This window comes from Arthrobacter sp. 2MCAF15 (assembly GCF_052115605.1).
In the GTDB taxonomy this organism is placed as follows: domain Bacteria; phylum Actinomycetota; class Actinomycetes; order Actinomycetales; family Micrococcaceae; genus Arthrobacter.
The window spans coordinates 1-56,148 of record NZ_JBFRGZ010000021.1 but is presented as its reverse complement, the minus strand read 5'-3'; the positions used below and the strand labels follow the sequence as shown (position 1 = coordinate 56,148).

51 protein-coding genes, 2 tRNA genes and 1 riboswitch (1 of these 54 only partly in view) are annotated in these 56,148 nt (G+C 67.8%); of the genes, 19 read left to right on the top strand and 34 right to left on the bottom strand.

From position 1 onward, the window contains the following. Positions 1-257, top strand: partial view of an RrF2 family transcriptional regulator gene (locus AB4089_RS19725; protein WP_441410964.1) — the 3' portion only. 193 nt of this gene lie to the left of the window's left edge; the window shows 257 of its 450 coding nt (coding positions 194-450); the start codon falls outside the window, past its left edge; its stop codon occupies positions 255-257. A gap of 230 nt (positions 258-487) precedes the next feature. On the opposite strand, the gene AB4089_RS19720 is transcribed toward AB4089_RS19725, so the two are convergent. The 3 genes from AB4089_RS19720 to AB4089_RS19710 are packed head-to-tail and all read right to left on the bottom strand — an operon-like array spanning position 488 to position 3,386. Continuing rightward, positions 488-1,603 carry an ABC transporter substrate-binding protein gene (locus tag AB4089_RS19720; RefSeq protein WP_441410963.1) on the bottom strand — a complete coding sequence of 372 codons (1,116 nt, stop codon included), beginning with the start codon at positions 1,601-1,603 and terminating at the stop codon, positions 488-490. Positions 1,604-1,662: 59 nt separating this feature from the next. Next, a complete protein-coding gene (locus tag AB4089_RS19715) occupies positions 1,663-2,541 on the bottom strand; it encodes an ABC transporter permease (protein ID WP_441410962.1) in 879 nt (292 codons plus the stop codon). Next, complete coding sequence (locus AB4089_RS19710) at positions 2,538-3,386, bottom strand: ABC transporter ATP-binding protein (protein WP_441410961.1); 849 nt, start codon at positions 3,384-3,386, stop codon at positions 2,538-2,540. The genes AB4089_RS19715 and AB4089_RS19710 overlap by 4 nt, the downstream gene beginning before the upstream one ends. Positions 3,387-3,644: 258 nt before the next feature. Between AB4089_RS19710 and AB4089_RS19705 the strand changes: the two genes are divergently transcribed. The 3 genes from AB4089_RS19705 to AB4089_RS19695 all read left to right on the top strand — a co-directional run bounded on the left by AB4089_RS19705 (position 3,645) and on the right by AB4089_RS19695 (position 7,527). Continuing rightward, positions 3,645-5,258 carry an ATP-binding protein gene (locus tag AB4089_RS19705; protein ID WP_441410960.1) on the top strand — a complete coding sequence of 538 codons (1,614 nt, stop codon included), beginning with the start codon at positions 3,645-3,647 and terminating at the stop codon, positions 5,256-5,258. After that, positions 5,255-5,941, top strand: coding sequence for a response regulator (locus AB4089_RS19700; protein WP_441410970.1), 687 nt, complete (start codon positions 5,255-5,257; stop codon positions 5,939-5,941). Before AB4089_RS19705 ends, AB4089_RS19700 begins: the two co-directional genes overlap by 4 nt. Before the next feature lie 425 nt (positions 5,942-6,366). Next, positions 6,367-7,527, top strand: coding sequence for a globin domain-containing protein (locus tag AB4089_RS19695; protein ID WP_441410959.1), 1,161 nt, complete (start codon positions 6,367-6,369; stop codon positions 7,525-7,527). A 116-nt stretch (positions 7,528-7,643) separates the two neighbouring features. On the opposite strand, the gene AB4089_RS19690 is transcribed toward AB4089_RS19695, so the two are convergent. Together AB4089_RS19690 and AB4089_RS19685 are read right to left on the bottom strand one after the other, a co-directional pair. Beyond that, positions 7,644-9,044: an FAD-binding oxidoreductase gene (locus AB4089_RS19690; protein WP_441410958.1), complete on the bottom strand. Its 1,401-nt coding sequence runs from the start codon at positions 9,042-9,044 to the stop codon at positions 7,644-7,646. A gap of 209 nt (positions 9,045-9,253) precedes the next feature. Continuing rightward, positions 9,254-11,089, bottom strand: a complete 1,836-nt coding sequence (locus tag AB4089_RS19685) for a phosphoenolpyruvate carboxykinase (GTP) (protein WP_441410957.1) — start codon at positions 11,087-11,089, stop codon at positions 9,254-9,256. Between the two features lie 276 nt (positions 11,090-11,365). Between AB4089_RS19685 and AB4089_RS19680 the strand changes: the two genes are divergently transcribed. Then, a tRNA-Arg gene (locus tag AB4089_RS19680) sits at positions 11,366-11,439 on the top strand. Positions 11,440-11,552: 113 nt separating this feature from the next. On the opposite strand, the gene AB4089_RS19675 is transcribed toward AB4089_RS19680, so the two are convergent. Further along, complete coding sequence (locus AB4089_RS19675) at positions 11,553-12,347, bottom strand: FadR/GntR family transcriptional regulator (protein WP_441410956.1); 795 nt, start codon at positions 12,345-12,347, stop codon at positions 11,553-11,555. Between the two features lie 150 nt (positions 12,348-12,497). On the opposite strand from AB4089_RS19675, the gene AB4089_RS19670 reads away from it, so the two are divergent. The 5 genes from AB4089_RS19670 (at position 12,498) to AB4089_RS19650 (ending at position 18,381) form a co-directional block, all read left to right on the top strand. Next, positions 12,498-14,045: a dihydrolipoyl dehydrogenase family protein gene (locus AB4089_RS19670; protein WP_441410955.1), complete on the top strand. Its 1,548-nt coding sequence runs from the start codon at positions 12,498-12,500 to the stop codon at positions 14,043-14,045. A 181-nt stretch (positions 14,046-14,226) separates the two neighbouring features. Next, on the top strand, positions 14,227-14,931 hold the full coding sequence (locus AB4089_RS19665; RefSeq protein ID WP_441410954.1) for an ABC transporter ATP-binding protein: 705 nt from the start codon (positions 14,227-14,229) through the stop codon (positions 14,929-14,931). After that, positions 14,928-17,021 (top strand): YhgE/Pip family protein, encoded by a 2,094-nt coding sequence (locus AB4089_RS19660; protein ID WP_441410953.1) that lies wholly within the window; start codon positions 14,928-14,930, stop codon positions 17,019-17,021. Before AB4089_RS19665 ends, AB4089_RS19660 begins: the two co-directional genes overlap by 4 nt. Then, positions 17,018-17,680, top strand: a complete 663-nt coding sequence (locus tag AB4089_RS19655; RefSeq protein ID WP_441410952.1) for a TetR/AcrR family transcriptional regulator — start codon at positions 17,018-17,020, stop codon at positions 17,678-17,680. The genes AB4089_RS19660 and AB4089_RS19655 overlap by 4 nt, the downstream gene beginning before the upstream one ends. A 17-nt stretch (positions 17,681-17,697) precedes the next feature. Further along, positions 17,698-18,381 carry a hypothetical protein gene (locus AB4089_RS19650; protein WP_441410951.1) on the top strand — a complete coding sequence of 228 codons (684 nt, stop codon included), beginning with the start codon at positions 17,698-17,700 and terminating at the stop codon, positions 18,379-18,381. 18 nt (positions 18,382-18,399) lie between these two features. On the opposite strand, the gene AB4089_RS19645 is transcribed toward AB4089_RS19650, so the two are convergent. From AB4089_RS19645 to AB4089_RS19625, 5 genes are all read right to left on the bottom strand, one after another. Continuing rightward, a complete protein-coding gene (locus AB4089_RS19645; RefSeq protein ID WP_441410950.1) occupies positions 18,400-18,966 on the bottom strand; it encodes a hypothetical protein in 567 nt (188 codons plus the stop codon). Between the two features lie 138 nt (positions 18,967-19,104). After that, on the bottom strand, positions 19,105-19,632 hold the full coding sequence (locus AB4089_RS19640) for a SixA phosphatase family protein (RefSeq protein WP_441410949.1): 528 nt from the start codon (positions 19,630-19,632) through the stop codon (positions 19,105-19,107). A gap of 57 nt (positions 19,633-19,689) precedes the next feature. Beyond that, complete coding sequence (locus AB4089_RS19635) at positions 19,690-19,893, bottom strand: dodecin family protein (protein ID WP_018774263.1); 204 nt, start codon at positions 19,891-19,893, stop codon at positions 19,690-19,692. Between the two features lie 411 nt (positions 19,894-20,304). Continuing rightward, positions 20,305-21,168: a winged helix-turn-helix domain-containing protein gene (locus AB4089_RS19630; RefSeq protein ID WP_441410948.1), complete on the bottom strand. Its 864-nt coding sequence runs from the start codon at positions 21,166-21,168 to the stop codon at positions 20,305-20,307. Positions 21,169-21,729: 561 nt separating this feature from the next. Then, on the bottom strand, positions 21,730-22,683 hold the full coding sequence (locus AB4089_RS19625; protein WP_441410947.1) for a hypothetical protein: 954 nt from the start codon (positions 22,681-22,683) through the stop codon (positions 21,730-21,732). A gap of 245 nt (positions 22,684-22,928) precedes the next feature. On the opposite strand from AB4089_RS19625, the gene AB4089_RS19620 reads away from it, so the two are divergent. The 6 genes from AB4089_RS19620 (at position 22,929) to AB4089_RS19595 (ending at position 32,311) form a co-directional block, all read left to right on the top strand. Continuing rightward, a complete protein-coding gene (locus AB4089_RS19620; RefSeq protein WP_441410946.1) occupies positions 22,929-23,669 on the top strand; it encodes a response regulator transcription factor in 741 nt (246 codons plus the stop codon). 21 nt (positions 23,670-23,690) lie between these two features. Further along, positions 23,691-25,304: a HAMP domain-containing sensor histidine kinase gene (locus AB4089_RS19615; protein ID WP_441410945.1), complete on the top strand. Its 1,614-nt coding sequence runs from the start codon at positions 23,691-23,693 to the stop codon at positions 25,302-25,304. 170 nt (positions 25,305-25,474) lie between these two features. Then, a riboswitch (cyclic di-AMP (ydaO/yuaA leader) is annotated at positions 25,475-25,632 on the top strand. Between the two features lie 2 nt (positions 25,633-25,634). Further along, positions 25,635-26,453, top strand: coding sequence for a hypothetical protein (locus tag AB4089_RS19610; RefSeq protein WP_441410944.1), 819 nt, complete (start codon positions 25,635-25,637; stop codon positions 26,451-26,453). Positions 26,454-26,633: 180 nt separating this feature from the next. Continuing rightward, the gene (locus tag AB4089_RS19605) at positions 26,634-28,181 is read left to right on the top strand and encodes a glycosyltransferase (protein ID WP_441410943.1); all 1,548 of its coding nucleotides are present in this window, start codon (positions 26,634-26,636) and stop codon (positions 28,179-28,181) included. Beyond that, a complete protein-coding gene (locus AB4089_RS19600) occupies positions 28,178-30,238 on the top strand; it encodes a glycosyltransferase family 39 protein (protein ID WP_441410942.1) in 2,061 nt (686 codons plus the stop codon). The genes AB4089_RS19605 and AB4089_RS19600 overlap by 4 nt, the downstream gene beginning before the upstream one ends. A gap of 6 nt (positions 30,239-30,244) precedes the next feature. Next, on the top strand, positions 30,245-32,311 hold the full coding sequence (locus tag AB4089_RS19595) for a glycosyltransferase family 39 protein (protein ID WP_441410941.1): 2,067 nt from the start codon (positions 30,245-30,247) through the stop codon (positions 32,309-32,311). A gap of 24 nt (positions 32,312-32,335) precedes the next feature. Here the strand turns inward: AB4089_RS19595 and AB4089_RS19590 are convergent, their stop codons facing one another. The 4 genes from AB4089_RS19590 to AB4089_RS19575 all read right to left on the bottom strand — a co-directional run bounded on the left by AB4089_RS19590 (position 32,336) and on the right by AB4089_RS19575 (position 35,101). Then, entirely contained in the window at positions 32,336-33,016 is a 681-nt protein-coding gene (locus AB4089_RS19590) for an HAD-IA family hydrolase (RefSeq protein WP_441410940.1), read from the bottom strand. Between the two features lie 99 nt (positions 33,017-33,115). Further along, on the bottom strand, positions 33,116-33,493 hold the full coding sequence (locus AB4089_RS19585) for a glyoxalase superfamily protein (protein ID WP_441410939.1): 378 nt from the start codon (positions 33,491-33,493) through the stop codon (positions 33,116-33,118). 84 nt (positions 33,494-33,577) lie between these two features. Beyond that, positions 33,578-34,213, bottom strand: a complete 636-nt coding sequence (gene upp, locus AB4089_RS19580) for a uracil phosphoribosyltransferase (protein ID WP_441410938.1) — start codon at positions 34,211-34,213, stop codon at positions 33,578-33,580. Between the two features lie 12 nt (positions 34,214-34,225). After that, positions 34,226-35,101 (bottom strand): phosphatase PAP2 family protein, encoded by an 876-nt coding sequence (locus AB4089_RS19575; RefSeq protein WP_441410937.1) that lies wholly within the window; start codon positions 35,099-35,101, stop codon positions 34,226-34,228. 74 nt (positions 35,102-35,175) lie between these two features. Between AB4089_RS19575 and AB4089_RS19570 the strand changes: the two genes are divergently transcribed. After that, a complete protein-coding gene (locus AB4089_RS19570) occupies positions 35,176-35,676 on the top strand; it encodes a nucleoside deaminase (protein WP_441410936.1) in 501 nt (166 codons plus the stop codon). A gap of 11 nt (positions 35,677-35,687) precedes the next feature. Here AB4089_RS19570 and AB4089_RS19565 read toward each other — a convergent pair whose 3' ends face one another. From AB4089_RS19565 to AB4089_RS19550, 4 genes are read right to left on the bottom strand one after another with little or no spacing between them, the layout of a single operon-like run. Beyond that, positions 35,688-36,995 carry a DNA glycosylase AlkZ-like family protein gene (locus AB4089_RS19565; protein WP_441410935.1) on the bottom strand — a complete coding sequence of 436 codons (1,308 nt, stop codon included), beginning with the start codon at positions 36,993-36,995 and terminating at the stop codon, positions 35,688-35,690. A gap of 35 nt (positions 36,996-37,030) precedes the next feature. Continuing rightward, positions 37,031-38,245, bottom strand: a complete 1,215-nt coding sequence (locus tag AB4089_RS19560) for a glycosyltransferase (protein ID WP_441410934.1) — start codon at positions 38,243-38,245, stop codon at positions 37,031-37,033. A gap of 9 nt (positions 38,246-38,254) precedes the next feature. Beyond that, complete coding sequence (locus AB4089_RS19555) at positions 38,255-38,653, bottom strand: 6-pyruvoyl trahydropterin synthase family protein (RefSeq protein WP_441410933.1); 399 nt, start codon at positions 38,651-38,653, stop codon at positions 38,255-38,257. A gap of 3 nt (positions 38,654-38,656) precedes the next feature. Next, positions 38,657-39,709, bottom strand: coding sequence for a zinc-dependent alcohol dehydrogenase (locus tag AB4089_RS19550; protein WP_441410932.1), 1,053 nt, complete (start codon positions 39,707-39,709; stop codon positions 38,657-38,659). A gap of 128 nt (positions 39,710-39,837) precedes the next feature. Between AB4089_RS19550 and AB4089_RS19545 the strand changes: the two genes are divergently transcribed. Further along, a tRNA-Ser gene (locus tag AB4089_RS19545) sits at positions 39,838-39,924 on the top strand. Positions 39,925-40,215: 291 nt separating this feature from the next. Here AB4089_RS19545 and AB4089_RS19540 read toward each other — a convergent pair. From AB4089_RS19540 to AB4089_RS19475, 14 genes are all read right to left on the bottom strand, one after another. Then, positions 40,216-40,992 (bottom strand): type 1 glutamine amidotransferase domain-containing protein, encoded by a 777-nt coding sequence (locus AB4089_RS19540; RefSeq protein ID WP_441410931.1) that lies wholly within the window; start codon positions 40,990-40,992, stop codon positions 40,216-40,218. 108 nt (positions 40,993-41,100) lie between these two features. Further along, on the bottom strand, positions 41,101-41,286 hold the full coding sequence (locus AB4089_RS19535; protein ID WP_441410930.1) for a hypothetical protein: 186 nt from the start codon (positions 41,284-41,286) through the stop codon (positions 41,101-41,103). 105 nt (positions 41,287-41,391) lie between these two features. Further along, the gene (locus AB4089_RS19530; protein ID WP_441410929.1) at positions 41,392-41,658 is read right to left on the bottom strand and encodes a hypothetical protein; all 267 of its coding nucleotides are present in this window, start codon (positions 41,656-41,658) and stop codon (positions 41,392-41,394) included. Positions 41,659-41,803: 145 nt separating this feature from the next. Then, on the bottom strand, positions 41,804-42,442 hold the full coding sequence (locus tag AB4089_RS19525) for a LutC/YkgG family protein (protein WP_441410928.1): 639 nt from the start codon (positions 42,440-42,442) through the stop codon (positions 41,804-41,806). Then, positions 42,439-43,989, bottom strand: coding sequence for a LutB/LldF family L-lactate oxidation iron-sulfur protein (locus AB4089_RS19520; protein WP_441410927.1), 1,551 nt, complete (start codon positions 43,987-43,989; stop codon positions 42,439-42,441). The genes AB4089_RS19525 and AB4089_RS19520 overlap by 4 nt, the downstream gene beginning before the upstream one ends. Then, positions 43,986-44,789 carry a (Fe-S)-binding protein gene (locus AB4089_RS19515; protein ID WP_441410926.1) on the bottom strand — a complete coding sequence of 268 codons (804 nt, stop codon included), beginning with the start codon at positions 44,787-44,789 and terminating at the stop codon, positions 43,986-43,988. The genes AB4089_RS19520 and AB4089_RS19515 overlap by 4 nt, the downstream gene beginning before the upstream one ends. Next, on the bottom strand, positions 44,786-46,363 hold the full coding sequence (locus AB4089_RS19510; RefSeq protein WP_441410925.1) for a rhamnulokinase: 1,578 nt from the start codon (positions 46,361-46,363) through the stop codon (positions 44,786-44,788). Before AB4089_RS19510 ends, AB4089_RS19515 begins: the two co-directional genes overlap by 4 nt. After that, positions 46,360-48,399: a bifunctional aldolase/short-chain dehydrogenase gene (locus tag AB4089_RS19505; protein ID WP_441410924.1), complete on the bottom strand. Its 2,040-nt coding sequence runs from the start codon at positions 48,397-48,399 to the stop codon at positions 46,360-46,362. The genes AB4089_RS19510 and AB4089_RS19505 overlap by 4 nt, the downstream gene beginning before the upstream one ends. A 4-nt stretch (positions 48,400-48,403) precedes the next feature. Then, entirely contained in the window at positions 48,404-49,582 is a 1,179-nt protein-coding gene (gene rhaI, locus AB4089_RS19500; protein WP_441410923.1) for an L-rhamnose isomerase, read from the bottom strand. Further along, positions 49,579-49,953 (bottom strand): L-rhamnose mutarotase, encoded by a 375-nt coding sequence (locus tag AB4089_RS19495; protein WP_441410922.1) that lies wholly within the window; start codon positions 49,951-49,953, stop codon positions 49,579-49,581. The genes rhaI and AB4089_RS19495 overlap by 4 nt, the downstream gene beginning before the upstream one ends. 143 nt (positions 49,954-50,096) lie before the next feature. Beyond that, positions 50,097-51,182, bottom strand: coding sequence for a rhamnose ABC transporter substrate-binding protein (gene rhaS / locus AB4089_RS19490; protein ID WP_441410921.1), 1,086 nt, complete (start codon positions 51,180-51,182; stop codon positions 50,097-50,099). A 58-nt stretch (positions 51,183-51,240) separates the two neighbouring features. After that, a complete protein-coding gene (locus AB4089_RS19485; protein WP_441410920.1) occupies positions 51,241-52,254 on the bottom strand; it encodes an ABC transporter permease in 1,014 nt (337 codons plus the stop codon). Continuing rightward, positions 52,244-53,266: an ABC transporter permease gene (locus tag AB4089_RS19480; RefSeq protein WP_441410919.1), complete on the bottom strand. Its 1,023-nt coding sequence runs from the start codon at positions 53,264-53,266 to the stop codon at positions 52,244-52,246. The genes AB4089_RS19485 and AB4089_RS19480 overlap by 11 nt, the downstream gene beginning before the upstream one ends. Beyond that, positions 53,263-54,828, bottom strand: a complete 1,566-nt coding sequence (locus tag AB4089_RS19475; protein WP_441410918.1) for a sugar ABC transporter ATP-binding protein — start codon at positions 54,826-54,828, stop codon at positions 53,263-53,265. Before AB4089_RS19475 ends, AB4089_RS19480 begins: the two co-directional genes overlap by 4 nt. Before the next feature lie 161 nt (positions 54,829-54,989). On the opposite strand from AB4089_RS19475, the gene AB4089_RS19470 reads away from it, so the two are divergent. Next, positions 54,990-56,006: a LacI family DNA-binding transcriptional regulator gene (locus tag AB4089_RS19470; protein WP_441410917.1), complete on the top strand. Its 1,017-nt coding sequence runs from the start codon at positions 54,990-54,992 to the stop codon at positions 56,004-56,006. Positions 56,007-56,019: 13 nt separating this feature from the next. Here the strand turns inward: AB4089_RS19470 and AB4089_RS19465 are convergent. Further along, on the bottom strand, positions 56,020-56,148 hold a 129-nt coding region (locus AB4089_RS19465), incomplete at its 5' end, for an integrase core domain-containing protein (RefSeq protein WP_441409243.1).

The window sequence follows — 56,148 nt, the reverse complement described above, 5'->3', positions numbered from 1 at the left end:
CCCGGCTCAGTAGCGCCGGCCGGACCGYCACGGTGGGCCAGCTGCTCAGGCAGCTCGATTCCCGCCAGGATCCCGCCGACTGCATCGCCTCCGGCCGGGCCTGCCCGCTCATCACCGAATGCCGCCTCAGGGCCGCGCTTGCCCGGGCCCGCGAGGCGTTTTATCGCGAACTCGACGGGATCGAGATCGCCTCACTGCCGACGGCGCGCCAGATGGCGCCCGTCTTTGAAATGATCGGGATGCGCCCGGGGCTCTAGCCCCGCCTTCCCAGCTCCGACGCCGGCGCCCGGGCACCTCAGGGCCCGCTCACCTGGAAGTGGCGCGATTGGCCGCAAAGGAGTTGAGGGGGTCCGGTGGAACCGTAGGGTCGGAGACCCGCCGGGGACGGGCGTTAAGCACGACGACGGGTCCCCACATTCGCGCTTATAGGTGGGGACCCGTCGTCGTTCATTACCGTTGTTCCGTACCGGAAAAACGTCAGCAGGCGTTATCCGTCTGAGCCGGCCGGCGTCGTCGTCGGCGCGTAGCCCTCGAGCTTGAGCGCGGCCTCCGCGTACTTGCTGGTGARCGTGCCGTCGAAGGTGACCTTGGACGTGTCTACGCCGTTCTGCTGCTCCATCGCGAAGATCGTCTTGGGGCCGCCGGCGGGCATGAGGCCGTCAGGCAGGAACTGGCCCTTGTCGGTGTCCAGCGCCTTGACGTACTGGTCCTTGGAGATGGTGCTGTTCTGGACGAAGGATGAGGGCAGCTTGTCCGCGATATCCGCTGCCGAGTGGGTGCTGATCCAGTGCATGGTGTCAACGAGGGCGTTCACAACTTTTTGGGCCTCATCCTCGTGCGACTTGACCCAGTCGGACTGGGCAAGGACGCTGGCCGCCGGCCAGGAGCCGCCGAGCGCGGCCTTGGTACCGTCCGAGGTTGCGAGGTCGATCGCGGAGACGGCCAGGTTCTTGCTCTCGAGCGCGCCGACGGTGGGCTGAGTTGTCATGACGCAGTCCGCGGACCCGCGCTGGATCGCGGCTATGGCAGTGGAACCAGCGCCCACGGCGATGGTGTGATAGTCGTTCTTCGTGACTCCGGCCTTGGCGGCGATGAACTGGGTGAGCTCGTCCGTTCCGGAGCCCAGGTCGGTCACGCCGACGGTCTTGCCCCTGAGGTCCGCCGCGGAGTGAACGTTGGCTTTGGGGCTGCACATGATGCGCTCACCCGGGGCGCTGGAGAGCTGCACAAGGTCGATGACATTCTTGCCCTTGGACTGGAAGTCGACGGTGTGGATGTACCACGCCCCTGCCATGTCCACCTGTCCGGACGCCATGGCTTCCTCCGCGCCGACGCCGCCGTGCTGCTCCGTGGAGAGCTCGACATTCACCCCGTACTTCTTGTAGTTGCCGAGGCTTTCCGCGAGCTGGTACGGGAGGTAGATCTGCTTGTCGATGCCGCCGACCATGAGCTTGACCGTGGGCATTGTCGAGGTGTCCGCAGACGCCGTGCCGCCGGAACCGCTTGAGGCGGTGGAACTGGCCGTGGTGCTGCCGCCGCAGGCGGCGAGGCTGAGCGCAACCATGCCCAGGGCAGCGGTGGCGTAGATCTTGTGCTTCATCATTGGGGCACTTTTCCTTATTCTCTTCATGGATATTGCGTTGTGGACGGGTAGAAAATTTGTCAGATGGCCTGGGCTTCGGAACGGTTTGGCGGCCGCCACTTGAGGAGTGAGTGTTCCAGCAGGCTGATCAGGTATTCGGCCGCGAGCGTGATCACGGCAATGATCACCATGCACGCGAATACCGTGTTGGGATCGAAGGTGCCCTGGGCCTGGCTGATGATCAGGCCGATGCCCTGCTGGGCACCGAGCACCTCCGCGACCAGGGCGCCGATAATCGCGAACCCGAAGGCCGTGTGAAGGCTTGCGATGATCCACGTCATCGCTGAGGGGATGGTCACGTGAATCGCGACTTGGACCGGGGATGCCCCGAGTACGCGGACATTCGCGACCAGGTTCTGGTCCACCTCACGCACGCCCTGGAAGGCGTTGAAGAAGACTACGAAGAACACCAGCACCGCGGCGAGCAGGACCTTGGGGAACACTCCGAGGCCGAAGGCCACGATGAAGATCGAGCCGAGGACGATGCGGGGAATCGAGTTGACGATCCTGATGTACGGGCCGACGACGGCCGAGAGGTACTTGTTCGAGCCCAGCAGGATCCCGAGCACCACGCCGACGAACGTGCCGAGCAGGAAACCGAGGACGGCTTCTTCCATGGTGACCCCGAGGTTCTCCCAGATTGTCCCGAACGCTGTTCCCTCGGTGAAGAGCATCACCAGGCTGTTCCAGATCTCGCTGGGCTGGCCGAAGAAGAACTTGTCCACCCAGCCTTCCTCGGTAAACCACTGCCACCCGCCCACCACCGCCACGGCGAGGGCGGCGCGGCCCACCCAGATGGCAGTCGTGTGGCGCCGGTGCGACGCTTTTCCGGACTGCACGGCCGCTGCCTGCTGCTGCTCCTGCGAGTTCACCTTTTCCCCTTGCACAAGAGTGGTCATGCTGCTGCACCTGCCGATCGGGCGTAGGCACGGGTGACCTCGTCCTTGAGCGATTCCCAGATCTGGCCCTGAAGCTCAAGGAAGCGTTCCTCGTGGCGGATTTCCTGGACATTGCCGCGCGGCCGGGGCAGATCGATGTCGAAGACGTCCTTGACCGTGCCGGGGCTGCTGGTCATGATGACCACGCGGTCCGAGAGCGCCACGGCCTCGTCGAGGTCGTGGGTGATGAACAGGACCGAGGGCCGGAGCTCCTCCCAGAGCTTCAGCAGCTCGTTCTGCATGATGGCCTTGGTCTGCACGTCGAGGGCACCGAACGGCTCGTCCATGAGCAGGATCCTCGGGTTATTGATGAGCGCTGCGGCCATGGCCACGCGCTTGCGCATGCCGCCCGAGAGCTGATGCGGGTAGCGGTCCTCGAAACCGGCCAGCCCCACACGGCGCAGCCAGTCCCTGGCGAGCAAGGTGGCCTCGCGCTTCGGGGTTCCCAGCAGGATCGGCCCCATCATCACGTTGCTGAGCACGCTCTTCCAGGGAAAGAGCGCATCCGCCTGGAACATGTAGCTGACGCCGTCCGTGACACCCTCGACGGTTTTTCCGCCGACGCGCACAGAGCCCTCGCTGGGACGCTCCAGCCCGGAAACCTGGGCCAAAGTAGTCGACTTGCCGCAGCCCGTGGGGCCGACGATCGAGCAGAACTGCCCGGGTTCCACGGAAAGCGCAACATCTCGGATCGCGGTAAACGTTTCACCCTTCGGCGTGAGGTAGCGCTTGGTCAGCCCGGTGATCTCAATGCCGGCATCGTCGCCAGCATCCCCAGGTGGGCGAATTCGATGGTTTACACCCATGGCGTAAAGCCTCTCTGTTGAATCGACGCCAGCCGCTTCATTTGCGGCGACGCCATTGTCCGGTGGATCCTTTAGCCATGCCTCGCAACTCTTCGTTCCGTGTGACATGAGTCATGATCAGTGCACTCACCCTAGAAAGGACTGCCGTGGTACAGCCACGCTTGCGTGCCTTGTGAGGGTTGTTAGCCTTCATTCATCTTTTGAACCTTTTGCTCGAAATGCCGTGCGAACTGCCCTGAACGCCGCCCGGGGCCAGCAGTGAGCAGCGCGCGGGCATGGTGGGGCGCCCGGCCGCTCGCATCGCAGATTCTCGTGTGGACGCTGGTGCTGATAGCGGTCACCGTGGCCCTGGGCGGCCTGGTCACCAACCGCATCACCGGCCAGGTACTCGACGAGCAGTTCCGGCTGCGTGCCCTGGGCGTCGCGGAATCGGTGGCACAGATGCCGGAGGTGGCCACGGGTGTGGCCACCGGCGATGCTGGCCACGAGATCCAGGCGGTGGCTGAACAGGTGCGYACCCGCGCCCAGACGGACTACGTGGTGGTTACCGACCGGTACGGGATTCGTTTCTCGCACCCCACGCCGTCGCTGATCGGGAAGCGCCTCGAGGAGCCTGTCGAGGTCCTCGACGGCCAGACCCACGTGGGTACCGACCACGGCAGCCTCGGCGACTCGGCGAACGCCAAGGCACCGATCCTGGACGCCTCGGGAAACGTCGTCGGACAGGTCTCGGTGGGCATCCTCGAGACGACCGTCAGCATGGAGCTCGAGCGGGACGCTGGGATCGTCGGCGGCTCCTCGGTGCTCGTTCTCCTTATCGGCGGCGCGGGTTCGTTCCTGCTGGCACGGGCCATCAAGCGCGCTACGTTCGGTCTTGAGCCTGCGGAGATCGCCTCGCTCCTCCAGGAACGGGAGGCCCTCCTGCACGGCATCCGCGAGGGCATGGTGGGCATTGACGACGCCGGCCGGGTCACCGTGATTAACGTCGAGGCCCGGCGCCTTCTGGGCCTCGAAAACACTTTGCTCGACCGCCCGCTGGAGGAGCTTATCCCGGAGGGACGGCTCCGCGACGTCCTCACGGGTGAGGCGACCGGCGCTGACCAGACGATCATCACTGACGACTCCCTTCTCGTGGCCAACCGCATGCCGGTAAGCGTTGGCGGCCGGAGCGTGGGCGCTGTCGTGACCCTTCGCGACCGCACCGAAGTGGAAGCGCTGGTGCGGGACCTGCGAGCGCTGGAGGGGCTCATGGCTGCCCTGCGCGCGCAGGAGCACGAGTACGCCAACCGCATGCACACGGTGGGCGCCCTCCTCCATCTGGGCGATATCGCGCAGGCGCGCACCTTCATCGCGGGCATCGCGGACACATCGCGCTCCCTCGGCGAGGGACTGCGCGCACGGATCGAGCCGCCCGAGCTCGCGGCGCTCATCTATGCCAAGATCACGGTGGCGGCCGAGCAGGATGTGCGCGTGGCTGTGTCCGACGAATCACTCCTTCGCGAACCAGGGCTCGGAACGCAGGATCTCCTGACCATCGTGGGGAACCTGTTGGACAACGCAATCGACGCCGTCTCCAGCCTCCCGGGACACCACGAAGTGACGCTTACCCTGGATGATTCCTCGGGCGTTTTTGTGTCGGTGACCGACACAGGACCGGGCGTGCCCGCGGACGCTGTGGACGACGTCGTACGCGATGGCTATACGACGAAAGCGGAACGGGCGGGCCAGGCCGGTGGCCCGGCCCTGCGGCGCGGCATTGGCCTGGCGCTCGTTGCGAGGATCGTGCGCCGCGCAGGTGGCACGATGGATGTGTTCGCCGGACCGGGCGGACGCTTCGAAGTGTGGATTCCGAAAGTTGGGGCAGAAGGATGATCCGGGTGCTGGTTGTCGACGACGACTTCCGCGTGGCGCGGCTGCACGCCGCACAGGTGGCGCATGTTCCGGGGTATGAGTGCGTCGGTGAGGCACACACCGTCGCCGAGGCGCGCGCCGCGATCGCGAGGGAGCGCCCCGACCTCCTGCTCTTGGACATCTACCTGCCGGACGAGGACGGAATCTCGCTCCTGCAGTCGCTGCGCGAGGCAGGCGAGGACATAGACGTCATCATCATCACCGCGGCGCGGGATGTAGGGACCGTGCGTGCGGCGATGCGCGGCGGAGCGGTGTACTACCTGGTGAAGCCGTTCGGATTCGAGCAGCTCGCCGAGCAGTTGCAGGCCTATCAGAAGTGGCGCGCGGACGCGTTGTCACGGCGGATCACAGGACAGACGGACATTGACGCGCTGTTTGCCTCACGGCGGGCTTCTGTGGCGCCCACTGCGGGTTCGAGCTCCGCACGGCGCCTCCCGCCGACTATGCAAAAGGTGCTCGATGCCGTGGCCGCGGCCGGCCGGCCCCTGGGCGCGCAGGACGTCTCAGACCTCATTGGCATATCCCGGCCGACGGCACAGCGTTACCTGAGCGAGCTCGAACGCAAGGACCGCGTGACCCTCCACCTCGAATATGGCACCACTGGCCGGCCAGTCAACACGTATATCCCCGCGCCCTCCAGCTAGCGCGTCTCATATATATCGGCGCTGGCAAAGACGTTCACGAACGAATCGGCCAGGCAGCCCAGTAAGCCGTCAAAGACCTCACAGCCGTGTTGTGGTCGGGTTCTACCCGCCAGGCCCGCCTGTGCCCTCCACTCTGCATGGCGTGCGGCCCGGCAAAACCCCATCGACGCCCTCCGGTACGAATAGCCGGGTAAGGCATCAGCCTCTGGGCTGCGAAGCGATGACTCCGCCGGCGCGACCCAGAGGCTGCATGGATGGGGCCGACCCTGCGGGCTCTTCGGATTGACCGACACGCCCGAAAAGCAGCAGATTTGCCACACTTTTCTACAACGTGTAGAACTTAGGTGTAAATACTTATATTTCAAATATTAGTATTTTCATCGCGGTCCGGTTGAAGACCCCGGGCCACTACCTCAGGAGTCAGCATGCTCTCGGACAAGTCCTTCCCGGTCATCGAGGCCACCCTGCCGCTGGTCGGTTCCCGGATCGGAGCGATCACCCCGAAGTTCTACGCCCGCCTCTTCGGCGCCCACCCCGAACTGCTGGACGGGCTCTTCAGCCGCGCCAACCAGCGCTCCGGCGCCCAGCAGCAGGCACTGGCCGGAAGCATCGCCGCTTTCGCCAGCCACCTCGTGAACAACCCGGGCACCCTGCCGGAGACCGTGCTGTCCCGGATCGCTCACCGTCACGCTTCCCTGGGCATCACCGAACCGCAGTACCAGGTGGTCTACGAGCACCTCTTCGCCGCCATCGCCGAGGACCTGACCGAGGTCATCACGCCGGAAATCGCCGAAGCGTGGACCGAGGTCTACTGGCTCATGGCGGACGCCCTGATCAAGCTCGAGAAGGGCCTCTACGCCGCCCAGGCGAACGGCAAGATGTGGACGCCCTGGAGGGTAGCCGCCAAGACCCCGGCCGGCACCGGTTCCATGACCTTCACCCTCGAACCGGCCGATGACACCCCCGTCACCGCGGCCCTTCCCGGCCAGTACGTCAGCGTCAAGGTGACCCTTGCGGACGGCCTGCGCCAGGTCCGGCAGTACTCCCTCTCCGGCGACGCCGGCACCAGCCGCAGCTTCACCACCAAGCTCGACGACGGCGGCGAGGTCTCCCCCGTGCTCCACAACACTGTGGAGGTGGGCGACGTCATCGAGATCTCCAACCCCTACGGCGAAATCACGCTCAAGGAGGGCGACGGTCCCGTGGTCCTGGCTTCGGCAGGGATCGGCTGCACGCCCACGGCGTCCATCCTGCGTTCCCTCGCCGAGTCCGGCTCGGACCGCCAGGTCCTGGTGCTGCACGCGGAAAGCACGCTGGACAGCTGGGCGCTGCGCTCCCAGATGACCGACGACGTCGAACGCCTCGACGGCGCCGATCTGCAGCTCTGGCTCGAAGAACCGCAGGCCGGTTCGAACGCGGGCTTCATGTCCCTTCGCGAGGTGGACCTGCCGGCCAACGCGTCCCTGTACCTGTGCGGTCCGCTGCCGTTCATGAAGAGCATCCGCAATGAGGCCATCAACGCCGGCATCCCGGCCACGAAAATCCACTACGAGGTCTTCGGCCCGGACATCTGGCTCGCCAGCTAAGTCCCCGACGGCGGCCCGGCACCTTTCGCAACAAAGGTGCCGGGCCGCCGTCGTCGTTAAGCTGGGCTGCCGTCGTGATCCGGCTGCGGTTTCCCGGACGGAACCTCCCTGCCCCATCAGGACGCGGGCGTCACCCCGGTGATCGTGTGGCCGAAGCGCAGCAGATTGCCCGGGTCGTAGGTGGACTTCGCGGCCACCATCCGCTCGTACAGCGCCGGCGACCATGCCCGCGCCCGGTCAGCCTCATCGCCGGGCGCGCCGTGGAAGTTCACCAACGTGTAGCCGGTGGAATAGGGAGCCATCGCGGCGAGGATGTCGTGGATGGATGCGGACACGGCCTCCGCGGCTTCCGGCACCTGGAGCCCGACAAGGAACAGCAGGAACGCCGCGTCGCGTCCGGACACGGCGTTCGGCGGCGCCCCTGGCCGGGACAATGCAGCGCGGGACAGCGCCCCGCCCAGCGGCCGAATCTCGATCAGGAGCAGCGGGCAGTCGGTGCCGTCTCCCGCCAGCCTGAGCAGTTCCGCGGAAGCCTCCTCGTCAAAACCCGTGAGCAACGCGCCGCCGTCGGTGAACGGGAGCGGATCCGCCGGGTCCATGTGGATCTGGTCGACATCGAGGTAGCTCATGGGTCCGGCCATGTCCATCAACGGGGTCGAAACCGCGCGCATCGGGGCAAGCAGCGCGTCGCCGGCCTCACGGTTTCCGAGGAAGGCAAAGCGCAGGTGGACGACAAACTGGCCGCGGAGGGGCGGCGGAACGAAGTCCATGTCCGGAAGCCGCAGCAGGGAGATCGACGGCGAGGCGTCGTCAGGCAGCGTGGGCAGCCAGTCGCGGAATGCGGTCAGAACCGGCGCCGCGTCCACCCCGGGATAGATGATCCCTCCGCCGTAGAAATCCCCGAGCGGAAAGAGGTTGAACTCAAGTGCCGTAACAATCCCGAAGTTGCCCTTGCCCCCGCACATCAGCGCGAACAGCTCAGCTTCGGACTCGGCGTCGATCCGGCGCAGCGCGCCATCGGCGGTAACCACGTCCATGCTCCGAACATGATCCGCCGCGAATCCATGGGCGCGTCCGAGCACGGGCAGCCCGCCGCCGACCGTGTACCCCACGACGCCGACGTCGGTGCTGGAGCCGTGCAGTCCGATCAGCCCGTGGGGGACGCTCGCCTCCAGGACGCTCCGCCACTTCACCCCGGCGCCGACCCGGGCGGTCCGTTCTACCGGATCGATGGTCAGTTCCTGCAGGCGTCGTGTGTTGATGAGCAGGCCGCCATCGATCGCCGAATCGGCGCCGTGCCCGGTGGACTGGACGGACACCGGAAGCCGGTGCTCCGCCGCCCATTTCACCGCGGCTGCCACGTCCCGCGCGTCTGCGGCGCCAACAACGACGTCGGGCCGGTGGACGGTCGCGACGTTGAAGGCGAACGTCTCGGCCGCGAATTCTTGGCTGTCGGGCAGCGCGACCGGGCCGCTGACAGCGTTGGACAAGGCATGGATGTCGTCTTTGACAAGCAAGGGGAACTCCTGAAGTCTCGCTGACTGGTGGAATGCGGCCAAGCCTAGGGGCGCGCCGGAAGGCGGCCTAGGGACCTAAGTCCCGGCGGAGCCGGGACATACGTAACCGGCACAACGAAAACGGCGGTCCCGCACCCTTGAAAGGTGCGGGACCGCCGTCGTTGTCGCAGTGCCGGCTGCCAGCGCCGGCTGCTACTGCTGGGGTATTGCTACTGCTCGGCCGCCATGCGGGCCTTCAGGCCGTCGAGCTCGGCCTGCAATGCGTCGGGCAGCGAGCCGCCGAAGTTGGCGAACCAATCCTCGATGGAGGCCAGCTCGGTGGCCCACTCCGCCGGATCAACGCGGACGGCCTCTTCAACCTGGGCGGGCGTCATGTCCAGGCCGGTGAGGTCGATCCCGTCAGCGGTGGGGACGAACCCGATGGGGGTCTCCACGGCGTCGGCCTTGCCCTCGAGGCGTTCGATGGCCCACTTTAGGACACGGGAGTTGTCCCCGAATCCTGGCCACGCGAAGCCGCCCTCGGAATTGCGGCGGAACCAGTTGACCAGGAAGATCTTGGGCAAGCGCTCCGGGTTGGCCTTGGCGGACAGGTTGACCCAGTGGTTCAGGTAATCGCCTGCGTCGTAGCCGATGAAGGGCAGCATCGCCATCGGATCCCGCCGGACAACGCCGACAGCACCGGCAGCCGCGGCCGTGGTCTCGGAGGACAGGGTGGAGCCCATGAAGATGCCGTTGGACCAGCTGCGCGCCTCGGTGACCAGCGGGATGGTGGTCTTGCGGCGGCCACCGAACAGGATCGCGGAAAGTTCCACGCCGTCCGGGTTGTAGTACTCTTCGGCCAGCATGTCGATCTGGTCGATCGGCGTGCAGAAACGGGAGTTCGGGTGGGCAGCGGGCTTGTCCGACTCGGGGGTCCAGGAGTTACCCTGCCAGTCGGTCAGGTGCGCGGGCACTTCCTCGGTCATGCCCTCCCACCACACGCCGCCGTCGTCCGTGAGGGCGACGTTGGTGAAGATGCTGTGGCCCTTGGCAATGGCGCGCATTGCGTTGGGGTTGGTGCCCCAGCCGGTTCCCGGTGCCACGCCGAACAGGCCGGCCTCAGGGTTGACGGCGCGGAGCTCGCCTTCCTTGCCGAACCGCATCCACGTGATGTCGTCGCCGAGGGTTTCGACCTTCCAGCCCTCGATGGTCGGATCCAGCAGGGCGAGGTTGGTCTTGCCGCAGGCCGACGGGAACGCGGCGGAGACGTAGTAGTTCTTCTTCTCCGGCGAGGTCAGCTTGAGGATGAGCATGTGCTCGGCAAGCCAGCCTTCGTCGCGTGCCATTACCGAGGCGATGCGCAGCGCGTAGCACTTCTTGCCGAGCAGGGCGTTGCCGCCGTAGCCGGAGCCGAAGGACCAGATGGAGCGCTCCTCCGGGAAGTGGACAATCCACTTATCCGGATTGCAGGGCCAAGGCACATCAGCCTGGCCGGGGGCCAGCGGGGCGCCCAGGGAGTGCAGTGCCGGGACGAAGAACGCGTTGGTCGCGGTGATCTTGTCGAGGACCTTGGTGCCGATAGTGGCCATGATGCGCATGGAGGCCACAACGTAGGCGCTGTCGGTGATCTCGACGCCGAATTTGGGGTCCTCGGCGTCCAAGTGGCCCATGACGAAGGGGATCACGTACATGGTGCGGCCGCGCATGGAGCCGGCGAACAGGCCGCGCAGCTTTTCCTTCATCTGCGCCGGGGCCATCCAGTTATTGGTGAAGCCGGCGTCGTGCTCCTTCTCGGAGCAGATGAACGTCTGCTCCTCGACGCGGGCTACGTCGGCCGGATCGGAGAACGCCGCGAAGGACTTGGGGAACAGGTCCTCGTTCAGCCGGGTCAGGGTGCCTGCGGCAACGAGCTCGTCCGTGAGCCGGGTGTTTTCCTCGTCCGACCCGTCAACCCAGTAGATCCGGTCCGGCTGGGTAAGTTCAGCCACCTCTTCTACCCATGCCAGCAGACCGGCATGTGTGGTGGGTGCTTTTTCAAGCAACGGCAGTCGCGCCAGATCTCCCATTACGGTTCCCTTCCTCGGGTTCAGTGGTGTGCCTAAATGCTAGGTCGAGCCGAGGGGCCGGTTTCCTGCCCGGACATGGGATGACCTGGGCGGCGCAATTCAAAAACCCCGGAAATTCAACGAACTGACCAGCCCGAACGGGCCATTTTTGTGACTAAGGTCACGTAGACCGGTCTAGTCGGCTAAATTACACCCCTCTCGATTTGTAACTGGGCGCGGCCTCGCGTAAAGTAATTCGAGGTTCGGGGAGCGAGAAGTTCTCCAAGAGCCGAGAATGCGCCCATAGCTCAGCTGGATAGAGCGTCTGTCTACGGAACAGAAGGTCAGGGGTTCGAATCCCTTTGGGCGCACAGAAGATAAAGATCCGCCCCGGTTCGCCGGGGCGGATCTTTTGTTTTAGCCGCCTCCTGCAGGCGTGAGAGTCAATGGCTGCCCGGGCCAACTTCAGCCCGGGCAGCAGTGATCAGGCCGAGGTCTGGGCAATGATGGTGCGGATACCGTCGAAATGGGTGCTGAGCCGCTCGGCAGCCAGGGTCTTGTCCGCGGAGGCGACGGCCTCATAGATCCCCCGATGCTGCGCGGCCGTTGCGACGAGGTCGACGGCGTACGGACCGCCGAGTTCGAGGTGGATCCGGCGGTAGACCTTCCAGAAGACGTCCATCAGGCTAATCAGGAGATCGTTGTTCAGCGGCTCGAAAAGCCTGCGGTGGAACTCGGCGTCGGCCTCAATGAAAGGCTCCCCGGCAGCGGCCAGCGCCTCCATCCGGTCTACGGATTCCTCGACGGCGGCCAGCTGTTCCGCGCTGATCCGGTCCATCGCGGCGCCGACCAGGCCGGATTCGAGCGCCTGCCGGACCTCCACGAGCTGCAGGGCCTCCTGACCGTGATGGCGCAGCGACAGCCGCGCCCGGAAGGTAAGCCCGTCCGTCAGGGCTTCGAAATTGCTGGGCGCCACGAACATGCCGAAGCCGTGGCGGATTTCAATCACCCCCAGCGCCTGGAGCGCCTTCAGGCACTCCCGCAGCGTGTTGCGGCCGACGCCGAGGGCCGACGTGAGTTCGTTCTCCGTGGGCAACGGATCCCCGGGCACAAGATCGCGCTCCAGGATCAACTCCAGGATGTCGGACTGAAGCGCGCGAAGCCGCGTCTGGGCACTGAATCTCGCCAGCGGAACGCTGCTGCCCCGTGCAGTGGTGCCCGCAGTAGTGCCTGCAGTGGTGCCCGCAGTGGTGCCTGTTGTCATGTTGCGTGCGGCCATGCCGCCTCCTCCCCCAATATGGTCCCAACAGTAGCGACCGCGCCCGGTCCTGCAAAGAGCGCTGCCCGGCACATTACGCCGGGACCCGGCGCCGGCAGCGCCCGGAACGCCAGCCCGGATCCGGTCATGGCCCCGGCGTAGGCTGTTGCCATGACGGCACAGCTTGAGCGGGATTTCGATGTCATTGTGATCGGCGCAGGCGCGGTGGGCGAAAACGTGGCCGACCGCGTGGTCCGCGGCGGCCTGACAGCGGTGCTCATCGAGGCCGAACTGGTGGGCGGCGAGTGCTCATACTGGGCCTGCATGCCGTCGAAGGCACTACTGCGGCCGGGCACTGCGCTGCACGGGGCGCAGACCGTCCCCGGCGCCCGGGAAGCTGTCACCCGCACCCTGGATCCGGCAGCGGTCCTGAAGCGCCGGGACTACTTCACCTCGAACTGGCAGGACGACGGCCAGGTCAAATGGGCGGAGGACACCGGGATCGAACTGATCCGCGGCCACGGCTGGATCACCGCTCCGCGGCAGGTCGAGGTGGCGGGGCTGGACGGCAACAGCTACGCACTGACGGCCCGGCACGCCGTGGTGCTCGCCACGGGGTCCACTCCCAACCAGCCGCCGGTCGAGGGGCTTCAGGACGTCGAATACTGGACCACCAGGGAGGCGACCTCCGCCCAAACGGTTCCAGCGCGGCTTGCGGTCCTGGGCGGCGGCGTTGCCGGCGTCGAACTCGCCCAGGCCTACGCCCGCCTCGGCGCCTCCGTGACCCTCGTGGCCCGCGGCAGCCTCTTAGGCGCTTTCCCCGAGCCGGCTGCCGAACTGGTGGCGGCCGGGCTGCGCGCCGACGGCGTCGACATTCGCCTGCATACCGGCACGCGGAGCGTGCACGAGAACGACGACGGCTCGCTCACCGTTGTGCTCGACGGCGGCCCCCAGGGTGACGGCAAGGGTGACCGCAAGGGCAACACGGACGCGGGCTCCGCCGCCAGCCCGGCCCAGGGCCTGGCCCAAGGACATACCGTCACGGCGGACAAGCTGCTCGTCTCCACCGGACGGCACCCTGCCCTCGAGGGGCTCGGTCTGGACAGCGTCGGACTCTCCGCGCCGGAGGGCAAGCCCCTGAGGCTCACCACCGATTCCACCGGACTAGTCCACCGCGCAACTGACAACGCGGTATCCGGCAGCCCGTGGCTCTACGCGGCCGGCGACGCCGCCGGACGTGCCCTGCTGACCCACCAGGGCAAATACGGCGCCCGGGCCACCGGCGACGCCATTGCTGCCCGGGCCAAGGGCGAACTCACCGGTGAACCGGCCCCCTGGACCGCCTTCGCCCAGACCGCCTACGAGCACGCGGTGCCGAATGTGGTGTTCACCGACCCGGAGCTGGCGAACGTCGGCCGGACCTTGGCCCAGGCGGAGAAGGACGGCCTCCGGGCCTCCACCGTGGAGCTTCCGATCCAGGTGGCAGGCTCCTCCCTGCACGCCGAACACTATGAGGGGTGGGCCCAGCTGGTCATCGATGAGGACCGCAAGGTGCTGCTGGGCGCCACGTTCGCCGGCCCGGATGTCGCAGAACTCCTGCACGCCGCCACCATTGCCGTGGTGGGGGAAGTGCCGTTGGACCGGCTGTGGCACGCCGTGCCCTCCTATCCCACCATCAGCGAGGTCTGGCTCCGCCTGCTGGAGGAGTACGGCCTCTGAGCCGGCCCGCGACGCACCCGGCGCCGCAGCCCCAGACCTCAGCCCCGCACCGCTTCTGCGGCCGCGGCCGCGGTCCGGAGCGCCGGCGCGTCTGTTTCATCACACCGGACCCATTCTATTTGAACTGACCAGTCAGTTTAGTTAGCCTTGAGACAGACATTGTTTCTGCGAAAGGCCTGCTTTGCTCTGCGTACAACAGCTCTCCGTGACCGGCCGGCGGGATGACCTGCTGCCGGCCACCTCGTTGGAGGCCGCGCGTGGTGAACTCCTGCTCGTCGAGGGTGTCCGCCAGGACCAGCGGACGGCCCTGGCCCTGGCCCTCAGCGGACGCATGAGGCCCTCCTCGGGAATCGTGAACTGGGACGGAAACGCCCGGATCAAGGTGCTCCGGCAGGCCAGCAGCGTGGTCGACTCCCCCGGCGTCAACGAACCCGAACAGCACCTGAGCGTCCGCGACCTCGTCACGGAGGACCTGGCCCTGGTGCCGCGCCGCCACCGGGGCGCCCTGCGCAGCACGCCCTGGCTGACGCTCAACAAGTTCGACGATATCGCCGGGCTGTGGACCGAGCAGCTGCCGGCGGCCCGGCGGACCGGGCTCCTCACGGCACTTGCCCTCGCCAATCCGGATACCGAACTCCTGGTGGTGGACTCCCCCGACCGGCACAGCGGCGATGTGGACGACTGGCTGCCTCGGCTGCAGGAACTGGCGCACGACGCCGGCCGGCCGCTCGCCGTCGTCGCCACCGTCACCCGCATCCCGGACGGCTGGACCGGACCCGCCGCCGTGATCGGCAACGCCGTCGCGAAGCCCGAACCCCACCCAGGCGACTCATCCGAAACCCTCCTGCCCGAATCACTCCTACCCGAAACTGAGGACGCAAAGTGACTGTGCTGCGGCTGGCCCGCTCCGAGCTCAAACGCATGACCGGCGGTCTGCTGCCCAAGCTGACCATCCTGGCCCTGGCCCTCGTTCCGCTGCTCTACGGCGCCGTGTACCTCTACGCGAACTGGGATCCGTACGGCAAGCTGAACCAGATCGATGCCGCCCTGGTGGTCCAGGACAGCGGCGCCACGTCCGCGGACGGCACCCGGTTGGAGGCCGGCCGAAAGGTCGCCGAAAGCCTCGTGGACGGCCACGTCTTCAACTGGAAGACCGTAGCCAGCACCGATGAAGCGGACCAGGGCGTCAGCAACGGCACCTACGCGTTCGCCCTGAAAATCCCGCAGGACTTCTCGAAGAACCTGATCTCCCCGAGCAGCTTCGACGCCGCCAACCAGGCCATGCTCAATGTCACCACCAACGATGCCAACAACTATCTGCTGAGCACCATCGTGGACAAACTGACCACCGCCGTGCACACGACGGTCGCCAAAGAGGTGGGCGAGGAGACAGCCAACAAACTCCTCACCGGATTCGGCACCATCCACACGCAGATGCTCAAGGCCTCCGACGGCGCAGGCCAGCTCGCCGACGGCGTCGCCCGGCTCCACGACGGCACCGTGACCCTGCACCAGGGCACCGGCGAGCTCAAAAACGGCGCCACCGAGCTGTACAACGGCCAGGTCAAGCTCCGGGACGGCGCCAACTCACTCAGTGCCGGGACCGGCCAGCTCAGCAGCGGCCTCACCGAGCTCAAGGACAAGACCGCAGCCCTGCCCGCCGACGCCCAAAAGCTGGCCGACGGTGCCGCCCAGGTGGCCGCGGGCAACGCCGCGCTCAGCACCGCGCTCGACACCACAGTGCAGGCCATCCCCGGACAGCTCGCGGCCGCCGAACAGGCAGCGCAGCAGGCCGCCTCGCAGGCCCAGCGGAGCAGGCTCGTGGCGTCCACTAGCCGCCTGGTTGCCGCCGGAGTCCTGAGCCAGGAGCAGGCCGACAAGGTAGTGGCCGACGTCGACGCCACCCCTGCGCCTCCCGCTTCGCCGGCCGCTGGCGCGGCGGCTTCCGCAGCTGCAGCCAAACTGCAGACAGCCGCCGCCCAGGTCCAGAAACTGGCTGACGGCTCCGCAGCCGTCAGCGGCGGCGCCGCGCAACTGGCCGGCGCCGCGCCGGCCCTCAGCAACGCCGTAGCCAAGGCCTCTGCCGGAGCGGACCAGCTCGCCAGCGGTTCGGCGGCCCTCGCCGCCGGCGAGCAGAATGCCGTCGACGGCGCCGGCAAGCTGGTGCAGGGGGCGCAGAAGCTCGACGACGGCGCGGCGCAGCTGGAAAGCGGCGCCGCGACGGCCTCCGACGGCGCCGGAACACTCGCCGCGGAACTCGCCAAGGGCGCCGGCAAGGTCCCCAACCCCGACGACGCCCAGAAGGACAGCCTCTCGAAGGTCATGGCCGACCCCGTCGCCGTCAGCAACGTCTCGCAGGCCAAGGCCGGGTCCTACGGCGCCGGGCTGGCACCGTTCTTCCTCACGCTGGCCCTGTGGATCGGCGTCTTCATGCTGGTCCAGGCGATGCGCCCGGTCACCCAGCGCGCGCTGGCCTCCAATGCACCGGCCTGGAAAATTGCCGCCGGCGGCTGGCTTCCGTTCCTGGCGGTGTCCGCCGTCCAGGCGAGCCTGCTGACCCTGGTGGTGGACGTGGGCCTCGGATTGGACCCCGCGCACCCGGTGCTGATGTGGTTCCTCATGCTGGCGGCCGCGATGGCGTTCAGCGCCATCATCCAGGGCGTTGTGGCGCTGCTGGGCTCGCCCGGCAAGCTCGTGGTGCTCATCCTGCTGGTGTTGCAGCTGGTCTCCTCGGGCGGCACGTTCCCGTGGCAGACCACGCCCGAACCGCTGCACGTGGTGCACCAGATCCTGCCGATGGGCTACGTGGTCAGCGGCATGCGGCACCTGATCTACGGCGCGGACCTGGCCATCATCCTGCCCACCATGCTGGGACTGGTTGGCTACACTTTGCTGGGACTGGCAATGTCCACCCTTGCCGTCCGCAAGAACAAATACTGGACCCTCAAGACGCTGAAACCGGAGATCGCCGTATGACCACCAGCCACAGCGGGGACGGCCCGGCGGACTCCGGGGACGCCGAGAAAAAGCTCCGGCCCGCGCGCACGAACGCCACCAAGCAGAAACTGTTCGAGGCGTCCATGGAGCTGATCGGAGAGCGGGGCGCAGCGGGCGTGACGGTCGACGAGATCGCCACGGCGGCCGGGGTGTCCAAGGGCACGGTTTATTACAACTTTGGCAGCAAGTCTGACTTGATTGCCCAGCTGTTGCGCCACGGCGTGGACATCCTCATGGCACGGCTCCTGAGCGTCCGGGACGACTCCGCCGATCCCCTGGCCGCGATGGAGGAGATGATCGGCCAGGCCATGGACTTCATGGCCGAATACCCGTCCTTCGCCCGGCTCTGGGTCAGCGAAAACTGGCGGACCCCCAGTGAATGGCAGGACACGTTCGCGGAGCTCCGGGGGCGCCTGCTCGCAGTCATCGGCTCTGCCATCGACGGTGTCGCCGCCGTCTATCCCGTGGATCCCGCCGTGTCCCGGGGCAGCCTGGAGACGGCCATCTTTGGCGCCTGCTTCGTGGTTGGCCTGGACCGCCAGACGTACAACCCGGAGCGGACCAGGCAGCAAAGTGTGGCGGCAATTATGTCCTCCATGCGCGGCTACGTCGTGAAGCAGCCGCCCGCTCAGGCATGATTGTTCACATGCGTCACATGGGTACCAACGGAAAGATCGCCATCGGGGCGTTCATCACCGCACTGGCCCTCCTGGTCCTGACCGGCGTCACCCTGCACGAATGGGTGCTTGTGTGGTTCATCGGCGCGTCCGCCACGGCCTACGTGGCCTGTGTGGCAGAGGTGGTAGTCAGGCGCCGGCACAAGACGCTGATCGCGAGCGGAGTCGGCAGCAGCCTCTTTATCGCGTTCGGTATCGCGTTCCTGCGCCAATGGGGATTGGCCTTCAACCCCGATCCCGATGCCCTGTCCACACACGTTGATTCCGCGCATCCGGATTTGTACTTCTATCTCGCCGCGGCCGCCGGAGCCGTCACCTTGCTGCTGCTGTTCGCCGGCACCGTCCTGCCCGGCAGGAGCCGCGGCCGGCGCGCCCCGGGCTACGCTCCGCGGCGCCGTCCGGCGCCCGTCACACGGAGCACGGGGACGAGGTCCGCCAGCCCGCGGCCGTCCGCCTCGCGTCCGACGCCGAGGGGAACCGCCGCACGCCCGGCGGCTACTCGGGCCGCAGCCCGGCCCACAGCCTCGTCAGCAGTGAAGTCACCCGTGAAGCAACCGGTCAGGGCGGCCTCCGGAAAGCCGCCCGCGGCAAAGGCGCCGGCCAAGTCCCCGGCAAAGCCGCCTGCCGCCAAGTCTCCGGCCCGGACCACCTCCCGCCGCTGAGCGCGGGCGCCCGGAGGCTCAGAGGTTCCGCGGCCTGTCTTCCCGGGGATTGACGTCCGGCCCCGGAGTGGTGTCGGTGCGGGGCACGTCCTCGCGACTGCGCTGCTCGTCGGACATGTGCTCGTCGGACATGTGCTCATCGGACATGTGCTCGCGGGGAACCTGATCGCCGGATGCCGGGCCGGCGGTTGTCCTCTCGGAACGCAGGTCCGCCCGGGTCGGCATTTCCCCGGCCTGGCCCTCACGTTCAGACGTGACCACGTCGGGATCGATTTCATCGGCCTTGCGCAGTTGTTCCTGCGCGCCGGAGCGGACGCTTTGGGCCTCTTCCTTGCTGCTGAGGGCTTCCTTCCGCTTGCGCTCGGCCTCGAGGGCTGCCTCCTGCGCATCGGCCTCGGCACGGGCCGCCTTGGCCTCCCGTTCCCTCGCGGCGAATTCGTCGGCCTTGGCCTGTTCGCGCATCTCGGCAGCTTTGTTCCGGTCCGCGGCCACCTTGCGCTTGCGGCTGATCATGACTGCCACCGCCACAATGGCCAGCACCACAACGATGCCGACAATAATTCCTATGAGCTGCCCTGAATCCACGTTGACTCACCCTCTTCTCCGGTTGCCTAACCTGCCCCAATAACCGCTGGACAAACCACATCAGCAATCAGCAACAGTAAACCGCAGAACAAGGCCGGTAGCCATGGTTTCCGGCACCCCAGTGCGGCCGGCCAGCGGCTATTTTGCGCGGGGAACCTTGAAATGGGTCAGCTTGGCGTCCTGCCCGTCCAGTTCGCCCCAGGACTTCTCCGTTTCCAGGACGGTCAGCCCGCTGGTGGGATAGCGGGTGGCGGCGTCCATATAGGCGTCGTGATCGGAGTCGCGGGACGCCAGGTGCATGGCGAGGTCCTGCACCCCGGGCATGTGCGCTATCACCATCAGCGTGGTTACGGTGTCCGGGACGTGGTTGATCACCGCCAGCATGCGCAGGGCGGACGCGGCGTACAGTCCGTCCTCGAGCTTGGGAGTCGGCGCCTTGTCCCCGAGCGCGTGGCACACCCAGGTGCAGGTCTGGCGGGTCCGCAGGGCGCTGGAGCACAGGATGAAGTCAGGGACCACACCGTGTTTGAGCAGCCATTTTCCGGCGACGGGGGCATCCTTGTGGCCGCGCTCTTCAAGCGGCCTTTCGTGATCGGCCACCCCGCCGGGCCAGTCGGACTTGGCATGCCTCATGATCACCAGTCGTTTGATGTGATGCTCGCTCATGCCCACAATCCTAGTGTGGCGCCTCGTCCCCGGGACTGCGCCCGGCCAGCGGCCGGCTCAGTCTTCAAGGACGAAGGTCACCTCCAGCACCACATGCCAGGCAACGACCGCGCCGTCGCTGATTTCAACCTTCTGTTCCTTCACCCACGCCCCCGTGACATTGCGCAGGGTTTTGTTGGCCCTGTCGATGCCCTCCTTGATGGCAGCATCAAACGAGGTCTTCGAGTTCGCACTCAGGGTAGTAATCCGCGCTACAGACATTTCTTCCTCCCAATAGTCCGCTCAACGACCAGAGACTACGCCGGACCCAGGAAACGCAACAGAGTCCAACAGCGCCCCACGGTGGCGGCTTCGCCGGATTTGGGGCCGTGCCCGCTTCGCGGTGCCCCCCACGCCGCGGCCCCAAAATCCGGCCTCGCCGCCTCAGCTGCGGAGGCACGTACAGGACAACCAGCCGCGGAGGCACATGCCCGTCAGCCAGCCCGCGGAAGCCCCCGCCACACTGTGGGGAACGTAGCCGTCGGCGGAAGCGAAGCGGTTTTCCGCGTAGTGCCGCATCGCCGACTGAGGAACGAAGGAGGTGTCTAAGGCACGGCGGAAGGCCGCTGAAGCTTTCGGAAACGCGAAAGCGCCCGCCCCAAGAGGGACGGACGCTTTGCGCAGGCTAGAAAGCTAGATCGAGTATTCCGGAGCGGCCCAGACGACGACCTCGGGGTGCTCGTAGAAGCGGTAGCCCTGGCCGCGGACGGTCCGCACGGTGTTGGCCAGGCGGCCAAGCTTGGACCGCAGGCGGCGGATGTGGACGTCGATGGTCCGCTCGTTCGGGACCTCTTCGGCGTTCCGCCACAGGCCCTCGAGGAGCTCATCGCGGCCCACGGTGCGGGTGCCGTTCTCCACGAGGTAGTTCAGGAGTTCAAATTCCTTGAACGTCAGGTTCAGGGATTCGCCGTCGAGGTGCACTTCACGGCGGGCGAGATCAATCAGCACACCCGAGGGCCGCGGATCCTGCGGCTGCTGCAGGCGGGCGGTCTCGGTCCGCTGGCGGGCCCCCGCGGTCGGGTCACCAAAGGTCGAACGGACGACGTCGAGGGCGGAACCCGGGGCGCTGGCCGGCGCAACGGCGACGGCCGCATAGCTTTCGGCACCGGCAACAAGCGACTGGGCGTAGGCCCGGATTTCCTGGGCAAGTTTGGCGATCGAGGTGCCGGCCGCTGCTGCGGTTTCTTCGTCGATCCCCATGTAGAGCACGAAGCCGCGGGCGACGTTGTCGCTGGGGGCCGAACGGACCGGGCTGCCGGCGCCCGGTGCGATCACCGGGGTGGGCGCAGTGGTGGGGGTGGGCGGAACGGCGCGGAGCTGGCCGTAGGAGTCAGGGTTGTAGCCCTGTGCTGCATATCCGGGGGCCGGGAAGCTGCCGGTGGAACCGGCGGGTGCGAACGCGGAGCGGCCGCCAAAGCCCTGGCGGATCCCGGAGGGCTGACCGGCCTTGCTGGCGTTACGGACGGAGATGTGGACGTATCCGGATGCAACTGACATGGAATGCTTACCTCAATGTGAATGGCCGTCATCGCGGCTCGAATGCTTCTTTCCCCGCAATGAAACTGGGGAGGGGCGCCCGACTCTGGGCTGGGGGGCGAATGCCTAGAAACTCTCAGGGGTGTAAAAGTTAGGCGTGCATTCGACAACAGCGCATCTCGGTACCAGCGGGTGTGCTGATCCAGATAGCTGCGGCTGCAGGTGCTGTTGAGTTCTTGTTCACAATTGAAGTGTGCAACGTAACAATGCGAACGTGCAAGTAACAATGGACCGCAGGTTCCACATAGTGAGACAGATCGAGGAATTGTAGCGCAAGTCACAATTCTGCCCCGGGAATAAAATAACAAGCGTTTTTCTCACCCAGGAGCCCGAAGACAAATTTCACCGAAGATTATTCGACCTCAATAGCCGGACAGCCGAAAAGATTCACAGCACGGCAAATCGGCAAAACGGAGCGTTCCCGCCGTTCCCAGCGGGGCGGTCCACGGAGTGGTCATGCCGACAGTGCCGCCTGGCGGGGCGGCAAAGTCGGATTCGGCGGGTCAGTCGGCTTCGGCGGGGTCAGTTGGACTGGCCAGTGGCGGTCGCCGCGACAACCATGACGGACGTTGCCGTGTAGCCGGAGCCGTCCTTCGCCGCCACGATCCGCACTGTGCCGCCTGCAACAATGTCCGCCACGCTCAGCTGGGTGCCCGTACCGCCGGCCTGCTGGCGCCGCTGTTGCAGATTACTCACCACCACATCGCTGCCCAGGGCATAGCTGCGAGTGAACCCGTCACTGCTCTTGACCGTGACGGAGGACGAGCTGACCTCGCTCACAATGCCCAACTGCTCGGCCATGGTGGTGTACTCGGTTCCTTGCAGCACGACGTATTCGGCATGCACTGCCGAGGAGAGTCCGCCCATCCCGCCGGCGGCGAAGTTGCCGGGACCGCCTTGCCCCGGCATTCCGCCTGCCGCGGCGCCGCCTTGCGCCGAGCCAGGCATGCCGGGTGCGAAACCCTGGCCGCCCGCAGCCCCACCGGCCCCGCCCGCGGCGCCTGCCGTCCCGTTGGCCGCGGCCGAAGTTGAGGTCAGGGCATAGACCCCGGCACCTGCACCGACTGCCAGGACCGCTGCGGCACCGGCGACGACGAGCCCGCGCTTGAGCGTCCAGGGGCTTGCCGCCGGAGCGGTCTTGGTGCCCGCCCGCGGCGCACCCCAGCCTGTTGCACCCGTGGGCGCCGTATGTTCCTGCCGCGGCATACCCCACCCCGGCGCCGAAGCCGGAACTTGCGAGATCTGGGGCGCGCCCCAGCCGGGGGCGGTGTCCGCCGCCGGCTGCCCGCCGACGGGCCGGCCGCCGTCGTACTGGCCGGCCGCCTGCGGCGCGCCGTCGTAGTGCCCGCCAGCCTGCGGTGCGGCGCCAAGCTGTCCTGCGTCCGCGGGCGTGGTCACAGGTGCGGGCGTCGCAGCGTTGCCGGGGGTGGGTTCTGGGGCTGGTCCGGAACCGGCTCCGGGATGCTGACCGCTCATCGTGTTTCTCCTTTGTGGTGCGGATCGGTGTTCACCCCAGCGTGCTGAGCGATCCTGTGCCTGGGCTGTGCAGGCCGACAGCCGGGCCTGTGACCTTGGGCAGGGCAACGAACGGACATCTTCGGTGCTGCCGCAGCGGCCCGCTCGGTCCCCCGGAAAGGCTTCCAGCTCGCTAGGCTGGGATTCACAGGTGCCGCACAGGGTCCCCAAAGCCCCACCTAACCGGCAGATCGGAGAGTTGTCCCATGGCCACTTCGCACTCCATGACCAACAACCTTCCCCAGCTCACGCACCCGGACGGCTCACCCATCCGCGCCCTCGTGGTGGATGACGAGCCCAGCCTCTCCGAGCTCATGAGCATGGGGCTGCGGATGGCCGGCTGGTCAGTGGCCGTGGCGGAAGATGGACCCTCCGCGGTCCGTCTCGCAAAGGAGTTCCGCCCCGATGTACTGGTGCTGGACGTGATGCTGCCCGGGTTCGACGGCGTCGAGCTGCTGAGCAGGATCCGCGCGTTCGCGCCGGAGGTGCCGGCGCTGTTCCTCACGGCGAAGGACGCCGTCCAGGACCGTATCACCGGCCTGGCGGCCGGCGGCGATGACTACGTCACCAAGCCGTTCAGCATGGAAGAGGTCCTGCTGCGCCTGCACCGGCTGGTCCAGCGCTCCGGCGTGGCCGCCATGGACACCGCCGAGCTGGTGGTGGGCGACCTGGTGCTCAATGTCGACACCCGCGAAGTCACCCGGGCCGGGGAGGAACTGCACCTGACCGCCACGCAGTTCGAGCTGCTGCGCTACCTCATGGAAAACCCCAAAAGGGTCATCAGCAAAGCCCAGATCCTGGACCGGGTGTGGGATTACGACTTCGGCGGGCAGGCCAACATCGTGGAACTGTACATTTCCTACCTCCGCAAGAAGGTCGACGCCAACCACGCTCCCATGATCCACACGGTGCGCGGCGCCGGCTACGTCCTGAAACCGGCGGACTGATCCGTGCCCACCCTTTCCGGCATGACCCGCGTCCCCGGACGCGACTGGCGCAACCCGTCCACCTGGCATTTGCGCACCCGGCTGGTCCTGGTTGCCATGGCGCTGCTGGTCGCCATCTGCGGCGCCGTGGGACTGTTCAGCTACGCCTCCATGGACCTGTTCCTGACCCGGCAGCTCGATGACCAGCTCAGCAATGCTTCGCACCGGTCCAGCGAGTTCGGCCGGCCCCTGCCCGGCACCGCCGGCGGCCGCCCCGACCCTCTCGATGCCCGGGGCCAGGGCATCGGGACGCTCAACGCCCGCATACAGGACGGCGAGGTCAGCAACCCCGGGTTCCTGGCCGGAGACGCCACCCGCAAGAGCCTCTCCCCAGAGGACAACGCGGTCCTCCTGGCATTGACCCCCAACGGCGTGCCCGTGGATCGCAACCTCACGGTCGGCGCCTACCGGCTCACCGCCGTCCGCACACCTTATGGCGACGTGATTGTCACCGGGCTTCCGCTGGCCGAAAAGCAAAGCACCCTGGCCTCGCTGGTCTGGACCATGGTGGTGGTCTCCGCAGGCGGACTCGTGCTGATCGGCCTGGCCGGCACGGCCCTGATCCGGCGGACCATGAAGCCGCTGGAACAACTCTCCGAGGTCGCCACCAAGGTCTCCCGCCTGCCGCTGGACGCAGGTGAGGTGGCGCTCGGGGTGCGCGTCCCGGCGTCGGCCGCCCACCAGGGCACGGAGGTGGGCAGCGTGGGCTATGCGCTGAACCAGATGCTGGACAACGTCTCCAACGCCCTGGAGGCGCGGCAGGAGAGCGAGATGAAGGTGCGGCAGTTTGTCGCCGATGCCTCGCATGAACTCCGCACGCCGCTGACGGCTATCCGCGGCTACACCGAGCTGATGCGGATGACAGAGCACTTCACCGCCGACGGCGAGAGGTCCCTCGCCCGCGTGCAAAGCCAGTCCGAACGCATGACCACCCTGGTTGAGGACCTGCTTTTACTGGCGCGCCTGGACGAGGGACAGCCGCTGAAGGTCAGCGACGTCGACCTCACGCAGCTGGCCATTGAGACGGTGAGCGATGAGAAAGTCATGGCCCCGGACCGCGTCTGGCAGCTGGAACTTCCGGAGGAGCCCGTGGTGGTCCGCGGCGATGCGACCCAGCTTCACCAGGTCCTCGCCAACCTCCTGTCCAATGCGCGCAAGCACACGGACCCCGGGACCACGGTGGTCACGGGCGTGATGCGTTCGGCGGATGGAAGCGCCGTGGTTACCGTGACGGACAACGGCAGCGGCATCGCCCCGGAATTCATCGGCCGGGTCTTCGCCCGGTTCGCACGGGCCGACGCCGCGCGCACCAATCCCACCGCCAGCCCCGCCAACACACCGGTCGCTGCGACGGCGGGGGCCAGGTCCGGGCCCGCCGTCCGCCCGGCTTCCGGGGCCGTTTCCGGTACTCCTTCCGGCAGCCGTGGCAGTGCCGGGGCAGCTGCTCACGCCCCGACCTCGGAGGGCACGAGCGGTCTGGGCTTGTCCATTGTCCAGTCGATTGTGGAGGCCCACGGGGGCACCGTTGAAGTCACCTCCCGGCCCGGCCGCACGGAGTTTGCGGTGCGGCTGCCCGCGGCGCCGCCGTCGTTGTAGGCCCAGCAGGATTCACCGCCGACCCGCGCAATGTTCCTGCGCAAGCCGACACCCCGCCCGCTGTGACTCCTGTTACCAAAATGTGACTTAAGCGCCGAGGTCCTGTAGCGTCGTTGTGGTGCGGCCTCCATTGGTGCCGCATATCCGGACGGACGCCAAACTCTGCCGCTTCCCGGATTCCGCTGGACCAGGCAGAGGCGGGGGACCCAGAGTTCCCGGGCATTCTGCATTCATGCGCCCTCGGGGTGAAGCCGACACGTGATTTTCCGTGCGGCCGGATGACCTCATCCGAACCCGACAGCTAACTCCGCCGGCGTTGAGAGGCCCATCATGACTGAACTCCAGGTACAAACGCGCCCTGACGGCGATTCCCATTTCCGCTCCACCAAGTCGCGCCACCGCGCCGAACCAGCCACGCAGGCATCCGCCCTGTCCAAGCTGACTACCGGACTCGGCATCACTGCACGCCGCGCCGCCGTCGTAACCGCCGCTTGCGCCCTGCTGGTGGGAGGCGGCGCCGCCAGCCAGGCGGCGGAGCCGGGCACTCACACGAATGCTGCGGGCAGCCAAACGGCCACGAGCGCCGATCCGCTGGCCAAGCTCAACTTCGAACGAGTCCAGATCGCCGCTCCGGCGGAAAAAAACGTGGCACCCACGCTCTCGGAAGTCAAGGCCGCCGAGCCCCCGGCCGCCCCGGTTGCTGCTGCGCCCGCACCGGCCCCGGCTCCCGCGGCCGCTCCCGCACCGGCACCGGCTCCCGCAGCCGCTCCTGCACCGGCCCCCGCTCCCGCATCGGCACCGGCACCGGCAGCTGTTCCCGCCCCCGCACCGGTTGCTGTCGACGACCCCGCCGGAGCCCAGGCGTACGCCGCGTCCCAGCTGGGCAGCTATGGCTGGGCCCCTGGTGAGATGCAGTGCCTGCAGAAGCTCTGGACCAAGGAATCGGACTGGAAGACCACCGCCACCAACGCCAGCAGCGGCGCCTACGGAGTGGTTCAGTCCCTGCCCGCCTCGAAGATGGCGAGCGCCGGTGCCGACTACATGACCAACTACCGGACCCAGATCAATTGGGGCCTGAACTACGTCAAGGAACGCTACGGCTCCCCCTGCGGCGCGCTGAACTTCCACTACGCACACAACTGGTACTAAACCGGCACTAGCCGGACCGCCCGGCGAGGGTGGTTGAGGCCCCGGATCCACGTGGATCCGGGGCCTCCTGTGCGTCCGCGGCCGGTACGATTTTGGCCGGCCGGCCTGGCGCCGGACTTCCACAGCCCCCGCACAGCTTGGCCCTAAAGCCCTCATATGGGCCGGCGCGAAAGTTGAGCCATGACATTCACAGACCAGGCCACAGGAACCCTGTCCCGTTCCACGGCGACGCCGGCCGGTCCGGCGGCCCCGCCCTCCCCGTCCGGACTTGAGCCGTCGGGGCCTGCATCGTCCGGGCCCGCATCGTCGGGCCTGACCGTGGCCGATGCGCCGGCCCCGGGACCGTTCGCCGGAGCGCTTACCGGCCCCGGCGGCCGGCGCGCACCCATTGACACACGCGGCAGCACACCGTTGCTGGACGTCACGATTCCGGTCTTCAACGAGGAGCGGGACCTTGAAGCGTGCCTGCGCCGGCTCCACGCGTACCTTATCGGCGCCTTCCCGCACTCTTTCCGGATCACTGTGGCGGACAACGCCAGCACCGACGGAACCCTCAAGACCGCGGAGCGCGTGGCCCGCGAGTTGCGCGAAGTGATGGTGGTCCACATGGCTGAAAAGGGCCGGGGAAACGCGCTTCGCAAAGTTTGGCTCTCCTCGCCGTCGCCGGTCCTGGCCTACATGGACGTGGACCTTTCCACGGACCTGGCGGCCCTCGGCCCCCTGCTCGCCCCGCTCATTTCGGGGCACTCCGATCTGGCGATCGGCACCCGGCTGACCCGCAACTCACGCGTGGTCCGCGGACCCAAGCGGGAGTTCATCTCGCGCAGCTACAACTTCCTGCTGCAGTCCCTCATGGGGGCCCACTTCAGCGACGCCCAGTGCGGGTTCAAGGCGATCCGGGCGGACGTGGCCCGGCAACTGCTCCCCCACACCCTGGACAACGCCTGGTTCTTCGACACCGAGCTGCTGGTGCTGGCAGAAAAGTGCGGCCTGCGCGTCCACGAAGTCCCGGTGGACTGGACCGACGACCCCGATTCCAGCGTGGACATCGTCCAGACCGCCCTCGCGGACCTGCGCGGCATGGCACGGTTGAGCCGGGACCTGGTTTCGGGCCGGATCCCGGTTCCCGAACTGCGCGCCGCACTGGCCCGCGGACCGCTGCCGGCGTCCTCGCGGTTCCAGGAACAAAGCCCCGGCGGAAGCCTCTTCGGGCAGCTGGTCCGCTTCGGCAGCATCGGGGTGGCCTCCACCCTGGCGTACCTGGCAATCTTCCTGCTCTGCCGACAATTCATGGACCCGCAGCTGGCAAACTTCCTCGCGCTGCTCACCACCGCCGTGGCCAACACCGCGGCCAACCGGCGCTTCACGTTCGGCATCCAGGGCGGCAGTCAGGCCGCCCGCCATCACTTCGAGGGGCTGCTGGTCTTCGGGATCGGGTTGGCCCTGACCTCGGGCGCCCTCGCCCTGGTTCACGCCACGTCAGGAGCCACACCGGACCGCTGGCTCGAACTGCTTACGGTCACCGCCGCCAATCTGGCCGCCACTGCCGTGAAATTCCTGCTCTTCCGGCTGGTGGTCTTCCACCCCCGGCGGACTAACACCGTCCCGGCGCCGGACGCCGCCATCACCGTTGCGGAGCCCATCGTCCCCGGCACCGCTCCGGTGCCCGCCGCCCCCGAGGCTTCCCTCCCCCATACAGAACCCGCACAGAAAAGGCCAAGTAAATGACGGCAACCATCAGCCCCACCGCCGGCTCCCGTGCCGGTTCACCGGCCGGCAGCCCGCCCCTGGACCCGGAAACGACCGTCCCGGCATCCGAGGACGCCGGCGCGCCACCCAACCCGCCCGCACCCCTTAGCAGCCGGGACCGCCTGTTGTTCGGCCGGCAGCCCCGCTGGGTCCGGCCCTCGGCGGCGCTGCTGCTGGTGGTCACCGCGGCCTTGTACCTGTGGAACCTGGAAGCCACCGGCTACGCCAACTCCTTTTACGCCGCAGCAATCCAGGCCGGGACCAAGGACTGGACCGCGCTGCTCTTCGGCTCCCTCGACCCCGGCAATGCCATCACGGTAGACAAACCGCCAGCGGCTCTCTGGATCCCGGCCCTGGCGGGACGGATCTTCGGGTTCTCGGCACTGAGCATGCTCATTCCCCAGGCACTCATGGGCGTGGCCGCCGTCGGCCTTCTGTACCTGACCGTCAAGCGGGTGTCCGGACCGGCCGCGGGCCTGCTCGCCGGCGGCGCCCTGGCGCTGACCCCGGTGGCGGCCCTGATGTTCCGGTTCAACAACCCGGACGCCATGCTGACCATGTGCCTGGTGCTGGCCGCCTACCTCACCACGCGCGCCATCGAGAAGCCCGGCTGGAAGTGGCTTGCCGCGGCTGGCGCGGTGATCGGCCTGGCCTTCCTGTCCAAGATGCTGCAGGGCTTCCTGATCGTTCCCGGGCTGGCCTTGGCCTACCTGTGGGCGGCGCCCACTACACTCGGCCGCCGGCTCCTGCACCTGCTGGGCGCCGGCGCAGGCATTGTGGTGGTGGCCGGAAGCTACATTGCCCTGTTCCAATTGACCCCGACCTCGATCCGCCCCTACATGGCAGGCTCGGAGACCAACAGCTTCCTGGAACTCACGTTCGGCTACAACGGCCTGGGCCGGATCACCGGTTCCGGCGGGGGAATGCCCGGAGGCAATGCCGGCGGCCCGGGGGGCAACGGCAACGTGGGCTTCGGCGGCACGGCCGGGATCACCCGCATGTTTGGGACCAGTTTTGGCGGCGAGGTGTCCTGGCTGCTGCCGGCAGCCCTGATCCTGCTGGTCGCCGGCCTCTGGTTCACGCGGCGTGAGGCCCGGACCTCAAAGACCCGGGCGGCGCTCCTGCTGTGGGGCGGTTGGCTGGTAATCACCGCCGGAATCTTCAGCTTCATGAGCGGCACCGTGCATCCGTACTACGCCGTGGCCCTGGCCCCCGCGATTGCGGCCCTGGCGGGCATCGGCTCCCTCGAACTGTGGCGGGGCAGGGCCTACTGGCCCGCCCGGATTGTCCTGGCTGTGACAGTTCTGGCCACCTCGGTCTGGTCCGCGGTGCTCCTGGGCCGCGACCCGGCCTGGCTTCCCGGTCTGCGGGTGATCGTGGTGGTCCTTGGCGTCCTCGCCGCCGCCGCGCTGCTCCTGCGGGTGGACAGCCTGGCCGGCCTTCCGGCACGGTTCCGCAAGGCCGCCACGGCCGGCGTCGTGATCCTGGCCCTGCTCGCCGGCGGGCTCGGGAGCACCGCGTGGACGCTGGCCACCGTGGCCCAGCCGCATTCCGGTTCGATCCCCACCTCCGGGCCCACCGCCTCCGCGATGGGCGGCGGCTTCGGGGCGGCAGGCAGGACCGGCCGTGACGGCACCGGTAGCAGCACTGGCAGCAGCACCAGCGGCAGCACGGGCGGCTTAGCCGCCGGCGGCCCCGGCGGGGAAACAGCCTCGGCAGAGCTGACAGCGCTGCTGCAGTCCTCCAACGCCAAGTGGTCCGCGATTGTCTCCGGCGCCACCCAGGCCGCCAGCCTGGAACTCGCCACCGGCACCAGCGTGATCGCCCTCGGCGGCTGGAACGGCGGCGACCCCTACCCCACCCTTGCGCAGTTCCAGGCGATGGTGGACCGCGGCGAGATCGGCTACTTCATCTCCGGCGGCATGGGCGGCATGGGCGGAGGCCGCGGGGGCAACTCCGAGGTCGCCACCTGGGTCGCGGCCAACTACCAGGCCCAGACCGTGGGCAACTCCACCGTGTACAAGCTGGGAGCCTAGGCCACCATGACTGACACCCTGAGCCCCCGCCCCGGCCTGGCACCGGCCCGCACGCCGGGCCCGCCGCAGCCCCGAGTTCCGGACCGTCCCAGGCGACTTGGGCCCCCGGCCGGTTGCGCGCGGCCCCTCCGGGGCGCCCGGGCGCTGCAGCGGCACCGGCTGGAGGTCGCGGCCCTGCTCCTGGCCACGGCCGTGCTGTACGTGTGGAACCTCGGCGCCTCCGGCTGGGCGAACGCGTTCTACTCCGCGGCGGCACAGGCCGGGTCTCAGGACTGGACGGCCTGGTTCTTCGGTTCGTCCGACGCCGCCAACGCCATCACCGTGGACAAGCCGCCGGCCTCGCTGTGGGTGATGGGGCTGTCCGCGCGGATCTTCGGGCTGAGTTCTTGGAGCGTCCTGGTCCCGCAGGCGCTCATGGGGGTCGGTACGGTCTGGCTCGTCTATCTGGCCGTGCGCCGGGCCGCGGCGCCCGCCACGGCCGACGCCCGGCTGGCCCACCGTGCAGGGCTCCTGGCCGGTGCGGTCATGGCCCTGACACCGGTGGCCGTGCTGATGTTCCGGTTCAACAACCCCGATGCGTTGCTGGTGCTGCTGATGACCGCGGCCGCCTACGCCGTGCTGCGCTCCATCCAGGATGCGCGGCTGCGCTGGCTCCTGTTCGCCGGGGCGCTCCTGGGCTTCGGATTCCTCACCAAGCAGTTGCAGGTCCTGCTGGTTGTCCCCGGCTTCGCTTTGGCTTACCTGCTCGCGGCGCCGGCCGCGGCCGGGAAACGGATCCTCCACCTGCTCTCCGCGGGCGCCGCGATGGCCGTCGCGGCCGGGTGGTGGCTGGCCGCCGTCGAACTCATTCCCGCCGCGAACCGGCCGTACATCGGCGGCTCGCAGAACAACTCCATCCTGGAACTGACCCTCGGCTACAACGGCCTGGGCCGGCTGAACGGCGAGGAAACCGGCAGTGCGGGCGGCGGCAACGGCTGGGGCACGCCCGGGCTGTTCCGGCTCTTCAACAGCGAGTTCGGCGGCCAGATCGCCTGGCTGCTGCCCTCGGTACTGCTGCTCGGAGCGGGGCTGCTCTGGCTGGGCCGCCGCGCTCCACGCACCGACGCGGTACGGGCCTCGGTGATCATCTGGGGCTCCTGGGTTGCCGTCACGGGCCTGACGTTCAGCTTCATGGCCGGGATCATCCACCCGTACTACATGGTGGCCCTGGCCCCGGGGGTCGCCGGGCTCGCCGGACTCGGCGGCGTCCTGCTCTGGCAGCGGCGGGACCAGCCCGTGGCCGCCGCCGTCCTCGCCGTCGCGATCGTGGCGGCCGGGGCCATGGCCTCCGAGCTCCTCGGCCGCACGGCGACGTTCGTGCCGTGGCTGCGCTGGGTGGTGCTCCTGGGCTCCCTCACCGCCGCCGGCCTGGTGCTGGGCGCCGCGGCCCCGGGGCTCAAGGAAGCCAGTGGACCGGTCAAGCGGGCGTCTGCGGTCATGGCGCGGACGACGGCGGGGCTCGCCGTCGTCGCCGCCCTCGCCGGGCCGCTGGCGTACTCGCTGTCCACCGCCGCCACCGCCCACAGCGGCTCGATCGTCAGCGCCGGACCGGCCGTGTCCGGCCGGGGCGGGGCCGGGCTGCCGCCGGCCTTCGGCGGTGCAACTGCGGCCACCGGCAACGCCACTAACGCTGTCGGCGTCGGCCGCGGCCAGGGTGCGGGCGGGGCAGGTGGAATGGGCGGCCTGCTTGGGGCGAGCACGCCGTCCTCGGCCCTCGTGACCGCGCTGCAGACGGACGCCGGCACGTACACGTGGGCCGCCGCCGTCGTCGGGTCCAACAACGCCGCCGGCTACCAGCTGGCCACCCAGCTCCCGGTGATGGCCGTGGGAGGGTTCAACGGAACGGACCCGGCGCCAACGCTGGCACAGTTCCAGCAGTACGTGGCCGACGGGAAGATCCACTACTTCATCGCAGGGCGCATGATGCAGGGCGAATCCGGATCCGATGACGCCGCCCAGATCGCCGCCTGGGTGCAGGCCAATTTCACCGCCCAAACCGTGGGCGGGACCACCGTGTACCTGCTGGCAGGGTAAGCCGGCCGGCCAGGCGCCGGTGGCCTAGAACGTGAAGGACAGGGTGCGCAGGCCGTCGGCGGTGATGTGCGTGGTCACGGAAACCCCAGAGTAGTCGGGAATGTGGAGCACGCCGTCGGGAAGTTCGCCGGCGTTCGGTCCCACCGCAACAGTCGGGATGCCGGCGGCGATTCCGGCGGCAATCCCGGCCGGGGCGTCCTCGAACACCACGGCGTCGGCCGGGTCCACACCCAGCAGGGCGGCGGCCCGGAGGTATCCCTCCGGGTGGGGTTTGCCCCGCGAGACGTCCTCGGAGGTGACCGAGGCAGCCGGGATGCCGATGCCCGCGGCCGCCATCCGGACCCCGGCCAGGTCCCGTGAAGCTGACGTCACCAGCGCCACGGCATCCGTCGGGAGGCTGGCCAGCAGCTCCAGGGCACCCGGCACCGGAACAATGCCGCGGGTCTCGGCGAGCTCCATCCGGCCGAGCTCGGCCGCGAGGGCCTGGATGTCGGACCCGGCCGGGGCGAACCTGCGGACCGTGTCCATGGCCTGGACCCCATGGGAGGTGCGCAGGATCTCGCCGATATCCAGGCCGTAGCGGTCCGCGAAAGTGGTCCAGACCTGCTCCACGATGCTGGTGGAGTCGACCAGCGTGCCGTCCATGTCGAACAGGACGGCACGCGCGGTCAGGGTCGTCGTGCTGGCATGGGATGGAAAGCTCATGGTTCCATCCTGCCTTATGGCCCCTCCCCACCCTCCGGGCAGGCGTCACGAAAGGACCACTTCACGGATGTCGGGAAGCTGCCACGCAGCCGGGCGGGATCAGCCGTTCGGCCGGCTGGGGATGTACTGCACCGCCCACTTGTTGCCGTCGGGGTCGGCGAAGTGGACGAAGTGTCCCCAGTCCTCGATCTCGACGTCGCTGACATCCACGCCGTTGTCCTTGAGCTGCTTGTGCGCGGCCTGGATGTCGCTGACCACCAGCTGGAGGCTCGGCGCCGTACCGGGTGGGGCGTCGTTGAGGCCCTCGCCGATGGCAATCGAGCAGCCGGAGCCCGGCGGCGTCAGCTGGACGAACCGGATCCCCTCCATGGGCCGCTCGTCGTAGTCGGCGTTGAAGCCCACCTTGTTGACATAGAAATCCTTGGCCCGGTCCACATCGGACACCGGGACGAACACCAGTTCAAGTTTCCAATCCATGCCGCACAGGCTAGCGCGGACCGCGGCAATGCGGAAGGGATCGCGGTCACTGGCAGGAGGAGCGGACCCGTGCGGGGACTGCCCCTAGCCGGCGATGCCGTACAGGCGGTCTCCGGCGTCGCCCAGGCCGGGCACGATGTAGGACTTCTCGTTGAGCTTCTCGTCGATGGAGGCCAGGACGATCGTCACGTTGGCGTCGGAGAGCTCTTCCTCCAGCTTGGCCAGGCCCTCGGGGGCGGCCAGGAGGCAGATGCACGTGACGTCGGAGGCGCCGCGTTTGAAGAGGAACTTGATGGCCTCGCGCAGGGTTCCGCCGGTGGCCAGCATGGGATCCAGGACGAAGATCTGCCGGTCCGTGAGGTCTTCCGGGAGACGCTCGGCGTACGTGATGATGTCCAGGGTCTCTTCGTCACGGGCCATGCCCAGGAAGCCGACCTCGGCGGTGGGGACCAGCTTAGTCATGCCCTCGAGCATGCCCAGCCCGGCCCGGAGAATCGGGACCACCAGCGGGGTCGGCTTGGTGAAGGCGGTGCCGATGGTGGTGCTGACCGGCGTCTCGATGGTCACCGGTTCCGTGCGGACGTCGCGCGTAGCCTCGTAGGCGAGGAGCGTCACAAGCTCCTCGGTGAGCTGGCGGAAGACCGGGGACGGGGTGTTCCTGTCCCGCAGAACGGTGAGCTTATGGGCGACCAGCGGGTGGTCCACAACGAGAGTGCGCATGGGTCAAAACTATCACCCGGATGCGGAGGACCGTCCCGCGGGGCCGGGGGGTTCGGCGTCGTTCGCGTCCGCTGGAGCAGGTCCGCCTGCAGGGCCGCCGGCACTGCCGGCGGCGCCGCCGGCGGCACTGGACCGCAGGTGGGCGGGATGCCCGAAGGTCGGCGCGGCCCCTGCGTGTTCGCGGCGTCGCAGCACATGGAAGAACCTGTGGGCCAGGATCACAATCCCCACCCAGGCCAGCCCGATGACCCACCCGACGATCACGTCGGTCATCCAGTGATGGCCCAGATAGACCCGGCTCAGGCCCATCGCGACGATGAAGATCACACCGGCGGCGATCAGGGCGATCCGGGCGCTGGTCCGTTTGATCTCCAGGCAGGCCAGGTACACCACGAGGGCGATCACCACCGTGGTGTTGAGCGTGTGGCCGCTCGGGAACGACGGCGAGGTCTCGTAGGGTGGCACCGCGTCGGCATGGTCCGGGCGGGCGCGGCCGATCATTTTCTTGCCCAGGGCTGTGGCAGTCACCGACACGGCGGCAGCGCCGCCGATCAGGATCAGCGGCCGCCAGCTCCGGGACTTGTAGATCAGCAGCGCTGTCAGGATGCTGCCCAGGATGGGCATCCCGATGCCGCCGCCGATATTTGTGAACCCGGTGACAAAGGCGTCCAGGCCAGGGCTGCGCAGCTGCTCCATGAACGCCAGCGTCGGCCTGTCCAAGTTCGCAAGACCGGCGTCGTCCACCACGTTGTCGTAGACCTCGGCCGTCACCAGCGCCAGGATCACCACCACCACGCCGCCGATCAGCATGGTGATCCACAGGGCCGCGTAGGGCACCACCCATTTGCCCCAGCGCCGCGCCAACCAGTTCTCTGTTGGTGTGGTCACGGCCGTCTCCCGACTACTTGTGGCTGCACAGCGGAGCTGCACAGCATGCTTAGGATCGAAACTATCATTGACCCATGACTGCCGCTGAGCCCCGCCATGCCCAATGGATGAGCCTTGCCCTGGCGGAGGCCCGGAATGCCCTGGCCACCGCGGACGTGCCGATCGGCGCCGTCGTGATCGGACCGGACGGTTCCGTGCTGGGCGCCGGGCGAAACGAACGCGAGGCGCTCGGGGACCCCACGGCCCACGCCGAAATGGTCGCCATCCGGGAGGCCGCCGCGCGGTTGCGGGCGAGCCGGGCCCAGGAAGGCAAGGGCGACGACGGCTGGCGGCTGGAGGACTGCACTCTGGTGGTCACCCTGGAGCCCTGCGCGATGTGCGCCGGAGCGATCGTCCTCGCCAGGATTCCGCGGGTGGTCTTCGGCGCCTGGGATGAGAAGGCCGGCGCCGCGGGTTCGGTGTTCGACATTCTCCGCGAGCGCCGGCTCAACCACTGGGTGGAAGTGTTTGCCGGCGTCCGGGAGCAGGAGTGCGCCGCGCTGCTGCGGGACTTCTTCGCCGGGCACCGCGCCTGATCCGTTCCCGGCTACCTGGCTCCGCCGGAAGTAGACGCTGCCGCGGGGGTTTCTGCAGATGCCGCGAGCGCATCGATCCGCTTCTGCCGGGAAGCCGGTGAATCCAGGCTGAAGGCCCGGAAATCCCCGAGGTCCTCGCGGATCCAGGCCTCCACCTCGACGATCCGCTGCGTCACGGCGGGCGTGGGGCCATGGAACAGCCAGGGCACGATCCGTTCGTTGGCCGGTTCGTACTGCCAGAGTCCGATGATCCGGCCGCGGTCCAGGATCGGGTGGTCCGGGAGATCGGCTTGCAGCGCGAGCGATCCCAGCGCAGGCCTGTGCTGGTCCTCCTCCGCGAGCAGGTCCGCGGCGTTGCGGCGCAGCAGGAACAGGGAATCCGTTCCGGCGAGCAGCTGGATCTGTTCTTCCGCCGGCGCGTCGAAGGAGGCGAGGCGGCCGACGTCGTCGGGCAGCATCCACAGCGCGTCACCCCCGGCGGCGGTCTGATCGGTCGTCAGGGCGGTGGGCACCTCGACGGCGCCGACGGCGGCGAGCGCCGCCTTGCTTTGCGCCACCGTGAACCCGGTGAACCACTGCGATTGCTTGAGCGTGGCTCCCCCGGTCCAGCCCAGGTAGCGTCGGATCAGCTCGGTGCGCACGGCGTCGTCGTCGATGCCGCTGGGCGCCAGGTCCCAGGGCTCGTAGGCGTAGCGCTGCTGGTCCAGGCGCCCGTTGGCTGGAACGCGGCGGATCTTGCCCTGCGACTGCAGGATCCCGAGCGCCGTGGGCAGCGTGGTGGCGGCGCCCTTCTTCTTGCCTTCCTCACCGAGGTTCCGCACCGAGTCGCCCAGTTCCTCCTTTAGCTGGCGCGGATCCATAGGTCCCTCCGCCTCGGCGAGCACGTGCAGCACCTGATCCTCCAGGAGCGTGATTTCGCCCCGGTCAACGCCAAGCCGGCCGAGCACCCGCACGGCCTCGGCGGCGTCCTTGCCCAGCTTCAGCGCCCAGGCGAAGTCCTCCCGACCCAGGACGTAGGTGCAGCCGCGCGCGACGGGAAGTTCGAGGATCCGGTGGGCAAGGACGTCCGCGTCCACCTGTTCGCGGCGGATGCCGGCGCGGGCGAACAGCGTGAGGTACGGATTGGCGCCGCCCACGGAGCGGGCCCAGCCCGCCCGGGCGAACACCTGCTCCGCCGTGCAGCCGGCCAGCGAGCCGTCCAGGCCCTGCCGGTGCCAGGCCCACGCCCGGAGCCGCTCCGGGGTCAGGCTCTGCGGCTCCGGCATGTTGACGGGCTCTTCTACCGACGGCGATTGCGTGGCGACAGGCTGGGTGCTCATGGGCTCATTCTCCAACAGCTTCACTGTCAGCGGTATCAAGAAGCCGTATCAACCCGCGCCGTCCTGTTCCGGGGTTGACGGTTTTCCGGCGACTCCGCAGCTGCCGGAGTTGCCTCACTTTCCATGGAGAGGATCTCCAGAACGGTCCGGGCGGTGGCGTCCCAGCCGGGCAGCCGGTCCCGGGCGGCAGCCGCAGCGTCCCGCCAGCGGTCCCTGAGTCCGGCGTCGGCCAGCCAGCGGCGGAGCACGTCCGCCAGCGGGGCGGGGTCTGTTCCGAGTTCGACGGCGGCGCCCGGCAGCTGCGAATCCGGCGCCGGCACGTCCGGTTGCTGCCTGGTGGGCACCGGCCGGCTGCCCGGTACCGGCGTGCCGGGCAGGCTGCCGGCGGCGAGGGCCTCGACGGCTCCGGTGCCGCCGCGCACCACCACGGGAATGCCGCGGGCCAGCGATTCGGTGACCACCAGCCCGTAGGTTTCGGCTCGGGAAATCAGCAGGCTGAGATCGGCCGCGTCCCACGCAGCATCCAGCGCCGGACCCCGGAGCTCGCCCGGGATGCTGACCCGCCCGGCCAGGCCCTGACGTCCCACCGAGTTCCGGAGCTGCGCGGCGTAAGCCGGGTGGGCGGTGTCCGAGCCGATGAGGGACGCCGTCCAAGGCAGGTCCGTGAACAGGGAGAGCGCGTCCAGCAGGAGCGCCTGGTCCTTGTTCGGCAGCAGCGCGGCGACGGCGATGAAGTGCGGCACGCCGTTGCCGGCGGCCAGGCTTCCCGCCGCCAACGGGGCCGGCACACTACCCGGCAGGGCGACAAGCAAATTATCGAGGCCGTGCCGGGCGCCGATGCCCGCCGCGGCCGAGCGGCTTGTGCAGATGACCCCGGCCGCGGCCCGCAGCGCCCGGCGTTCACGCTCGGGATGGTCCGGCAGGGGCATGTGAAGCAGGATCCAGGCCGGCTGCCCGGCGGCCGCGGCCGCCTCCAGCTCGGCGGGCGCCCCGCAGGCCAGGAGGCTGTCGACCAGCGTCACGGACCCTGCAGAGCCGCCCGCATTCGGTGCCGGGCGCAGCAGCGCGGCCAGGCGCCGCCGGTCCCCCGCGCTGCCGCCGGGCCAGTCGCCGTCGAGCGGGCAGGTCTCTACCGCGACGCCGAGGGTGGCCAGTTCCCGGGCCAGCGCCGCGTTGTAGACATTGCCGCCGGAGTTGTGCCGGACATTGCCGGGCACCACGAACCGGAGGCGGGGGCTGGGCGGGGGCATCTGCTGCGCCTAGTGGGCGTCGAAGTCCAGCGAGTAGCCGGCCCAGGCGTCGGGATTTTCGCGCAGGGTGACGTTCAGCCCGGTGAGATCGCGCCCGTCATTGCCGACGCGGATCTGTGCGGCGATGGCGTCGGCGATGTACCGGGCCAGGGCCTCGGCGGTGCTCAGCTTGCCGGCGAAGTCGGGGTGCTCGTCGAGGTTCTGGTAGTTCAACCCATCGAGGACCTCGTCAACGACGGCCCCCGCCGCACCGATGTCCAGCACGATCGCGTCGTCATTGAGCTCACGACGGCGGAAGGTCACCTCCGTGACGAACGTGGCCCCGTGCAGGCCCTGGGCGGGGCCGAAGACTTCGCGGGGAAGGCTGTGGGCAATCATGAAGCTGCGGCGGACGGTCAGGCTGTACACGGGCTACCTCGTGGCTTCGTTGAACGGGACAGGGGCGGTTTGCTCTTCATTGGATGGTGTTTCGACGGATGGGTGTTCAATGACGTGGCACAGGGCGTCCAAGGTCCCGTCGGCGAGCCGCTGGACGACGCCGGGGAGCTCCGCCAACGGCGACTGCCCGGTGAGGAAGACATCAAAGAGCGGGTCCTGCAGCAGGGCGACGGCGAGCGCGAGGCGCTCGGCGTTGGTGCGGCGGTGCCGGCGGGCGCGGGCTACAACCCCCACCTGGCTGGCCCGGATGGACAGGCGGCGGGCGTGGAAGTCCTCACCCAGCGGGAGGGTGACTTTCCGGTCGGCGTACCAGGACATTTCGATGATGTCGCCGTCGTCGCCCGCCAGCTGCAGGCTCCGCTGCAGGCCCTCCTGCGAGGCGGAGCAGTGGATCACGATGTCGCAGTCCGGGAGGGCGTCGTCGGGGTGGCTGAAGTCGACGCCGAGGGCGTCCGCGAACGCACGTTTGGCGGGGTCGACGTCGACCAGCTGGAGCCGCGCGAGCGGAAAGCCGGCCAGGAGCTTGGCCACCATGCCGCCGACTAGTCCGGCACCGATCACGGCAACCCTGTCGCCCAGCCGGGGTCCAGCCTCCCAGAGGCCGTTGACGGCGGTTTCCACCGTGCCGGTGAGCACGGCGCGGCGGGCGGGAACGCCGTCGGGGACGACGGTGAGGGATTCGACCGGGACGATGAAGCGGTCCTGGTGCGGGTAGAGGCAAAAGACGGTCTTGCCTGCCCAGCCCTCCGGCCCCTCCTCGACCACCCCCACGGTGAGGTAGCCGAACTTCACCGGGTACGGGAAGTCCCCCGCCTGGTTGGGGGCGGCCATGGCCGCCGCAACGCACTCGGGGACGCTGGCGTGATGGACCACCAGCTCGGTGCCCTTGCTGATGCCCGAATACAGGGTCCGGACCAGCGCCTCGCCGGGCCCGCGGGCGGGCAGCACCTCACTGCGGAGCTCGCCCTGCTCCGGGCCGACGGTCCAATAGGCGGTGGCCGTGGCGTGCCGTTCAGAAATCGTCATTGTGCTTCCGAATCTAGTGCTTCTCCCTGTTCGCGGGGAAGGGTGCGGCGCGCGTTCGCGGTGGTGTGCGGGAGCCGTTGGGGCTCGTTTTGTGGATGGGCGCCTTGCTCCGGTACCCTAGTCAGGTTGGTGACGTGTCCGAGCGGCCGAAGGTGCAACACTCGAAATGTTGTTTGGTGTAAAAGCCAACGTGGGTTCAAATCCCACCGTCACCGCGAAATAGCGAGGCCCCTGGTTCCCTTTGTTTACAAGGGAAACCAGGGGCCTTTTGCTTTGTCTTGAACTTACTCTCGCCCGGCGGATGCGGTCCGGGGGCACTTTGGCACGGACACGCCGCGGACATCGGACCAAAGGGCCGAGATCGTGTCCAAAGGCGCCCCGGACGGTGAACGGCCGTGTACGGAACACTCTTAGATGCGCTGGACAGTGTGGTAGCCGGCGCGCGTACGACAATAGACGGCCGCCCCCTCGTCGGGGCGGCCGTCAGTCTTAGTGGGCTGTTGGTGTTAGTGCTCCGCTTCTGCGACAGCCTTCTTGGCGTTTTTCTCGGCATCCTTCTCGGCGCGCAGAGCCTCGGTCTCGTGCTGCTCCTCGGCTTTTTCCTGGTGGATGACCGCTGCGAAGAGCTTCTCCATCTCCTTGGCCACGCCTGCGGCTGAGGCCGGGTTCTGGCCGGTCACCAGCCGGTCGTCAACGACGACCTTCTCCTCAAAGACACCCGCGGAGACGTGGGTGGCGCCCTGTTCCTCAAGCCGGTCTGCCAAGAAGAACGGGATGACCTTGTCCTTCCCTGCGGCAACCTCCTCGTCGTTGGTGAAGGCGGCCACCTTCCGGCCCTCGACGAGGCGGAACCCGTTCTCCAATTCCACGTTCAGCAGGCCGGCCGGTCCGTGGCAGACCGCGCCCACCAAGCCACCGGTGTTGTAGACGCTGGCCACCAGATTCTGCAAGCCTTCACTGTCCGGGAAGTCCCACATGGTGCCGTGGCCTCCCACCAGGAAGACTGCGTCGTACTGGCCGGGATCAACGACGTCGACGCGGGCAGTGTTGTAGAGGCCGGCGCGCGTGGTCTCGTCCTCCGTGAAGGCGACTTGGATTGGATCCTCCGAGTCCACCTCGTCGCGCGGGGGCTGGCCGCCCTGGATGGACGCAAAGTCGACGAAATGCCCGGAATCTTTGAAGACCTTCCAAGGATGTGCAGCTTCGGCCACGTTGTAGCCGGTCTTCTCTCCGGTATCGCCGATCTCGGAAACGCTGGTCAGAACCATGAGGATTTTCTTCATGAAGTGCTCCTTTCGTCCAACTTCCACCCTACGCCCAGCCCAATTCGGCCTCTCCTCCCTGCTCGGGTGCCGGAGCAGTTGCCACGCGAATAGAACGCTCTGAGACGGTTAGTCGTCGCAGTTCTGCAGGACCCAGTTCTGAGCGCGCCAGATGACGTTGTAGAGGTTGTAGGGTGCGACATCAAAGGTGTCCCACTTCTGGCCGACGTGAGCGGTCCAGTCAGGAATGGCGCCACAGCAGACACGGTGTCCGAAGACATAGAACAGTGCATGTGGCAGAGCGCGCTTGATCATGGAATGCCTTTCCATTATCGCCGACCCCCGAATGGGGCTAGCGTAGCTGCGCGCTCATAGCGTCATCGTAGCGGACCCCCTGTTCCGGCGAGCGCAGGCAACCGCTCAGACCCCTCCGTCGAGCTGCTCCATCTCCAGGCACGCGTCTTCGTAGGAAACTTCGCCGTTCCGGAAAGCCTGCTCCAGTTCCTTGGCCCTGCGACGCGAGTAGGCAGTACTCAGAGTTCCCGTGACGCCGGCCTCGAGATAGTCGAGCCGGGAGTGCGTGGGCTGCCGGCCTTGGGCGACCAGGTGCCGGCAGATCGCAGTGCGGAACCAAACGCCCGGGTGCATCAAGCGATATGCGTAGGCTCTGGGATCGACGAGGTACATGGTTCCATGGTTCAACTTCCGGCTGAGAAGACCATGAGTATTTTCTGGGTGATCGGGTTGCCGCACTCCCACAGAGCGCGTCACTACCAAACAAGAAAGCCCTGCTTCCCTTGATTTACAAGGGAAACAGGGCTCCGCCTCCCGCCTATCCGCGCACGATCACGACATCCAGGGTTCGCGGGCCGTGGACGCCTTCGACGCGTTCGAGTTCGATGTCGCTGGTGGCGCTGGGGCCGCTGATCCAGGTCTGCGGGCGGGTGGCGTCGAGCCGCCGGAGCGCCTCGGGCAGGATGGCGGTGATGTCCCCGGCCCGGACGATGCAGATGTGGCGGTCCGGGACGAGGCTGATGACCCGGCGGCCCTGGTCCGGGCCGGCGTCGAGGATGATGGTGCCGGTTTCGGCGACCGCGACGGCGCTGCCGGTCACGACGGCGTCCACCCCGTCCAGTTCCTCGACGCTGAGCCGGTGCCCGGGGGCGTCGGCAACGCGGCGGGAGCCGGCGTCGTCCGCGTCCGCCATCGCAAACAGGGACCGATCCATGCCGTGCGGGACGGCGTAGCGGCCGGTGCCCTCAAGCAGCGCAGCGAGCCGCCGGGGCACGCCGGCCGCATCCTCGACGAAGACGTTTGCTTTGTAGTCCAGGAGCCGGTCCGTCAGGAGCTCGATGAGCTCCTGCTCGCCGAGTCCGGAGGCGCGCCGGTAGTCGCGGGGCACCTCGGCCACGGCCGGGGCGTCCCGGAGGGCCGAGCGGATCCGGTCGAGTATTTCTGCGCGCGCGTTCACGGGGTCTCCTCTGTGCCGGCGGGTTCCGTGCCGGCGGATTCGGTACCGTTTGGAGCCGCCGGGCCAGCCGGGGCCCGGTGCTCCTTGTCCCACCATTGCCGGAACGACTGTCCGGGCGGGGCCGGGATGTCCCGGCTCTGGGTCCAGCCGGCCGCGATGCCCGGCAGTTTGGTGATCTTCCGGTCCGGTCCGGCGGCCAGCCGGCCCAGGGGCAACGCCTTCTCGACCAGGCCAAGGTTCTTCCCGGAGGACAGCGCCCAGGAAGCCACTTTCATGCCCAGGTCCATCTGGCTGGGCAATTTTTTCTTGCCGCGTTTGCTGTCCACGTCCTCGCCGCGCAGGTGCACCAGGATGTCCGGGATGTTGATCTTCACCGGGCAGGCGTCGTAGCAGGCCCCGCACAGGGACGAGGCGTACGGCAGGGAATTGTTCTCCTCGGCCGTGATTCCGGTCAGCAGCGGGGACAGGATCGCGCCGATCGGTCCCGGGTAGGTGGACCCGTAGGCGTGCCCGCCGGTGCGTTCGTAGACGGGGCAGACGTTCATGCAGGCGCTGCAGCGGATGCAGTTCAGGGCAGAACGGCCCATTTCGTCGGCCAGGGCGGCGCTGCGCCCGTTGTCGAGCAGGACCAGGTGGACGTTCTGCGGCCCGTCGTCGGGCGTGACGCCGGTCCACAGCGAGGTGTACGGGTTCATCCGCTCCCCGGTGGAGGATCGCGGGAGCAGCTGCATGAACACCTCGAGGTCCTCCCAGGCCGGCAGCAGTTTCTCCACGCCCATGACGGTGATGAGGGTTTCCGGGAGCGTCAGGCACATGCGCCCGTTGCCTTCGGATTCGACGACGGCGAGCGTGCCGGAGTCCGCCAGGGCGAAGTTCGCGCCGGACACGGCGACCTTGGCGGTGAGGAATTTGCGGCGCAGGTGGGCCCGGGCGGCCGCGGCGAGGCGGGCCGGTTCATCGGTCAGGTCCGGATCCACGCCGTCCATTTCACGCAGGAAGATGTCACGGACCTGGCTGCGGTTCTTGTGGATGGCCGGGACCAGGATGTGGCTGGGCTTGTCGTGGTCCAGCTGGACGATGAGCTCAGCGAGGTCGGTCTCCAACGCCGCGATCCCCTGCTCMTCGAGGTACTCGTTGAGGCCGATTTCCTGGGTGGCCATGGATTTGACCTTGACCACCTCGTCGGCGCCCTGCTCACGGATGAGGGCGGTGACTATCCGGTTGGCTTCGCCGGCGTCGCGGGCCCAGTGGATTTTCCCGCCGCGGGCGGTGAAGTTCGCCTCGAACTCCATGAGCAGCTCGGGCAGCCGGGCCATGACCGATTCCTTGATCACCCGGCCCGCCTCACGCAGCTCCTCCCAGTCGGGCAGCTCTGACACCACAGCCAGCCGTTTGTCCCGGATGGTCCGGGTGGCGTGGCCGAGGTTTGCCCGCAGCTGGGTGTTGTCGAGCTCGCGGTGCGCGGCTTTCGGGAAGGGCTCGTGTTCGTGCAGGTTGCCGATGCCGAAAACCGGCAGGGACGGCATCCCCAGGAATGTGCCGCTCATCGTGCGGTCCTTCCCGTGGTGAGGCGGATGTCGCCGTTAACTGCGGCGGGATTTTCGAGGGTGCTGGCCAGGATCTCGGCGAAGTGCATCGTGGTGACGCCGCTGCCCTGCCGGGACAGTCCGCCGCCGATGTGCAGGAGGCAGGAGGCGTCGCCGCCGGCGCAGAGCTCCGCGCCGGTGCCGCAGATGTTGGCGGTCTTGTCCGCGAGCATCGCCGAGGACACGTCCGCGTTCTTCATCGAGAAGGTGCCGCCGAAGCCGCAGCACTGCTCGGCCTCGGGCAGTTCGGCCAGTTCGATGCCGCCGACCGAGCGCAGCAGGTCCAGCTGCCGGTCGCCGAGCCGGAGCAGCCGCATGCCGTGGCAGCTGGGGTGGTAGGTGATCCGGTGCGGGAAATAAGAGCCCAGTTGCGCCGCGGCATCCGTGACGCCGAGGACATCGACCAGGAGCTGGGAGAGCTCGTAGGTCTTGCGTCCGACGGCGGTTGCCCGGGCTTCCAGCCCGGCGTCCCCGCAGCGGCGGGCGATCATGGGGTGCTGGTGCTTCACGGAGGCGACGCAGGAGCCAGAAGGTGCGACGGCGACGTCGTACTCATCTTCCTCGAATGCCTTCACATGGTTGGCGACGACGGGCAGCGCCTCCTTGAAGTAGCCGCTGTTGACGTGCATCTGCCCGCAGCAGGCCTGCCCGGCGGGGAAGATGACTTCGTGGCCGAGGCGCTCGAGGATGGACACCGTGGCTTGGGCCGTCCGCGGGTACATGGCGTCCACGATGCAGGTGGCGAACAACGCGATCCTCACAGGGCACCTCCGGATACGGACCTGGCTGCCGGCTCATGCCCGGCCCGCTGGTCTTCCGCGGCAGGTGAAGGCAGATACTCCGCAGGCTGCTGGGAGGCCCGGACGACGGCCCGCAGCTCGCCCAGGCCACCGCTGAGCACACCGGCGGCCCGGGCCTGGACCAGGACGTTGCCCAGCGCCGTGGCTTCCACGGGTCCGGCCAGGACGGGTTTGCCGGTGGCGTCGGCGGTGAGCTGGCACAGGAGCCGGTTCTGGGATCCGCCGCCCACAATGTGCACGACGCCGGCGTGCACGTCAGCAAGGCGTTCCGCTTCGGCGAGGGTCCGGGCGTAGCCGGCGGCGAGGCTGTCCAGGATGCACCGCACGATGTGCGCGGGATGCTCCGGCAGGACGGCCCCGGTGTTGCGGACCGCGGCCCGGATGCGCTCGGGCATGTTGTCCGGGGCGATGAAATAGGAGTCGTCGGCGTTGATGACGGGTCCTCCGGGCTGAAGGGTTGCGGCGGCGTCGAGCAGTTCCTCGAGTCCGGGCCGGTAGCCCTCGGCTGCCCAGGTGCGCTGGCATTCGCTGAGGAGCCAGAGGCCGCCGACGTTGCGCAGGTAGCGGATGGTGCCGTCCACGCCACGTTCGTTGGTGAAGTTCGCGGCCCGGCTGGCCTCGGTCAGGACCGGGTGGGAGAGTTCGACGCCCACCAGGGACCAGGTGCCCGAGGAGACGTAGGCGAATTTCTCCTCATCGCCTCCGCCGCCCGCGGGCACGGCGGCGACGGCCGAGGCGGTGTCGTGCGAGCCGACGGCCACCACCTTCGTGGCAGCGGGCAGCCCCGTCCGTTCCGCGATCCCCGGCAGCAGGGTGCCGACCGTCTCCCCTGGTTGGACCAGCGGCGGGAACAGGTCCTTGGGCAGGCCCAGGGCAGCCAGGAATTCCGTGGCCCACTCCCCCGCGACGGCGTCGAAGAGACCCGTGGTGGAGGCGTTGGTGGCCTCGGTGCGGCGCTGGCCGGTCAGCAGGAACCCGATGAGGTCCGGGATCAGCAGGGCCTGCACACCGTCCAGCCCGGGCTCGGCGGCGAGCTGGTAGAGGGTGTTGAACGGCAGGAACTGCAGCCCCGTGGTGGCGTAGAGCCGGGCCGGGTCGAGTTTTTCGTGGACGCGTGCGACGGCGCCGCGGCCCCGGTCGTCGCGGTAGCTGAATGGTGCCGCGACGAGTTCACCGGCGTCGTTGACCAGGCCGTAGTCCACGGCCCAGGTGTCGATCCCGATGCTGGCGATCCGCTCGCCGCGGGCCGCGGCCGCCGTGGCGGCGGCCGCGAGCCCGGTGAGGACCTCGGCGAACAGTGCGTCGAAATCCCAGCGGAGGCCCCCGTCGAACTCCTTGACGCCGTTGGGGAAGCGGTGCACGGTCTCGAGCTCCGCCCTCGTCCCGCCGGGGCTGTGCGCAACCCGGCCCAGGATGACCCGGCCGGAGGACGCACCAATGTCGATGGCGGCAAAGACGCTGCCATTCAACGCACTGCCGGGCACCGCTCCGTTGGCTGCCGGAGCGCTGGCCAGGCCGGGGGCTGGTGTGCTCATCGCAGGAAGGCCGCGGCCACGCCGGCGTCCACGGGGATGTGGAGCCCGGTGGTGTGGGAGAGCTCGCTGCCGGTCAGCACGGCGGCGGCGTTGGCCACATTCTCGGGCAGGACTTCGCGCTTGAGAAGGGTGCGCTGGGCGTAGTACTTGCCCAGTTCCTGCTCGTCCACGCCGTAGACAGCGGCGCGCTTGGCGCCCCAGCCGCCGGCGAAGATCCCGGAGCCGCGGACCACGCCGTCGGGGTTGATGCCGTTGACCCGGATCCCGTACTCGCCCAGTTCGGCGGCCAGGAGCCGGACCTGGTGGGCCTGGTCTGCCTTGGTGGCGGAGTAGGCGATGTTGTTCGGCCCGGCGAACACGGAGTTCTTGGAGGAGATGTAGATGATGTCCCCGCCCATCTCCTGGCCGATCATCACCTGCGCGGCGGCCTTGGCCACCAGGAACGAGCCCTTGGCCATGACGTTGTGCTGCAGGTCCCAGTCCTTCTCCGTGGTTTCCAGGAGCGGCTTGGAGATGGAGAGCCCGGCGTTGTTGACCACCAGGTCCAGTCCGCCGAAGGCCAGGACGGCTGCCTGGATGGCGGCGGCGATCTGGGCTTCGTCGGTGACGTCGGCCTGGACGCCGATCGCGACGTCGGAGCCGCCGAGTTCCGCGGCCACCTTTTCAGCGTTCTCGAGGTTCAGGTCCGCGATGACCACGCACGCGCCGTCGGCGGCGAACCGGGTGGCGATCGCCTTGCCGATGCCCGACGCCGCCCCGGTCACCAGGGCGATCCGGCCCGCGTGGGATTTCGGCTTGGGCATCCGGGCCAGCTTCGCCTCTTCCAGGGCCCAGTATTCGATCCGGAACTTCTCGGATTCCTCGATCGGGGCGTAGCTGGAGACGGCCTCGGCGCCGCGCATGACGTTGATGGCGTTGAGGTAGAACTCCCCGGCCACCCGGGCGGTCTGCTTGTTGGCCCCGAAGGAGAACATGCCCACCCCGGGAACCAGGACGATCGCGGGGTCCGCACCGCGCAGTGCAGGGCTGTCCGGGGTCGCGTGCCGGTCGTAGTACCCCTGGTAGTCCTCGCGGTAGGCGGTGTGGAGTTCCTTGAGCCGGGCCACGGAGTCCTCGATCGAGGCGTCCGCGGGCAGGTCCAGGACCAGCGGCTTGACCTTGGTGCGCAGGAAGTGGTCCGGGCAGGACGTGCCCAGGGCCCCGAGCCGCGGGTGTTCGGCGGCTTCGAGGAAGTCCAGGACGGCGGGGGCGTCGCTGAAGTGACCCAGCTGCGGCTTGTCCGTGGAGGCGAGGCCCCGGATCACGGGGGCCAGTGCTGCGGCCTTCGCGCGGCGCTCGGCCTCCGGGAGGGCGGCGTAGCCGGGGAGCTTCGGCCCGAACGGCTCGGCCCGGCCGTGGTCTTTGATGTACTGCTCGGCCTGCTCGATGATCCACAGCGAGTTGCCTTCGGCTTCCTCGCTGGTGGCGCCCCAGGCCGTGATGCCGTGGCCGCCGAGGATGGTGCCGACGGCGTGCGGGTTCGCGTCCTTGATCGCGGCGATGTCCAGGCCCAGCTGGAAGCCTGGGCGCCGCCAGGGCACCCACGCCACCTTCTCGCCGAAGATCTCCTTGGCGAGGGCCTCGCCGTCGGCGGCGGTGGCAATGGCGATGCCGGAGTCCGGGTGCAGGTGGTCCACGTGCGCGGCGTCGACCAGGCCGTGCATGGCGGTGTCGATTGACGGCGCGGCGCCGCCCTTGCCGTGGAGGCAGTAGTCGAATGCGGCCACCATTTCGTCTTCACGCTCGACGCCGGGGTACACGTTTTTGAGCGCCTGCAGCCGGTCCAGCCGCAGCACGGCAAGGCCTTCGGCCTTCAGCGTGCCCAGGTCCCCGCCGGAGCCCTTGACCCAGAGGAGCTCGACGTCCTCGCCGGTCACGGGGTCCTTCTCGGTGCCCTTGGCGGAGGTGTTGCCGCCGGCGAAGTTGGTGTTCCGTTTGTCCGCGCCCAGGCGGTTGGAGCGGGCAATCAGTTCTTCAACAGTCGTGTTCTCAGTCATAGCTCTAGGCGCCCCATCCGGCTTGCTGGCCGCCGACGCGGTCCTCGTTGATCTTCTTCTGGTAGCCGCTGGCCTTGAAAGCGGCCATCGGGTCCGCAGGCAGGCCGCGGGATTCACGCCACTGCGCCAGCGCAGGACGGACATCGGTGTAGAAGGCATCGTTGAAGATGCCGTTTGCGGCCAGGACGTCGCCGCTGCGCTGGGCCTCGGCGAGCGCGTCCGTGTCGATAAGCAGGGCCCGCGCGGTCATTTCCTGGACGTTGAGCACGGAGCGGATCTGGCCCGGGATCTTTTCTTCCAGGTTGTGGCACTGGTCCAGCATCAGGGCGACGCCGGACTCGTTACCCGACGAATTGCCGAACCCGCCGCCGCGGATGACCTCGTGCATGATCCGGAAGAGCTGGAACGGATCGGCCGCCCCGACGATCAGGTCATCGTCGGCGTAGAAGCGGGAGTTGAAGTCGAAGGAGCCGAGCTTGCCCAGGCGCAGCAGCTGCATGACGATGAATTCGATGTTGGTCCCGGGGGCGTGGTGGCCGGTGTCCAGGCAGACGAAGGCCTTCTCGCCCAGGGCCAGGGTCTGGGCGTAGGAGGTGCCCCAGTCCGGGACGTCGGTGTGGTAGAAAGCCGGCTCGAAGAACTTGTACTCCAGGACCAGGCGCTGCTCGGCGCCGAGCCCGGCATAGATCTCCTGCAGGGATTCCGCGAGGCGGTCCTGCCGGCCGCGCATGTCGTCCTGGCCCGGGTAGTTGGTGCCGTCCGCGAGCCAGATCTTCAAATCGCGCGAGCCCGTGGCGTGCATGATCTCAAGGCACTCGAGGTGGTGGTCGATTGCGCGGCGGCGGACCACGGGGTTGGAAGAGGTCAGTGAACCGAACTTGTACTCGTCGTCCTGGAACGTGTTGGAGTTGATGGTGCCGAGCCCCACGCCGAGGTCCGCTGCATACGCCTTCAGCGCCGCGTAGTCATCCACCTTGTCCCAGGGAATGTGCAGCGCCACGGTCGGGGCCAGTCCGGTCAGTTCGTGGACCTTCGCGGCGTCGGCCAGCTTCTCGTGGACGGTGCGCGGAGTGCCGGGGGTGCCGAACACCTTGAAGCGGGTGCCGGAGTTGCCGTAGGCCCAGGAGGGGACCTCGATGGCGAGTTCCCCGAGGCGGCCCAGGGCCGTTTCTGTGGTGTTCATGATTGTTCCTTTTGCGGTTGGTGGTTGTCCCCGGGGGCGTTGGCCTCGGACAACTGGTCCTCGAGATTGAAGATTTCGGTGAGCTGGAGGAAGCCCTGGTCCGGCGCCTGCGCGTCGTCGTCGAACAGGGCTGCCATCTCCGCCTGCCAGCGGCTGTTGACCTCAGTCAGGGCCATGCGGGCCCGGGCTGCGTCGAAGTCATCGCATTCGACGTAACCCACCAGGAGCCCGTCCTCGGCGAGGAACAGCGAGTAGTTGTTCCAGCCGGCCGCTTTGAGTTCCCGGAGCATCTCCGGCCACACGGTGGCGTGGCGGCGCCGGTATTCGGGGATCTGGCTGGGTTTGACGGAGGAGCGGAAGCACACCCTCATGAGGAATTCTCCTGATCTCGACTCTCAGGCATGAGCCTGATTGAATCGATTCATTTAGACAATAGCATTCTGCGGGTTCTTTGGTACAACTCCGGCGCTGATCATGACACCAGCGCCGGAGCGGCGGGTTTCTGGAAACTGGCCTAGAAGTTGTACTGATCCACGTTCTCGGCCGTGAACACGGTGGGATCGCCGAGGAGAACGGTGGAGTCGGGACCGATCTTGAAATCGCCCAGGGTGCCGGCCTTGAACGTCTGGCCTTCGGCGCCGGTGATCTGCCCGGACGCGAGGGCCGCACCGGCGTAGGCGGCGAGGTAGCCGAGCTTTTCAACGTCCCACAGGGCGAAGGACTTCATGGTGCCATTCTTGAGGAATTCCTTGAGCTGGCTCGGGAAGCCCAGGCCGGTCAGCTGCACCTTGCCCTTGTACTCGGATCCTGCAAGGTACTGCGCGGCCGCGGCAATGCCGACGGTCGTGGGCGAGATGATGCCCTTGAGGGTGGGGTGGGCCTGGAGCAGCGCCTGGACTTCCTGCTGGGACTTCTGGGCGTTGTCATCGCCGTAGGCGGTGGCGACGAGCTTGAGCTTGGCGTATTCGGGCTTCAGGAGTTCCTTCTTCATCAGCTCGATCCACGCGTTCTGGTTCGTTGCGTTGGCCGTGGCGGACAGGATGGCGATGTCCCCGCCGTCGGGACCAATGGCGTCGGAAATGAGCTTGATCTGGGTGGACGCAATGCCTTCGGCGGTGGCCTGGTTGATGTAGAGGTCGCGGCAGGACGGGTCGGTGTCGGAGTCAAAGGTGACCACCTTCGCACCGGCGCTGCGGGCCTCGTCCAGTGCCGAACAGATCGCTTTGGGGTCGTTGGCCGACGTTGCAATGACGTTGGCACCCTGCTGCGTGAGCGTGTTGATGTAGCTCACCTGGCTGGAGGCGCTGGCTTCGGAGGGACCGACTTCGGAGAAGGTGCCTTTGTACTCCTCGACCGCGTTCTTGCCGCCGCGGTCGGTGACGGTGAAGTAGGAGTTGTTCAGCTGCTTGGGCAGGAAGGCCACCTTGAGGCCCTCCTTGATCGGGGCATTCGGATCCGCTGCGGCGCTGGAGGAGGCGGCCCCGGCTCCGGCAGTGCTGGAGGTGTTGGTGGTGCCACCGCAGGCGCTCAGCGCGAGCGCGAGTCCCGTGGCGGCGGCGATGTAGGCCGGCGCGAGGCGACGGGACCTGGTCGTGGACATGAATTTCATTGTGGTGCCTTTCAACTGAACGTCGTTGTTGCTGTGGTGTAGACGGTGGTCAGGTTGTTGATGCTTTTTGGGAAAGGGATCGGATCCAGGCGATGGCGTTGGGGGCGACGACGGCGAGGATCAGCAGGCCGCCGGTGAGCATGGACAACGTGTCCTCGGGGACGCTGGCCAGCTGAAGCGCGTTGCGCAGGATGGCGAGCAGCCCGACGCCGGCGATCACGCCCGGCAGGGTGCCTTTGCCGCCAAAGATGGACACGCCGCCCAGCAGTACCGCCGCGATGACGGACAGCTCCAGACCCGTGGCGTTATCGCCGCGGGCGCTTCCGTACCGCAGGGTCCACCACACGCCGACCACCGAAGCAATGGCACCCGAGATGACGAACAGCCAGAATTTGGTCCGGGCGACGCCGATTCCCGAGAACCGGGCGGCGTCCACGCTGTAGCCAATGGCGAACAGGGAACGGCCGAAGCCCGTGAAGTGCAGGGCGACACCGAAGATGATGACCAAGAGAATCACGGGAAGGATCCAGACAGGGATGCCAGTGGAGCCGATCTTTGCCTGCAGGCCGGTGGTGATGGCCCGCGGGAAGCTGGTGACCGCCTGGTCCCCCAGGACAACGAAGGCCAGCCCGCGGTACAACGCCAGGGTGCCGATGGTCACGGCCAGGGACGGCAGGCCGACCACTGAGACCAGGAACCCGTTCAGTGCCCCGGACACGGCGCCGAGGACAAAGCACAGGGGGATGATCGTTTCCATGGGCATCCCGGCGTTCCAGAGGGCTCCGAACACGCAGCTGACGAAGCCTGCGATGCTGGCGACGGAGAGGTCGATCTCGCCGGTGATGATGATCAGCGTCATGGGCAGGGCCAGGAGCAGGACCGGGATCACGTCGATGAGCAGGAACCCGACGTTGCGGGATGTCGCGAATCCGCTGACGGTCAAGGAGGCAACGATGATGCTGGCCACGAGGGCCACAATGATGGCGGCGTCCCAGCTGCGCAGGAAGCCGAAGCGGGGGGTGCGGCGGGTTTCCGCTGCCGGCGGTGCTGTATCAACCAGCATGTGAATCGTGTCCTCTCAGACGGCGCTCGGTGCGCAGGGCAAGGTACCGGTCCAGGACAATCGAGGCCAGGATCAGCACGCCGATCATGGCCCGCTGCCAGAACGGCGAGACGCCCAGGACCGGGAGGGCGGAGGTGATGGTGGTCAGGAGGACCGCACCGAGCGCGGCTCCGTAGACTGTGCCGACGCCGCCGGCGATTGCCACGCCGCCAACCACGGCTGCGGCCACGACGTTCAGCTCAAGGCCCTGGCCGGCCGTGGCGTCCAGGTTTCCGTACTTGGCTGCGTAGATGACCCCGGCCAGTCCGGCGAGGGCGCCGGAGATGGCGAAGGCGGAGAAGACCTTCCGCCCTACCCGGATGCCGTACAGGCGGGCGGCCTGGACGTCCGAGCCGATCGCGTAGAACTCGCGTCCGGAGCGCAGGTTTTTCAGGTAGAGCCCGAACGCCATGACCACCGCGAGGGCAATCAAGGCCAGATACGGGAATCCCAGCAGGGCGCCGGCACCGAGGGCCAGGAAGTCTGCCGGCAGGTCGGACGGGCTGATCTGCTGGCCCTGGGCCCAGGCGAAGTCGACGCCTCGGAAGATGTACAAGGTGCCCAGGGTGACCACCAGGGCCGGCACCTTGGCCACCGCGATCAGCGCTCCGTTGACGGCTCCCAGCAGGGCGCCGATGGCGATGCCGATAACCAGCATGGCGATGACGGGAAGATCGGGCAGCGCGATGAAGATTTTTCCTGTGGCGAACGCGGTCAGGCCGAGCACGGAGCCGACGGACAGGTCCACGTTCTTCGTCACGATCACGATTGCCTGCCCGACGGCGAGGATCACCAGGATCGAGGAGTTCAGCAGCAGGTCTTTGATGCTCTGGCCGCTCAGGAACCGGGGGTTGGCGGCCACGGTGACGGCGATCAGGATCACCAGCGCGAGGAAGACGCTGAATTCACGGGACCGGGTCAAGGTCCCCAGCCAGGCCGTGGACGGCTGCCGTTGCAGGGTTAGGGTGGTCACGCTGTTGTCTCCTTGGTTTTCGGGTCGGCCCCGGTGGCAGCCGTCATGACGGATTCCTCCGTGGCGTCCTTGCGACTCAGTTCTGCGGTGATCCGCCCCTCGTGCATCACCAGCACGCGGTCCGACATGCCCAGGATTTCGGGCAGCTCCGAGGAGATCATGAGGACGGCGAGGCCGGTGCCCGCGAGCTCGGAGATGAGCCGGTGGACCTCGGACTTGGTGCCGACGTCGATCCCGCGGGTGGGTTCGTCGATGATCAGGACACGCGGGCCGGTGGCCAGCCACTTGCCCAGCACAACCTTCTGCTGGTTGCCGCCCGAGAGGGTCGAGATCGGGGACATCGGGGACCCCGCCTTGATCTGCAGTTTCTTGGCCCATTCGCTGGTCGCCTTGGCCTCGGACTGGCTGGTGAGGAGGCCGAAACGGCTTAGTTTCCGCCGGAGCGTCAGCGTGAGGTTCCGGCTGACGTTCAGCTCCATGACAAGGCCCTGTTTGCGCCGGTCTTCCGGAACGAACGCGATTCCGGCGGCCATCGAGGCCCGCGGGTTCAGGGACTTGAGCGGCTCGTCACGGACCAGCACTTCGCCGGAGTCGTACTTGTCGATGCCGAAGACGGCCCGTGCCACCTCGGATCGCCCGGCGCCGACCAGGCCGCTGAGTCCGACGATTTCGCCGGACTTCACCGTGAAGGAAATGTCCGAGAAGACGCCTTTGCGGCTGAGTCCCTTGACCTCCAGCGCGGTCGGGCCGATCTGCGTTTCCTGCTTCGGGAACAGTGACGCGACGTCGCGGCCGACCATCTGCCGGATCACGCCGTCCACCGTCAGTTCGGCGGCCGGGGCGGTGGCGACGTGCGCGCCGTCGCGCATCACGGTGATCCAGTCCGCAAGGGCGAAAACTTCCTCGAAGCGGTGGGAGATGAACAAGACCGCGGCCCCCTGGGCCTGCAGGGTCCGGGTGACGGCGAAAAGCCGGTCAACCTCGACGCCGCTGAGCGCCGCCGTCGGTTCGTCCATGATCAGCACGCGCGCGTCAAGCGAAATTGCCTTGGCGATTTCCACCACCTGCTGGTCGGCAATCGAGAGGCCCTGCGCGGCCCGGTCGGGATCGATCTTGACCCCCAGCTGGGCAAAAAGCTCCAGCGCCTGCTGGCGCATCGCCTTCCGGTCGATCCTGCGCAGGGAGCGCAGCGGCTGACGGCCCATGAAGATGTTCTCAGCGACCGTGAGGTCCGGGAACATGGTGGGTTCCTGGTAGATGACGGCAATCCCTGCTTCGCGGGCATGGAGCGGATCGCGGAACGAGACCTGCTCCCCGTCCAGCAGGACTTCGCCGCGATCTTGCTGGTGCAGCCCCGCGAGGGTCTTGACCATGGTGGACTTGCCGGCACCGTTCTCTCCAACCAACGCGGTGACCTGCCCGCGGTAGAGGCTGAGGCTGGCGCCCCGCAGCGCGTGGACTGCGCCGAAGGACTTGTGGATATCGCGCAGTTCCAGAACGGGAACATCGGCAACCTCGGTACTCCGGCTGCTCCGAACCGTGGCGTCCTGTGCTTCTGCCATGTCCGTTACTCCTTTGTAATGAATCGATTCATTTGTGAACCTACTCACACGTTAGGGCGTGTTTCCATGGCGTGTCAATAATCAAACCTGACGAGGGCCAATGTGAACGACGTAGCATTGATGGAGCGGATTGATTCGATTCAGTGATTGGGAGGTTTAGCGTGCCAAGCGGCCCGGGTGCAAAACTCAAGGATGTCGCCGCGCTTGCGGGGGTATCCGTCGGCACGGTTTCCAATGTCCTCAACCGGCCAGAGCAGGTGTCTTTCGACAAGAAGAGCCGCGTTCTGGCCGCCATTGACCAGCTCGGATTCGTGCGCAACGAATCGGCCCGGTCGCTGCGGTCCGGGTCCACCAGGAGCCTGGGCATGCTGGTGCTGGATGTCCGCAACCCCTTCTTCACCGACGTGGCGCTGGGCGCCGAAAACGTCGCCGATGACCACCACCACTCCCTGATCCTGGCCAACTGCGCTGAGGACGCCGGGCGGGAGCAATCGTATCTGGACCTGTTCGAGCAGCAGCGCGTACAGGGCATCCTGATCACCCCGTTTGGACAGGTCCTCGAGCGGCTCGAGACCATGCGGGCCCGGGGCATTCCCTCGGTGCTCGTGGACCGGCTTGCCCGCACGGACCAGTTCTGCTCGGTCTCTGTGGACGACGTCGCCGGCGGTGCGATGGCCCTGAACCACCTCCTCAGCGTCGGCTCCGTGCGTCCGGCCTTTGTCGGCGGCCCCTTCACGCTGCAACAGGTCGAGGACCGCTACAAGGGCGCCGCCGATGCGGCCGAACAGGCCGGGATCCCCATCCAGCTGTTCGAAACGCCCGACCTGAAATTTGAGCGTGGCCGCCAGGTCGGCGATCTGATCGGAAATCTCCAGCCCGGCAAGCGGCCGGATGCCGTGTTTGCCGCCAACGACCAGCTGGCCCTCGGGCTGCTACAGTCGTTCGCCGCAAATGGGCTTCGCGTGCCCGAGGACATCGCCATTGTCGGCTTTGACGACATCGACTTTGCGTCCCAGTCGAGCATTCCGCTCTCCTCCATCAGCCAGCCGCGACAGCTGATCGGCGAACGTGCCGCAGAGCTCTTGTTCAACGAGATCGCCGACGAGAGCGGCCACGTGCACAGCCAGGTGGTATTCACACCGGAACTCGTCGCTAGGCAGAGCACGCGCCGCGTCTAGCTGTACTGAGCCATTAGGTTGGTGACACTCGGTTGGCGGGTGTGGTTCCGATGCCGGTGTGGATTCGTTCAGTGTTGTAGTGCTGGAGCCAGGGCGCAAGTGCGGCTTGGCGGTCACCGCTGCTGGTGAAGATCTGCCGGTA

What these genes read in the sequence shown, in the direction of transcription:
- AB4089_RS19560 (WP_441410934.1), bottom strand. Translation starts at nt 38,245, where the DNA reads ATGCCCCCGCCCAGCCCCCGCCTCCGGTTCGTGGTGCCCGGCAATGTC.
- rhaS (WP_441410921.1), bottom strand. Translation starts at nt 51,182, where the DNA reads ATGTCCACGACCAGGTCCCGTCGCCTCGCGCCGGCCTACATCGCCGCC.
- AB4089_RS19570 (WP_441410936.1), top strand. Translation starts at nt 35,176, where the DNA reads ATGACTGCCGCTGAGCCCCGCCATGCCCAATGGATGAGCCTTGCCCTG.
- AB4089_RS19595 (WP_441410941.1), top strand. Translation starts at nt 30,245, where the DNA reads ATGACTGACACCCTGAGCCCCCGCCCCGGCCTGGCACCGGCCCGCACG.
- AB4089_RS19685 (WP_441410957.1), bottom strand. Translation starts at nt 11,089, where the DNA reads ATGGGAGATCTGGCGCGACTGCCGTTGCTTGAAAAAGCACCCACCACA.
- AB4089_RS19540 (WP_441410931.1), bottom strand. Translation starts at nt 40,992, where the DNA reads ATGAAGAAAATCCTCATGGTTCTGACCAGCGTTTCCGAGATCGGCGAT.
- AB4089_RS19535 (WP_441410930.1), bottom strand. Translation starts at nt 41,286, where the DNA reads ATGATCAAGCGCGCTCTGCCACATGCACTGTTCTATGTCTTCGGACAC.
- AB4089_RS19610 (WP_441410944.1), top strand. Translation starts at nt 25,635, where the DNA reads ATGACTGAACTCCAGGTACAAACGCGCCCTGACGGCGATTCCCATTTC.
- AB4089_RS19510 (WP_441410925.1), bottom strand. Translation starts at nt 46,363, where the DNA reads ATGAGCACACCAGCCCCCGGCCTGGCCAGCGCTCCGGCAGCCAACGGA.
- AB4089_RS19585 (WP_441410939.1), bottom strand. Translation starts at nt 33,493, where the DNA reads ATGGATTGGAAACTTGAACTGGTGTTCGTCCCGGTGTCCGATGTGGAC.
- AB4089_RS19615 (WP_441410945.1), top strand. Translation starts at nt 23,691, where the DNA reads ATGACCCGCGTCCCCGGACGCGACTGGCGCAACCCGTCCACCTGGCAT.
- AB4089_RS19505 (WP_441410924.1), bottom strand. Translation starts at nt 48,399, where the DNA reads ATGACTGAGAACACGACTGTTGAAGAACTGATTGCCCGCTCCAACCGC.
- AB4089_RS19655 (WP_441410952.1), top strand. Translation starts at nt 17,018, where the DNA reads ATGACCACCAGCCACAGCGGGGACGGCCCGGCGGACTCCGGGGACGCC.
- AB4089_RS19630 (WP_441410948.1), bottom strand. Translation starts at nt 21,168, where the DNA reads ATGTCAGTTGCATCCGGATACGTCCACATCTCCGTCCGTAACGCCAGC.
- AB4089_RS19715 (WP_441410962.1), bottom strand. Translation starts at nt 2,541, where the DNA reads ATGACCACTCTTGTGCAAGGGGAAAAGGTGAACTCGCAGGAGCAGCAG.
- AB4089_RS19620 (WP_441410946.1), top strand. Translation starts at nt 22,929, where the DNA reads ATGGCCACTTCGCACTCCATGACCAACAACCTTCCCCAGCTCACGCAC.
- AB4089_RS19485 (WP_441410920.1), bottom strand. Translation starts at nt 52,254, where the DNA reads ATGCTGGTTGATACAGCACCGCCGGCAGCGGAAACCCGCCGCACCCCC.
- AB4089_RS19605 (WP_441410943.1), top strand. Translation starts at nt 26,634, where the DNA reads ATGACATTCACAGACCAGGCCACAGGAACCCTGTCCCGTTCCACGGCG.
- AB4089_RS19695 (WP_441410959.1), top strand. Translation starts at nt 6,367, where the DNA reads ATGCTCTCGGACAAGTCCTTCCCGGTCATCGAGGCCACCCTGCCGCTG.
- AB4089_RS19670 (WP_441410955.1), top strand. Translation starts at nt 12,498, where the DNA reads ATGACGGCACAGCTTGAGCGGGATTTCGATGTCATTGTGATCGGCGCA.
- AB4089_RS19625 (WP_441410947.1), bottom strand. Translation starts at nt 22,683, where the DNA reads ATGAGCGGTCAGCATCCCGGAGCCGGTTCCGGACCAGCCCCAGAACCC.
- AB4089_RS19640 (WP_441410949.1), bottom strand. Translation starts at nt 19,632, where the DNA reads ATGAGCGAGCATCACATCAAACGACTGGTGATCATGAGGCATGCCAAG.
- AB4089_RS19550 (WP_441410932.1), bottom strand. Translation starts at nt 39,709, where the DNA reads ATGACGATTTCTGAACGGCACGCCACGGCCACCGCCTATTGGACCGTC.
- rhaI (WP_441410923.1), bottom strand. Translation starts at nt 49,582, where the DNA reads ATGAACACCACAGAAACGGCCCTGGGCCGCCTCGGGGAACTCGCCATC.
- AB4089_RS19590 (WP_441410940.1), bottom strand. Translation starts at nt 33,016, where the DNA reads ATGAGCTTTCCATCCCATGCCAGCACGACGACCCTGACCGCGCGTGCC.
- AB4089_RS19650 (WP_441410951.1), top strand. Translation starts at nt 17,698, where the DNA reads ATGGGTACCAACGGAAAGATCGCCATCGGGGCGTTCATCACCGCACTG.
- AB4089_RS19475 (WP_441410918.1), bottom strand. Translation starts at nt 54,828, where the DNA reads ATGGCAGAAGCACAGGACGCCACGGTTCGGAGCAGCCGGAGTACCGAG.
- upp (WP_441410938.1), bottom strand. Translation starts at nt 34,213, where the DNA reads ATGCGCACTCTCGTTGTGGACCACCCGCTGGTCGCCCATAAGCTCACC.
- AB4089_RS19600 (WP_441410942.1), top strand. Translation starts at nt 28,178, where the DNA reads ATGACGGCAACCATCAGCCCCACCGCCGGCTCCCGTGCCGGTTCACCG.
- AB4089_RS19710 (WP_441410961.1), bottom strand. Translation starts at nt 3,386, where the DNA reads ATGGGTGTAAACCATCGAATTCGCCCACCTGGGGATGCTGGCGACGAT.
- AB4089_RS19635 (WP_018774263.1), bottom strand. Translation starts at nt 19,893, where the DNA reads ATGTCTGTAGCGCGGATTACTACCCTGAGTGCGAACTCGAAGACCTCG.
- AB4089_RS19495 (WP_441410922.1), bottom strand. Translation starts at nt 49,953, where the DNA reads ATGAGGGTGTGCTTCCGCTCCTCCGTCAAACCCAGCCAGATCCCCGAA.
- AB4089_RS19565 (WP_441410935.1), bottom strand. Translation starts at nt 36,995, where the DNA reads ATGAGCACCCAGCCTGTCGCCACGCAATCGCCGTCGGTAGAAGAGCCC.
- AB4089_RS19700 (WP_441410970.1), top strand. Translation starts at nt 5,255, where the DNA reads ATGATCCGGGTGCTGGTTGTCGACGACGACTTCCGCGTGGCGCGGCTG.
- AB4089_RS19530 (WP_441410929.1), bottom strand. Translation starts at nt 41,658, where the DNA reads ATGTACCTCGTCGATCCCAGAGCCTACGCATATCGCTTGATGCACCCG.
- AB4089_RS19675 (WP_441410956.1), bottom strand. Translation starts at nt 12,347, where the DNA reads ATGGCCGCACGCAACATGACAACAGGCACCACTGCGGGCACCACTGCA.